Source organism: Actinomadura fibrosa, assembly GCF_900659615.1.
GTDB lineage: Bacteria > Actinomycetota > Actinomycetes > Streptosporangiales > Streptosporangiaceae > Spirillospora > Spirillospora fibrosa.
This window is the reverse complement of sequence record NZ_CAACUY010000054.1, coordinates 1-47,347: the sequence shown is the minus strand read 5'-3', so window position 1 is coordinate 47,347 and position 47,347 is coordinate 1. Positions and strand designations below refer to the sequence as shown.

The window sequence follows — 47,347 nt, the reverse complement described above, 5'->3', positions numbered from 1 at the left end:
AGCCGAGCACCAGGTACCGGTCACTGCCGGTGGCGCCGGCGGCGCGGGTGGCGAGCGCGGTGGCGCCCGCGACGGCGCGCCGAAGCAGCAGCAGAGTTCCGAGCAGCCGGCGCAGACGGCCGAGGCTGCTCCGCAGGGTGAGGGGAGCTGAGTAACCCATGCTGATCCCTCGCAAGGTCAAGCACCGCAAGCAGCACCACCCGAAGCGCCGGGGCATGGCCAAGGGCGGCACCAAGGTGACGTTCGGCGAGTACGGCATCCAGGCGGTCGAGGCCGCGTACGTGACCAACCGGCAGATCGAGGCCGCGCGTATCGCCATGACCCGCCACATCAAGCGTGGCGGCAAGGTCTGGATCAACATCTTCCCGGACCGTCCGCTGACCAAGAAGCCCGCCGAGACCCGCATGGGCTCCGGCAAGGGCTCGGTCGAGTGGTGGGTGGCCAACGTGAAGCCGGGCCGCGTGATGTTCGAGATCTCCTACCCGAACGAGCAGGTGGCTCGGGAGGCCCTCACGCGCGCGATCCACAAGCTCCCGATGAAGTGCAAGATCGTGAAGCGAGAGGTGGGTGAGTCCTGATGGCCAAGGGTCTTACCGCCGACGACCTGCGGACCGAGCCTGAGGACGTCCTGGTCACCAAGCTGAAGGAAGCCAAGGAGGAGCTTTTCAACCTCCGCTTCCAGGCCGCGACCGGCCAGCTGGAGAGCCACGGGCGGCTGCGCACCGTGAAGCGGGAGATCGCCCGCATCTACACCGTGATGCGTGAGCGCGAGCTCGGCATCGTCGCGGTCGCCGAGGACGCCGTGGAGGGCGACGAATGACCGAGCAGCAGACCGAGCAGCGGAACACCCGCAAGATCCTTGAGGGTCTCGTGGTCTCCGACAAGATGGACAAGACCGTGGTCGTGTCCGTCGAGGACCGCGTGAAGCACGCCAAGTACCACAAGGTGATCCGCCGTACGACCAAGTACAAGGCGCACGACGAGGCCAACGAGTGTGGCGTCGGCGACCGCGTCCGTCTCATGGAGACCCGCCCGCTGTCGGCGAGCAAGCGCTGGCGCGTGGTGGAGATCCTCGAGAAGGCCAAGTAATTACTGGTTCCACCAGGCTCCCCGCGGGACGCGGGGAGAACCGGTGTGACGAACAGGAGTTGACGTGATCCAGCAGGAGTCGCGACTCAAGGTCGCCGACAACACGGGTGCGAAGGAGATCCTTTGCATCCGGGTTCTCGGCGGCTCGGGTCGGCGCTACGCGGGAGTCGGCGACATCATCGTCGCGACGGTGAAGGACGCCCTTCCCGGCGCGGGCGTGAAGAAGGGTGACGTCGTCAAGGCGGTCGTCGTGCGCACCCGCAAGGAGCGCCGGCGCCCGGACGGCTCCTACATCCGCTTCGACGAGAACGCGGCCGTCCTGATCAAGGACGGCGGCGACCCCCGCGGCACCCGTATCTTCGGCCCGGTGGGCCGCGAACTGCGCGAGAAGAAGTTCATGCGCATCATCTCGCTCGCGCCGGAGGTGCTGTGATGAAGATCCGTAAGGGCGACGAGGTCATCGTCATCGCCGGCAAGGACAAGGGCGCGACGGGCAAGGTCCTGCGCGTCGACCCGCGCGCGGAGCGCGTCGTCGTCGAGGGCGTCAACCTCATCACCAAGAACATCAAGGCCGACCAGCAGCGCGCCGGCAAGGAGAGCGGGCGCGTGACGGTCGAGGCGCCGCTGCACGTGAGCAACGTCTCCCTCGTCGAGGACGGCAAGCCGGTGCGCGCCGGTTACCGCATCAACGACGACGGCACGAAGGTCCGGATCTCGCGCCGTAGCGGCAAGGAGATCTGAGATGACCGACACCGCCACCGAGACCACCGAGCGCCCCGTCCCGCAGCCGCGGCTCAAGCTCCGCTACCGCGAGGAGATCGCGAAGGCGATGCAGGAGCAGTTCGGCTACGCCAACGTGATGCAGATCCCCGGGCTGACCAAGATCGTGGTCAACATGGGCGTCGGCGACGCGGCCAAGGACGCGAAGCTGATCGAGGGCGCGATCCGCGACCTGTCCGCGATCACCGGCCAGAAGCCGGCCGTGAACCGGGCCCGCAAGTCCATCGCGCAGTTCAAGCTGCGCGAGGGCATGCCGATCGGCGCGCACGCCACGCTGCGCGGCGACCGCATGTGGGAGTTCCTGGACCGGCTGCTGTCGACGGCCCTGCCCCGCATCCGCGACTTCCGCGGCCTGTCGCCGAAGCAGTTCGACGGCAACGGCAACTACACCTTCGGTCTGACCGAGCAGGTCATGTTCCACGAGGTCGACCCGGACAAGGTCGACCGGCAGCGGGGCATGGACATCACGGTCGTGACGACCGCGAAGACCGACGACGAGGGCCGGGCGCTGCTCAAGCTCCTGGGCTTCCCCTTCAAGGAGAACTGAGCAGATGGCGAAGAAGTCGCTGATCGCCAAGGCGGCCCGCAAGCCGAAGTTCGGCGTGCGCGCGTACACTCGTTGCTCGCGCTGCGGGCGTCCGCGCTCCGTCTACCGGAAGTTCGGCCTGTGCCGCGTGTGCTTCCGGGAGATGGCCCACCGCGGCGAGCTGCCCGGCATCACGAAGTCCAGCTGGTGACCGGCCGCCCCCGTGAGGGGGCGGCGGCACGGCATGTAATAACCACCGGGCACCTGACAGAGGTGCCCACGACCGCGCCAAAGGTCCACGGGTTCCATCACCCGAGGAAACCGTGGCGAGGGAGGGCCAGCAGGCCATGACGATGACCGACCCGATCGCAGACATGCTGACGCGTCTGCGCAACGCGAATTCGGCGTACCACGACTCGGTGGCGATGCCGTACTCGAAGATCAAGGCGCACATCGCCGAGATCCTCCAGCAGGAGGGCTACATCTCGGGCTGGAGCGTGGAGGACGCCGAGGTCGGCAAGAAGCTCCTCATCGAGCTCAAGTTCGGACCGACCCGCGAGCGTTCGATCGCCGGCATCAAGCGCGTCTCGAAGCCGGGTCTGCGCGTGTACGCGAAGAAGGACAACCTGCCGAAGGTCCTGGGCGGACTGGGCGTCGCGATCATCTCGACGTCGTCCGGCCTGATGACGGACCGGCAGGCGGGCAAGCGCGGCGTGGGCGGCGAAGTCCTCGCCTACGTCTGGTGAGGGGAGGGCTCTAACCATGTCTCGAATCGGACGTCTCCCCATCGCCGTGCCCGGTGGCGTCGAGATCAAGCTCGACGGCCGGGAGGTCACCGTCAAGGGGCCGAAGGGCACGCTGTCGCACACCGTGGCCGAGCCCATCGAGGTGAAGGTCGAGGACGGCCAGCTCACCGTGAGCCGGCCCAACGACGTGAACACCGTGCGGGCCCTGCACGGCCTGACCCGGTCGCTGATCAACAACATGGTGGTCGGCGTCACGGAGGGGTACAAGAAGACCCTGGTCATCCAGGGCGTCGGCTACCGCGTGGTGGCCAAGGGCAAGAACCTGGAGTTCTCCCTCGGCTACAGCCACCCGATCACCGTCGAGCCCCCGGAGGGCATCAGCTTCACGGTCGAGCGGCCGACGCAGCTGGTCGTCGAGGGCATCGACAAGCAGAAGGTCGGCGAGGTCGCCGCCAACATCCGCAAGCTGCGCAAGCCCGACCCGTACAAGGGCAAGGGCGTGCGGTACGAGGGCGAGCAGATCCGTCGCAAGGTCGGAAAGGCTGGTAAGTAGTCATGGCAGGCACCAAGACCCTGGCCGGCAAGGCCACGTCGGCGCGCGCGCTGTCGCGCAAGCGTCGGCACCTGCGGGTCCGGAAGAAGGTCGTCGGCAGCGCCGCGCGTCCTCGCCTGGTCGTGACCCGCTCCACCAAGCACGTGTTCGTCCAGGTCATCGACGACGCCAAGGGCCACACGCTGGCCTACGCGTCGACGATGGAGGCGGACCTGCGCGCCGAGTCCGGCGACAAGACGGCCAAGTCCCGCAAGGTCGGCGAGCTCGTCGCCCGGCGGGCCAAGGAGGCCGGCGTGTCCGCGGTCGTGTTCGACCGCGGAGGCAACAAGTACCACGGCCGCATCGCCGCCGTCGCGGACGGTGCGCGCGAGGGGGGGCTGGAGCTCTGATGACCGTTCTCCAGACCCCGCCCACCACCTTTACCGGAAGGAACCACTGATGGCAGCGCAGAGGCGCGGTGGCGGTCAGGGTGGCGACCGTCGCGACGGCCGCCGCGACGACCGCCGCGGTGGCGCCGACAAGGGCCAGTCGTACATCGAGAAGGTCGTGGCGATCAACCGTGTCGCCAAGGTCGTCAAGGGCGGACGTCGCTTCAGCTTCACCGCGCTGGTGATCGTCGGTGACGGCAACGGCACCGTCGGCGTCGGCTACGGCAAGGCCAAGGAGGTGCCCGCGGCGATCGCCAAGGGCGTCGAGGAGGCCAAGAAGCACTTCTTCAAGGTCCCGCGGATCCAGGGCACCATCCCGCACCTGGTGCAGGCGCGCGACGCGGCGGGCGAGGTCCTGCTGCGCCCGGCGAGCCCCGGTACCGGCGTCATCGCCGGCGGCCCGGTGCGCGCGGTGCTGGAGTGCGCGGGCATCCACGACGTGCTGAGCAAGTCGCTGGGCAGCGACAACGCGATCAACATCGTGCACGCGACGATCGCGGGGCTGAAGGCGCTGAAGCGTCCGGAGGAGATCGCGGCCAAGCGCGGCCTGCCGATCGAGGACGTCGCTCCGGCCGCCATGCTGCGGGCCCGCGCCGCGGGCAGCGAGCCCCGGGCGGAGGCGACCGCGTCATGAGCAACCTGAGGATCACGCAGACCAAGTCCGTGATCAGCGAAAAGCAGAACCAGCGTGACACGCTGCGCACCCTGGGCCTCAAGAAGATCGGTCAGAGCACCGTTCGCGAGGACACCCCGCAGGTGCTCGGCATGATCCGGACGGTGGCGCACCTCGTCACCGTCGAGGAGGTCGACTGACATGGCGGACGCCAACGAGGGCAGCCCCCTCAAGGTGCACGACCTGCGTCCGGCCCCCGGCGCCAACAAGGCCAAGACCCGCAAGGGCCGCGGCGAGGCGTCCAAGGGCAAGACCGCGGGCCGCGGCACCAAGGGCACCAAGGCCCGCAGCACCGTGCCCGTCGGTTTCGAGGGCGGGCAGATGCCGCTGATCCGCCGGGTGCCGAAGCTCAAGGGCTTCAAGAACCCGAACCGGGTCGAGTTCCAGGTCGTGAACCTGGACAAGCTGGCCGCGCTGTACCCGGAGGGCGGCGAGGTCACCGCGGAGGACCTGGCGGCCAAGGGCGCGGTGCGCCGCGGCCGTCCCGTCAAGGTCCTCGGCACCGGCGAGATCTCCGTCGCGGTCCAGGTGAAGGCGCACGCCTTCTCCGGATCCGCCAAGGAGAAGATCGCCGCCGCCGGCGGGACCGCCGACGAGCTGTAAGAAGGAACACCTTCGATGCCGGGGCCGCGTCCGCCTTGCGCCGAGGGCCGAAAGGCCCGCGCGCACGGTGGGGCGGCCCCGGTCGCATCTGCTGTTAGAGTCACACCGGCGGAGGTGGCCCGCGTGAGATTCCACACGGTCCCTCCCGCCGGACCTCATGGACCTGTAACCGGCCCCTCGGCGGCCATGGATTCGCCAGTCGCGCAGGAGGAATGGTGCTGACCGCGTTCGCTCGGGCTTTCCGTACGCCTGACCTGCGTAAAAAACTGCTGTTCACGTTGATGATGATCGTGGTGTTCCGGATCGGCTCGATCCTGCCCACGCCGAACGTCAACGTGAAGGTGTTGAAGGAGACCGCCGACGCGGCCAAGGAGAGCAACCAGCTCTACGGGCTCGTCGACCTGTTCAGCGGCGGCGCGCTGCTGAAGCTGTCGGTGTTCGCGCTGGGGATCATGCCGTACATCACGGCGAGCATCATCCTGCAGCTGCTGACGGTGGTGATCCCGAGGCTGGAGGCCCTGAAGAAGGAGGGCCAGGCCGGCACCACGAAGATCACGCAGTACACCCGGTACCTGACGGTCGGGCTGGCGATCCTCCAGGCCACCGGCATCGTGGCGATGGCCAGCACCGGGCAGCTGTTCCAGGGCGTGTCCGGCGGTGACGACATCCTGTACGAGACGGGCGTGTTCCCGATCGTCACGATGGTCATCTGCATGGTGGCGGGCACCTCGGTCATCATGTGGCTGGGCGAGCTGGTCACCGACCGCGGCGTCGGCAACGGCATGTCGATCCTGATCTTCACGCAGGTCGTCGCGGTGTTCCCCGCCCAGTTCTGGAGCATCTACAAGTCCAAGAACGGCTTCGTCTTCGCGCTGGTGATCCTCGTCGGGCTCGCCATCATGGCGGGCGTCGTGTTCGTCGAGCAGGCCCAGCGGCGCATCCCCGTCCAGTACGCCAAGCGCATGGTCGGGCGCCGCATGTACGGCGGCACCTCGACCTACATCCCGCTGAAGGTGAACCAGGCCGGCATCATCCCCGTGATCTTCGCCTCATCGCTGCTGTACCTTCCGGTGCTCGCGACGCAGCTCTGGCCGAACACGAAGTGGCTGCAGAAGGCGCAGCCGTACCTCCAGCAGGACAATGCCTGGCACATGGGGGTCTTCTTCGTCTTCATCATCTTCTTCACGTACTTCTATGTGGCCATCACGTTCAACCCCACTGAAGTCGCCGACAACATGAAGAAGTATGGTGGTTTCATCCCAGGTATCCGTCCTGGTCGGCCGACCGCCGAATACCTCGACTACGTGCTGACCCGGATCACCACACCCGGTGCGCTCTACCTGGGGCTCGTGGCCCTGATCCCGATGGTGGCGTTCGCACTCCTGGACGCGACCACCGACTTCCCGTTCGGCGGCACGAGCATCCTCATCGTCGTCGGCGTCGGACTGGATACCGTGAAGCAGATCGAGAGTCAGCTCCAGCAGCGCAACTACGAGGGCTTCCTCCGGTAGTGCGTATCGTCCTGGTGGGCCCCCCGGGAGCGGGCAAGGGGACGCAGGCCCAGTTCATCGCATCTCATCTGTCCATCCCGAAGATCTCGACAGGTGACATCTTCCGCGCCAACGTGAGCGGCGGCACCGAGCTCGGCCGGCAGGCCAAGCAGTACATGGACCGCGGCGACCTCGTCCCCGACGAGGTGACGATCGCGATGGTGCGCGACCGGCTCGGCGAGGACGACGCGCGGGACGGGTTCCTGCTGGACGGCTTCCCGCGCAACGTCCCGCAGGCGGAGACGCTGAAGAAGATCCTCGCCGAGTGGGACACGCGGCTCGACATCGTGCTGGAGCTCGTCGTCGACGAGGACGAGGTCGTCCGGAGGCTGTCGGGCCGGCGCACCTGCGACAAGTGCGGGCGCATCTGGCACGTCGACTTCGACGACAAGCAGGACGACATCTGCGACGACTGCGGCGGGCACCTGTTCCAGCGCGACGACGACAAGGAAGAGGTCGTCATGCACCGGCTGGAGGTGTACCGGCACGACACCGCGCCGCTCGTGCAGTTCTACGCCGACGAGGACATCCTGGTCGGCATCGACGCGACCGGACCGGTCGAAGAGGTCACCAAGCGCGCGCTCACCGCGCTGCGTCCACTGGAGCGATGACCGGCCCGCTGGAGAAGTGACGGTGGGCGCGGCGACACCGCGTCCACCCCGCCGGGGCCGCGCAGGCGGCGGTCCCGGCGAACCGTTTTTCAGGGGGAGAGATGTTCAAGCGGCGCAGGCCGGCGATCCAGATCAAGACCGGCGAGCAGATCGAGCTGATGCGCGCGGCGGGGCTGCTCGTCGGGCGGACGCTGGAGCTGCTGCGGGAGGCGGTCAAGCCCGGGATCAGCACGCTGGACCTGGACGCGCTCGCCGAGCGGCACATCCGCGACAACGGCGGCGTCCCGTCCTTCAAGGGCTACCACGGCTTCACCGGGACGATCTGCGCGTCGGTGAACGAGGAGATCGTGCACGGCATCCCGAACGCGGGCAAGGTCCTGCGCGAGGGCGACGTGATCTCCCTCGACTGCGGCGCGATCGTCGAGGGCTGGCACGGGGACGCGGCGATCACCGTCCCGGTCGGGGAGATCACCCCGGAGCTCCAGAAGCTGCTGGAGGTCACCGAGACGTCCCTGTGGCACGGTCTGGCGGCCGGACGCGCCGGGGCGCACCTGACGGACATGTCGCACGCGATCGAGGCTCACATCCGCTCTCAGGGCCCCTACGGCATCGTCGAGGGCTACGGCGGGCACGGCATCGGCACCGAGATGCACATGGACCCGCTCATCCCGAACCACGGCGCCGCCGGGCACGGCCCCGTGCTGCGGCCCGGCATGTGCTTCGCCGTGGAGCCGATGGTCAACCTCGGCACCAAGGACACCCTGGAACTCGACGACGGCTGGACGGTCGTCACCACCGACGGGCGCTACTCGGCGCACTTCGAGCACACGTTCGCCGTCACCCCGGACGGTCCGCGCGTCCTGACGGCACTTGACGAGGGCCGGGAGTGGTTCGCCAAGCTGGAGGCGGAAGCCTCGTCCTAGGAAGAGCGTTGGGAGCTGGAGATGGCGCCGAACCCTGACATCCGGGCCTCGGACGCCGACCGCGACCGGGTCGCCGCGAGCCTGCGCGAGCACTGCGCCGTCGGCCGGATCACGGTCGACGAGATGCAGGAGCGGCTGGAGGCCGTGTACGAGGCGAAGACCCTCGGCCGGCTCCAGGAGATCACCGCCGACCTGCCCGAGGAGGACCTGCACGAGCTGCCGGTCCCCGCGTCGCAGCACAAGAGCACCTCGCGGCCGCCCGCGCGCCGCTCGTCCGGCGACCTGTTCCACCGCGGGGTCTGGGGCACGTGGGCGCTCGTCAGCGGGATCAACTTCGCGGTCTGGCTGGCCATCCTGCTGACCGGGAACGTCGTCTACCCGTGGTGGGTGTGGGTGGCGGGCCCGTGGGGCGCCGTCCTCCTGATCGGCTCCCTGCTCGGCTCCCGGCGGCACGACTGAGCCCCGCCGCCCGGGCTTACTCCACGTCCATCAGCGGGCGGTAGTTGCCCGTCGGGACGAAGTGCGTCGTCGCCGTCCCGTCGTCGCCGACCAGATGCACGGCGAAGCCCGCGGGCTCGCCGGTCACCGCGGCGCGCCCCGGCCGGGTCAGGTCGAGGAACAGCTGCCGGTAGGTGCTCGGGCACGTCGTGCTCACCGTCCCGGCCAGCGAGCCGACCGCGCCGCGGTGCACATGGCCGCTGATCACCCGCACCACCTGCGGATGCCGGGCGATCACCGCGGCGAACGCGGCCGGGTCGACGAAGCGCATGTCGTCGATGAACCGGATCCCGATCGGGAACGGCGGATGGTGCGTCGCGACGACCGTGGGCACGCCCGGCGCGGCGCCCAGCGTCCCGTCCAGCCACGCGAGCCGGTCCTCGGTCATGTGCCCGTGGGGATGGCCGTCCACGGTCGTGTCGCAGCAGACCAGCCGTATCCCGGCGACGTCGGCGGCGTACTGCACCGGTGCCTGCGGGCCGGTGCCCGTCTCCGCGACCGCCGGATGGTCGCCGAACGCCGCGCGGAGCGCGTCGCGGTCGTCGTGGTTGCCCGGCATCGGGTAGACGGCCATCGGCAGCGGCGACAGCAGCGCGTGGAGCCGGGCGTACTCGGCGGGCAGGCCGCCGTCGGCGAGATCACCGGTGAGGACCACGGCGTCCGGACGCGCCGGCAGCGCCAGCAGGCTCGACACCGCGGCCCGCAGCGCGCGCACCGGCCCGGAAGCGTCATCCACCTCACCGTCCCGCCCGGCCGCGAGGTGTATGTCGCTCAACTGCGCAATGATCGCCATATTTACTGCGTCCCCCTCGGCGTCGGGCCTTGGCGGCCCTCCTTCAACGGGCACCGCGGCGATCGCTGCATCGCTCCGGCTCGCCTGGCGGCTCGCTGCGCGATCAGGTTCTCGCAAGCTCGAACCTGGCTTCGCACGCGATCGCGGCGCCGGTCGGGTGCGGCCGTCGGTGAACCTCGCCTCGACTGCGACCACGTGCGGATCGCCAGGGAGGGTGCGCCCGCCGGCCCCACCACGGTGATCAACTTACGCGACATGGGGGATGACTAGGGACAAAGCCGAGGTCACTTCTTCGGGGGCGGGGGCGATGTCGGGGACGACGTCGCGGAGGGCGAGCCAGCCGTTGATCGCCTGGACGGTGGGCTTCGCCTCGATGAGCTGGGGGTCCTCCAGGCCGTACCAGGCGGCGACCTTGGACCAGCGCCAGAGGCGGTGGCCGGCCGTGGAGATCTCCGAGGCCGGGAACCCGCCGGGGCCGCGGGCACCGGTGATCGCGAGGCGGACGGAGTCGAACGAACGGCCGACGCGCTCGCTGATGTCGCGGATGGTCAGCAGGGGGTCGGCCTCGACCTGGAGGACGTGCAGGCCCGGCGCGCTGGCCTCGACGTGCTCGACGACCGCCATGATCGCCGCGGCGAGGGTGGCGCCCTGCCAGGAGCAGGACGCGTTGCCGGGCCGCTCGGCGTGCTGCGGCTCGCTGATGATCGAGACGGTGACGGCGCCGTGCGTGCGGTCGAACAGCGGGTCCAGTTCGTCCTCGTAGAGGGGACGGCTGAGGATCAGCGCGAAGTCATAGCTCGGCATGCTGATCCTCCTCGGACGTCCTGCCCGTCGCCGCGGGCGACCCGCCACGGTGCCGGGTCCGCTTCGCCTGCCGGTTCATTGTGCGGGGCTCTGCCCCCGCATGTGCCGGGTCCGCTTCGCTTGTCTTACTGGAAAGGTACAACGCGGACGCGCGGTATGCTTGGGTCGGGAGCAGTCTCCGCGGCCGTATCATGCGACAATTTCGCATTCGGCGGCCCGGTGACGTAGACTCCTGTGTCGGTCCGCTGTCGGCCGCCTCATCCCTCGTTCCTGGCGCTCTTGGTGCCGTGGCCTGGGTGCGGCCGTGCATCTCTCTGAGGACGCCCCTCCGGGGGCGCCCCGTCAAGGGACACCGGACCGGGTCCAATGAGCCGATCAGTGAAGCGCGGAGGACATGCCCAAGAAAGAAGGGGCCATCGAGATCGAGGGCACCGTCATCGAGTCCCTCCCGAACGCCATGTTCCGGGTGGAGCTCGACAACGGGCACAAGGTGCTCGCCCACATCAGCGGCAAGATGCGGATGCACTACATCCGGATCCTGCCGGACGACCGCGTCGTTGTGGAGCTGAGTCCCTACGACCTCACGCGCGGTCGGATCGTCTACCGCTACAAGTAAATCCCACTGGGGTTGCCTTCCCCGTGCGTGGCGGCGCGGGGGTGACCCTGAACCTAGGAGACCCAGTGAAGGTCAAGCCGAGCGTCAAGAAGATCTGCAACAAGTGCCGCGTCATCCGCCGGCACGGCCGGGTCATGGTCATCTGCTCCGACCCGCGCCACAAGCAGCGCCAGGGCTGACGGGCCCCGCCCGTCCGCTCCACCAACAGCAAGCGCATCGCAGCCTTCACACGGTCGCCGTACGGCCCCTTGGCGGACGTCCCCGGGAACGGGGACCGGCCAAGATCGGGTCGTGCGGCACGATCGTGTGAAGGGCACCCCCGGACCGACGGAGGCCGGGGCCGCCACCCGGGCAGGGTGTGTGCGGAGGCGACGCGTCCATACCTCCGCGACATGAAGGGAACTGCCCACGATGGCACGCCTCCTCGGCGTCGACCTCCCGCGCGACAAGCGCCTTGAGGTCGCTCTCACCTACATCTTCGGCATCGGCCGGACGCGCGCGCTCGAGACCCTCGCGGGGACCGAGATCAGCGGCGACCTTCGGGTCCACCAGCTCGGCGACGACGAGCTGGTCAGGCTCCGCGACTGGATCGAGGCGAACTACAAGATCGAAGGTGATCTTCGCCGCGAGGTCCAGGCGGACATCCGCCGGAAGATCGAGATCGGGTGCTACCAGGGCATCCGGCACCGCCGCGGACTGCCCGTGCACGGCCAGCGCACGCAGACCAACGCGCGCACCCGCAAGGGCAAGAAGAAGACCGTGGCCGGCAAGAAGAAGGCCGGCAAGAAGTAGTCCGCACGGACCTACCGGTCTGGGGACTCCCCAGACCCCCGGCAACCGCCTACGAGGTCCGTCCGGATCGATGACCTCAAGAGTAGAGAGAGCACATGCCTCCTAAGAGCCGTGTCGGCGCCAAGAAGGTGCGCCGCAAGGAGAAGAAGAACGTCGCTCACGGGCACGCCCACATCAAGAGCACGTTCAACAACACGATCGTCTCGATCACCGACCCCAACGGCAACGTGATCTCCTGGGCCTCCTCGGGCCACGTGGGCTTCAAGGGCTCGCGCAAGTCGACCCCGTTCGCCGCGCAGCAGGCCGCCGAGGCCGCCGCCCGGCGCGCGATGGAGCACGGCATGCGCAAGGTCGACGTCTTCGTGAAGGGCCCGGGCTCGGGCCGCGAGACCGCCATCCGGTCGCTCCAGGCGACCGGCCTGGAGGTCGGCTCCATCCAGGACGTCACGCCCGTTCCGCACAACGGCTGCCGCCCGCCCAAGCGTCGCCGGGTCTGAGGCAGGGGAGATCTAGAACAATGGCTCGTTACACCGGTGCGGACTGCAAGCTCTGCCGCCGCGAGAAGATGAAGCTGTACCTCAAGGGCAGCAAGTGCATGGGTCCGAAGTGCCCGATCGAGATCCGTCCTTACCCGCCGGGTGAGCACGGCCGCGGTCGGCCCAAGGAGACCGAGTACCTGCTCCAGCTTCGCGAGAAGCAGAAGGCCCGCCGTATCTACGGCGTGCTGGAGCGCCAGTTCCACAACTACTACGTCGAGGCCAACCGCCAGGGCGGCAAGACGGGCGAGAACCTGCTCGCCCTGCTGGAGCGCCGCCTCGACAACGTCGTCTACCGCGCGGGCTTCGCCAAGTCGCGCGACATGGCCCGCCAGCTCATCCGCCACGGCCACATCCGGGTCAACGGCAAGAAGGTCGACATCCCGTCCTTCTCGGTGAGCGAGGCCGACATCGTCGACGTCAAGAGCAAGTCGCTCGAAATGACGCCGTTCCAGGTCGCGAGGGCCGAGGCGGCCGACGCCCCCCGGGTCCCGGCGTGGCTCGGGGTCGACACCGACCGGATGCGGATCCTCGTGCACTCGCTGCCCGTCCGGCAGCAGATCGAGGCTCCCGTCCAGGAGCAGCTGATCGTCGAGCTCTACTCCAAGTAGGGGCTCGTCCGTTCCGCCGGGGGGCTCCACGGATTCCCGTGGGATCCCCGGCGGGACGGGGAACACTCCAGAACGCGGTCGTCAAATAGCGGGCACCGCGGGAAGAAGGCACCAACATGCTCATCGCTCAGCGTCCCACTCTCACCGAAGAGCAGGTCGACGAGTACCGGTCGCGGTTCACCATCGAGCCGCTGGAGCCGGGCTTCGGCTACACGATCGGCAACTCGCTGCGTCGTACGCTGCTCTCCTCGATCCCCGGCGCGGCCGTCACCAGCATCCGGATCGAGGGCGTCCTCCACGAGTTCTCCACCGTCCCGGGCGTCAAGGAGGATGTCACCGACATCATCCTGAACCTCAAGGAGCTCGTGGTCTCGTCCGAGCACGACGAGCCCGTGGTCATGTACCTGCGCAAGCAGGGGCCGGGCGAGGTGACCGCGGCCGACATCGCGCCGCCGGCGGGCGTCGAGGTCCACAACCCGGACCTCCACATCGCCACGCTGAACAACAAGGCCAAGCTGGAGATGGAGCTGACGGTCGAGCGCGGCCGCGGCTACGTCTCGGCCGCCCAGAACAAGCAGCCGGGCCAGGAGATCGGCCGGATCCCGATCGACTCCATCTACTCGCCCGTGCTGAAGGTCACCTACAAGGTCGAGGCCACCCGAGTCGAGCAGCGCACCGACTTCGACCGCCTCATCCTGGACGTGGAGACCAAGCAGGCGATGCTGCCGCGCGACGCGGTCGCGTCCGCCGGCAAGACCCTCGTCGAGCTGTTCGGCCTCGCCCGGGAGCTCAACGTCGAGGCCGAGGGCATCGACATGGGCCCGTCCCCGACGGACGCCGCGCTCGCCGCGGACCTGGCCCTGCCGATCGAGGAGCTGAACCTCACGGTCCGCTCCTACAACTGCCTCAAGCGCGAGGGCATCCACTCTGTGGGCGAGCTGGTCGCCCGCAGCGAGCAGGACCTTCTGGATATAAGGAATTTCGGCGCCAAGTCGATCGAAGAGGTCAAGCAGAAGCTCAACGACATGGGCCTCTCGCTGAAGGACTCCCCGCCCGGGTTCGACCCGAGCGCGGCGGCCGACAACTACGGCGACGACGACGCCGGATACGCCGAGACCGAGCAGTACTAGAACCCCGATCCCGGCGGCCGGGGACGCGTTCCCCGGCCGTCCGGGACCAGCTGACGCCGGTACCTGACACGGCCGGCGCAGGAAGGAAGCACCATGCCTCAGCCCACCAAGGGCCCCCGCCTCGGCGGCAGCGCCGCGCACCAGCGCCTGATCCTGGCGAACCTGGCCACGGCGCTGTTCGAGCACGGCCGCATCACCACCACCGAGGCCAAGGCCCGGCGGGTGCGTCCGCTGGCGGAGAAGCTGATCACCAAGGCCAAGCGCGGCGACCTGCACAACCGCCGCCAGGTGGCCAAGGTGATCCGGGACAAGGGCGTCGTGCACGAGCTCTTCACCGAGATCGCGCCGCGTTTCGAGAACCGTCCCGGCGGCTACACCCGCATCACCAAGATCGGGCCGCGCAAGGGCGACAACGCCCCCATGGCCGTGATCGAGCTGGTGCAGGAGCAGCTGTCGGCCGCTCCCGCCACCGCCAAGGCCGCCCCGGCGACCGAGGCGAAGCCCGCCGAGACCGAGGCCCCGGCCGAGGACGAGGTCACGCTCACCAAGGGCGAGGCCGCGGACGAGACCGCCGCGGACGAGACCGCCGCGGACTCCGACGCGACCGGCGAGGCCACCGAGAAGTAGGCCGCGCCATCCGCTTCACGAGCCGATCGGCTCGACTTTCGTGAGGGCCCGCCGTTCCGCTACGGGACGGCGGGCCTGTTCTTTGCCAGACTTGATCCATGGTCACGAGGACGGTCCACCCCATCCCGGCGAGGTCGGTGCAGGGGGGCGCCTCCTTCCGGAGGATGCTGACATGACCGCATTGGTCCGACTTCGGCTCGACATCGGCTACGACGGGACGGACTTCGCCGGCTGGGCCCGGCAGCCGAACCAGCGGACGGTGCAGGGGGTCATCGAGGACGCCCTGGCCCGGATGCTGCGGCTGGATCCGCCGCCCATGCTCACCGTCGCCGGGCGCACCGACGCCGGTGTGCACGCGTCCGGCCAGGTCGCGCATCTCGTCGTCCCGGTCGCGGCGTATTCGGCGATCAACGGCACGATGCCGCGCCGCCTCGCGGGGCTGCTGCCCGCGGACGTGCGGGTGTGGCGGGTGTCCGTCGCGCCCGACGGGTTCGACGCGCGCTTCTCGGCGCTGTCCCGCCGCTACGTCTACCGGGTGTGCGACAACCCCGTGGGCGTGGCGCCGCTGCGCCGCCGCGACGTGCTCTGGCATCCCCGTCCGATCAACCTGGACCGGATGAACGAGGCCGCGCGGCTGCTGGTCGGCGAGAACGACTTCGCCGCGTACTGCCGCAAGCGCGAGGGCGCGACGACGATCCGCGAGCTGCTGCGCTACGAGTGGGTCCGCGACGACCGCGATCCGCACCTCGCGCTCGCCACCGTCGAGGCCGACGCGTTCTGCCACTCGATGGTCCGCGCGCTCGTCGGGGCGCTGCTCATGGTCGGCGACGGGCGGCGCGAGCCCGAGTGGCCCGCGGAGGTGCTGGCGGCCCGCGTCCGCGACTCCGGGGTCAACGTGGCGCCCGCCCACGGCCTGTCGCTGGAGGAGATCCGGTACCCGGACGACGACCGCCTCGCGCGCCGCGCCCAGGAGACCCGCCGCGTCCGGACGCTGAACGCCGCCGCCGCCGCGGCCGCCGCCGAACAGGCCGCCGCCGAGGAGGAGGCGGAGGCCTCGGACGCGGAGACCGAGCAGGCAGGTGCCGAGTACGCCCAGCCGCCCGCGTACCCGGAGGCGGCGCAGGAGGGGTACGAGCGCGAGCCCGCGGCCTGGGAACCGGCCGGACGGATCCGGGCCGACTGGAACGGCGAAGTCTGACCGGGTGATCCGCGAGAGGCGACCGCGCGTCCCGTGGTCGCCTCTCCGGTCAGCGGCGGGCGCGGGCCTCGATCGGCCGGACGTCGTGGTCCAGGAACTGCTGGGCGGCCTGCTTGATCGCGGGATCGCCGGGCTTGACCTGCTTCCCGTCGATCCGCTGGACGTAGGCGTAGACGACGTACCGGCCGCGGACGGTGACCGCCGCGTACCCGCCCGCGCGGTCGATGTCGGGGGCGTGCTTGCCCGCCATCCCGCGGAACCACTCGTACCTCGCCGGGTCGCCGACCCTGCTGACCTTCAGCGCCGCCGCGCTGGTCGGCATGACCGCGATGCCCGAGGTCACGGCGATGCTCCTGCTCCGGTCGAGGTAGGTCGCCCGGACGACCTTGCGGCAGTTCTCCCGCGTGAGGGCCCGCAGCATCGCGCCGTTGGCCGCGTACGCGAGGTCCCGGTTGATCGACCAGCGGTCGCGGGTGAACGTCCGGCCGCCGAGCCGCAGCGTTGCGGTCGGGAAGACGTCCGCGAAGGCGAGGTCGTTCGGATCGGTCTTCTCGTCGTCGATGTTCACCGCCCCGGGCGCCGGGACGGGCGAGGCGGTCCCCGGCGCGGCCGGGGACGCGGCGGGCGACTCGGCGGGCTTGCGAGCGGCGCCGTCGTCCCCTGACCCCGTCCCGCCGATCGCGAAGAGCGCGGCCACGGCGGCGAGCACGGCCGCCGCGCCACCACCGACCAGCAGCAGCCTGCGCTTGCCGGCCCCCTCCTTGCCCGCCGCCTGCGCGGGGGCCGAAGGCTGAGCGGGGCCGGGCGCCGACGGCTCGTCCAGCGGAATCTCGCCCTCGGAGTGGTACACGGGCGTGAGGACCGCCGCCATCGTCGGCGGCCCCACCGCGCCCGCCTCGAGCTCGGGCCCGGCCTCCGGCGTGGTCGTGAACGGACCGCTCCCCGAAGGCGGCGGCCGGACGCCGGGCGGCAGAATCGCGTCCGGCACAAGGACAGGCGAGAGCGCAGCCCCAGCCGCCTTCTCAGCCTCCTTGGCACGCTCGAACGCAGCGATCCTGTCAGCCTCCGCCCGCGCAGAAGCAGCCCCCGGAGCAGACCCGCCACCCTCCACGGACGCACCGTCCCGCGTGGACGCGCCGTCCTGAGCGGATGCGGCACCCGGGTCGGATGCGGCGTCCTGCGTGAACGCGGCGCTCTCGGGGGACGCGGCACCTTGCATGGGCGCGGTGTCACGCGTAGCCGCGGAGTCCTCTGTGGGCTCGTCGTCCTGCGCGGGCGCGTCTCCCTGCGTGGACACAGCCCCCTGAGCGGAGGCGGCCCCCTGCACGGGCGCGGTCTCCCACGGGGCCGCGGCGTCCTGCGTGGAGGCGCTGTCCTGTGCGGACGCGTCGTCCTGCGTAAGCGCGGCATCCTGAACGGATGCGGCGCCCCGCGTGGCCGCACCGGCGTGCGTGAATGCGGCGTCTTGGGCGGACGCGGCGTACTGCGTGGGCCCGTCGTCCTGCGCGGGCGCGTCTCCCTGCGTGGACACAGCCCCCTGAGCGGATGCGGCACCCTGCGCAGGCGCGGTCTCCTGCGTGGATGCGGCACCTTGCCCAGGCGGGGCATCCTGCCTGAACGCGGCATCTTGCGCGGAGGCGGTGGTCTGCGGGGGGACTGTTGGCCGCTGCGGGGCGGTCTTGCCGCCGGACGGAGCGTCGTCGGATTCGGGAGGGACGGGGGGTATGCCGTCGGGGTCGGTGTCCGCGTAGTCGAGGGACGGGCGCCTCAGCAGCGGTTCCGCCGGGACGGCGCCGCGGGAGTCGACGCTGGGGACGCCGAGTCCGGCCACGAGGGTGCCGGGTGGGGCTTCGGCCTCCGGTGGGGCCGTCTCCTCCGGGGCGGGCTCCTGCTCCTGGGGTGCGGGGGCCGGGTCGGCGGCCCACCAGGGCGTCTGGAGGCCGAACGGGGTGAGCTTGAGGGGGGAGGGGGCGACCTCGGGCTCGTCCGCGGCGGGTGGCGCCGCGGCCTGGGAGTCCGCGCCGCCGAAGCTCGGCGGCGCGGGGGACGCGGGGACGGCCTGCGCCCCCGCGTCCGCGGGCTCCCGGGTGTCTTCAGGTCCGGACATAAGCAGACAGCGTATTCAAAGCGGTCACTTCTGGAGGGGCTTGCCTTCGGTTTCCCGGTAGTGGAGGGCCAGCGACAGGCCGCTGTTCTTCACGATCTGGGTGCCGAAGGCGCGGACGGCGCTCTGGTACTTGGCGGCGATCTTCTTGCCGTCGGGGCGCTGCACCCACGTCATGATCACGTAGTGGCCGAACGCCTCGGAGGTGCCGAGGGCCTCGCCCTTGCCGTTGTTCTTCGAGATGCCCTTGCCGGGCAGCGCCTGGAGGAAGGCGTCCTTGCCCGCGGCGGCCTTCACCGCCTGCTTGGCGGCGGCCTCGGTCTTGAGGTTGAGGACGCCGACGGTGCCGATGAGCTGGCCGTTGCTGAGGGCGTAGGTGGCGCGCAGGGCCTGCGCGCAGCCGCCCTTCTTCAGGGCCTTGGCGAGCGCGGCGCCGCCGACGACGCCGGTGCAGCCGCGCTTGGCGCTCGCGGCCGTGCGCGTGTACTTCAGCTTGCCGGACTTGAAGGACGACTTGCCGAACACCTCGCCGAGGGTCAGCGCCGTCGGGTCGGTCGTGCGGCTCTTGAGCTTGACCGGCTCCAGCGGCGGGACGGTCGGGCTGGCCGTGGCCTGCGGCTTCGACGCGCTCGGCGCGGGCTCGGCCGCCTTCTTCGGCTTCGGGTCGTCCTTGAGCATGGACGACAGGCCGACGCCGCCGCCGATGAGGACCAGGCCGGCGACCGCCGCACCGCCGATGATCAGGGGCAGGTTGCGGCGCCGCTCGGGTGGGGCCGGACGGCCGGTGCCGAGCTCGTCGGGGCCGGACGGGCCGGGCGGCGGGGCGTCGAAGCCGCCTCCGGGGCCGCCCATCGGGGGCGCGTAGGGGCTCTCGTCCGGGATGCGGCCGGTGCCGGGCTCGTCGCCCCACGCGGCGGTGGCGCCGGGATCGCCGCTCTCGCCGGGACCGCCCGGCTCGCCTGTCTCGCCCGGGCCCCAGCCGCCGGGTGCCGCGCCGGGGCCACCCGCGCCGCCGAAGCCGCTCGGCACGCCGAAGCCGCCGAACTCGCCGGTGCCCGAGGGGGACGTGCCGCCGGACGGCTGCCGGAGGGGCCAGCCGCCGGGCTTGCCTTGATCGCCCGGATAACCCATGGGTTGGACCTTACCGTTCCTCGTTCAGGGTTCTGGACCTTCGGAACACCCACCATGACATGGGGGCGAACCGGACGCCGGTGGTTTGCCGAAGGTCGGGGGATCGGCCCGGCTCGGGCGCGGCGGGGGGTGCGCGGGTCTCGGCACGGGAGGGCATGGGGCATACTGGAGAGTGGCTGGGAGACTGCCGCAACGATCCGCTTTGACCCGCCGGTGTCCGGCTGGGTATCCTGCGGGTTTGTTGTATGCGTCGACGCCTGCGCGCAACGCGGGGCGCAGACGATCGCAACGACGTGTCGGTGCGCCCCAGGTGCCAGACCCTCCGGGGTCCGCGCATTTCGGGCCCCGGCCTCCCGGAGCGCCAGGTCGGATCGAGATTTCTGATCGGCGCGAGCAGGATATCCGCTGTGAAGTCGACGAGAAACGAAGGCCTACGACCGTGCGCACGTACACCCCTAAGCCCGCTGACGTACAGCGTCAGTGGTACGTCATCGACGCGACCGATGTCGTGCTGGGCCGTCTCGCCAGTCAGGTCGCGCAGCTGCTTCGGGGTAAGCACAAGCCGATCTACGCGCCGCACCTCGACACCGGTGACTTCGTCGTCATCGTGAACGCCGAGAAGGTGGCGCTGTCCGGCTCGAAGCTGGAGCAGAAGAAGGCGTACCGGCACTCCGGCTACCCGGGCGGCCTCCGCTCGATCGCCTACGGCGACCTGCTGGCCAAGCACCCCGAGCGGGCCGTCGAGAAGGCGATCAAGGGCATGCTGCCCAAGAACACCCTCGGGCGGAAGATGTTCGGCAAGGTGAAGGTCTACGCCGGGCCGGACCACCCGCACCAGGCGCAGAAGCCGGTGCCGTTCGAGATCACCCAGATCAGCCAGATCAAGAAGTGACGGTCGCGTGCGTCCGCACGCGAGCGCAGCAGAGGCCGCCGGGGCACCCGTGACCGGGCCAGCCGCCCTGGCTAGAACACCCCAAGGAGAATCGTGACCGAGTCCACCGGCACGGAGGCGCCCGCCGAGGGCGCCGAGTTCGACTCGTACGAGGACGCGCCGTCCGAGTACAGCACCGAGACCCCCGAGACCGCGGGCGAGGGCCTCCTCGGCCAGCCGGTCGCGACCGGCCCCGCGGCCGGCACCGGCCGGCGCAAGCAGGCCATCGCGCGGGTCCGCATCGTCCCCGGCTCCGGCCAGTGGAAGATCAACGGTCGCACCCTGGACCAGTACTTCCCGAACAAGGTCCACCAGCAGATCGTGAACGAGCCGTTCGTGCTGCTGGGCCTGGAGGGGCAGTTCGACGTGCTCGCCCGGGTGAACGGCGGCGGCACCACCGGCCAGGCCGGTGCGCTGCGCCTCGGGATCTCCCGCGCGCTCCAGTTCGCGAACATCGAGCACCGCCCGGCGCTGAAGAAGGCCGGGTTCCTCACCCGCGACGCGCGGGTGCCGGAGCGCAAGAAGGCCGGTCTCAAGAAGGCCCGCAAGGCTCCGCAGTACAGCAAGCGCTGATCCACGGCACGAGCCGCCGCACCCCGCAGCTTCTCCGCGGCCGACCCGCATGGTCGGCGCACCGGGTGCGGCGGCTCGTCCGCTTTTCCGGGGCCGGTGCGGCCCGCCCGTCCCCGCGCGTCCAGCCAGGGCGCATATCGGCCGCCGGTTCACCGAGGTCCGGGGACGCGGCGGGACGGGCCCGTTAGATTTGACCGCACGGAGCGGACGGGGGCGCGCCTCCGGACGCGTCCGCGCGGTCTTTTCCGTCTCTGCGGTCTTTCTGTCTCTCGGGAGTGTTGAACTGTGGGTCGTCTGTTCGGGACCGATGGCGTACGCGGGCTCGCCAACCGCGATCTGAGCGCCCGGCTCGCCATGGAGCTGTCCGTCTCCGCGGCGCGCGTGCTGGGGGAGGAGGGCGCGTTCAAGGGGCACCGGCCGCTGGCGGTGGTCGGGCGCGACCCGCGCGCGTCGGGCGAGTTCCTGGAGGCCGCCGTGGTGGCGGGCCTCGCGAGCGCCGGCGTGGACGTGCTGCGGCTCGGCGTGCTCCCGACGCCGGCGGTGGCGCACCTCGTCCACGCGCTGGAGGCGGACCTCGGCGTGATGCTCTCGGCCTCGCACAACCCCGCCCCCGACAACGGGATCAAGTTCTTCGACCGCAGCGGCTACAAGCTGCCCGACGAGATCGAGGACCGGATCGAGGCGCGGCTCGGCGAGGAGTGGGAGCCGCCGACGGGCGCCGGCGTCGGCCGGGTCCGGGAGGCGCACGGCGCGGTCGAGCAGTACGTGGCGCACCTGCTGACGACGGTCCCGGTGTCGCTGGACGGGCTGCGCGTCGTCGTGGACTGCGCGAACGGCGCGTCGTCCGACGTCGCGCCGGAGGCGCTGCGCCGGGCCGGCGCCGAGGTGATCACGATCGGGGCCGCGCCGGACGGGCTGAACATCAACTCCGGGTGCGGCTCGACGCATCTGGAGGCGCTCCAGAGGGCCGTCCGGGAGCACGGCGCGGACGCGGGCATCGCCAACGACGGCGACGCCGACCGCTGCCTCGCCGTGACGGCGACGGGCGAAATCGTGGACGGCGACCAGATCATGGCGATCCTGGCGCTGGACTTGCGGGAGGCGGGCTCCCTCAAGGCCGACACCGTCGTCGCGACCGTGATGTCGAACCTCGGGTTCAAGCTCGCGATGCGCGAGGCCGGGATCTCGGTGGTGGAGACGGCGGTCGGCGACCGGTACGTGCTGGAGGCGATGAAGGAGGGCGGCTTCGGCTTCGGCGGCGAGCAGTCCGGCCACGTCATCATGCTCGACCACGCGACGACCGGGGACGGCGTGCTGACGGGCCTGCACCTGCTGGCCGCGATGGTCCGCCGGGGCCGTCCGCTGGACGAGCTGGCGAAGGCGATGACGCGGTTGCCGCAGGTGCTCGTCAACGTCAAGGACGTCGACAAGGGGCGCGCGACGACCTCGCCGGAGCTGGCGGAGGCCGTCGCGGCGGCGGAGGGCGAGCTCGGCGACACCGGCCGGGTGCTGATCCGGCCGAGCGGGACCGAGCCGATGGTCCGGGTGATGGTGGAGGCGGCGTCGCAGGAGCACGCGCGGGACGTCGCCGAGCGGCTGGCCGGGGTGGTCCGCACCGCACTCGGCTGAGCGGGCCGCGGTCCGGGGCCGGCGGCCGTCAGGACTCCTCGATCTCCAGGCGGCCGACCTTGAGGTGCCTGATCTCGACCGTGCCGGCCTCCAGCTGGTGGACGACGGCGCGCTTGACGACGAGCTTGCCGATGGCGAGCGCGCCGACGGCGAGGGCGCCCAGCGCCATCGAGCCCATCGCGAGCGCGCCGAAGCCGTTGCCCACCCGCAGCGCGAAGCCGGTGGCGGACGCGCCGGTCACCTCGGCGCCCGTGGCGCGGGCGCCGATGCCGCGCTCGGTGCGGACGCGCGGGTGCCCGGGCCGGGCGCCGGGCGCCTCACCGGCCGCCTCGCCGTTGGGGGACTGCGCGGGCGTGTCGTGGGGTTCGCTGCTCATGGGTCGAGCATAGGTCGCCGCCCGCGCCGCCCAGCGTGCACCCGCAGGCCCGCGCGGGGACGCCGGTGTACGGCGTCGGTGTACGGCGTCCGCGCGGGCCGTCCGGTCAGCAGCGTGCGAGGAAGTCTTGCAGGGCGTCGTGGTCGCCCCGGGTGACGGGCAGCTCGTACTTATCGGCGATCGCGATGTACTTGACGGCGTAGGCGCACTGGAAGCCCTTCTGCGGCTTCCACTCCGCGGGGCCCGAGTCGCTCTTCTGCCGGTTCGGCACGCCCCACACGGCGAGCAGGTTGGCGTGGTCGTTGCCGAACTTCTCGCGCCGGTCCTCGTCCCACTTGGAGGCGCCCATCCGCCAGGCGAGCGCGAGCGGGTAGACGTGGTCGATCTGCACCTCGGCCGCGTCCGACTTGCTGAACGTGATGTTCTTGCCGCTGTAGGGGTCGTGGAGGCGGCCCGAGACGACCACGCACTTGCCCTTCTTCTCGACGTCGGTGAGGTCGCGGGCGAGGACGTCGTTGCGCTGGTCGCAGCCGTTGTGGTCGGTGTCCTTCCAGCGGGTCCCGAACTTGTCGCGCTTGTAGCCGCTCTGGCTGCCCTCCGAGGCGATCCGGAGCTGCGACAGCTCCTTGCGCGCCTTCCCCGTGTCGCCGGAGGCGGGCTTGGAGCCGCCGGGCGCGGCCGACGCGGTGCCGCCGTCCGAGAGGACGGGGTCGTCCTTGCAGCCGCTCAGGACGAGCGGCACGGCGAGCGCGAGCCCCGCCACCGCCGCCGTCCGGCGTTTCATTCCGGATCTCTGCTGTACGCGCCGACCGTCGAGAATACGGGCTGTTGTCATGTAGTCACGCTCCGGGGGGTTTATGGTTAATTTTGCCGGGTCCGCCGGGAAGTAAACGACGTAAAGCCGTGACCTGCGGTTACCGCGCTCTGAGCGGTGTCCTGCGGCACGATGGACCGCGTGCTGCACCTGAGAGCGATCGTCCCCCCGGACCGCACGGACGCGGTCTGTACGGCCCTGGCCGCCTGCGCCGGCGCCACCAACATCGTCGTCTTCCCGGACGCGGCGCGCGTGCCCCGCGGCGACCTCGTCACCGGCGACATCGCGCGCGAGGCCGCCAACGAGGTGCTCGCCGAGCTGCGGCGGCTCGGCATCGAGCGGGACGGGTCCATCGCCGTGGAGAACATCGACCTGTCGCTGTCGGACGCCGCGGAGCTGGCCGAGGAGCGCGCTCCCGGCCACGGCGACGACGCGGTGGTGTGGGCGGAGCTCGACCGGCAGGTCGGCGAGGGGACGGCGCTGACCTGGTCGTTCGTCGCGTTCCTCGCGCTGGCGACGCAGCTCGCCGGAATCGCCGCGCTGATCGACTCGCCCGTCCTGGTGGTCGGCGCGATGGTCCTCGGCCCGGAGTTCGGCGCGGTCGCGGCGATCTGCTACGGGCTGACGCGGTGGCAGCCGCGGCGGATCGCCGCCGCGCTGCGCGCGCTCGCGGTCGGGTTCGCCGTCGCGATCGTGATCACCTACGTGTGCGCTTTGGTCAGCAAGTGGATCGGCGTGATCGAGCTGGACCGGCTGCCGGACGAGCGGCCGCTCACCGCGTTCATCTACAGCCCGGACCGCTGGTCGTTCATCGTGGCGCTGCTGGCCGGCGCGGCCGGGGTGCTGTCGCTCACGGCGGGCAAGTCGTCGGCGCTGGTCGGGGTCTTCATCTCCGTCACGACCGTGCCCGCCGCGGGCAACCTCGCGGTCGCGCTCGCGCTCCGGCACGGCAGCGAGATCAGCGGCTCGCTGCTCCAGCTCGGCGTCAACCTCGCCGGCATGGTCATCGCCGGGACGGCGACGCTGCTCGTCCAGCGCTGGGTGTGGCACGTCGTCCTCCGGAGGAAGGGGACGGCCGTCGGCGGTCAGCCTTAAGGCCGCCTCCGGTCAGACCTGAGAGGGACGCGGGGGCACCGGTCCAGGCACTAGGTTCGGGATATGCCGATCATCGCCACCCAGGGGCTGACGATGAGGTTCCCCCGGGTGACCGCCCTGGACGACCTCTCGGTGGCCGTCGAACCCGGGGTCGTCGGGCTCGTCGGCGCCAACGGCGCCGGCAAGTCGACGCTCATCAAGATCCTGCTCGGGCTGCTGCCGCCGAGCGCCGGGACCGCGACGGTCCTCGGTCTCGACATCGCCCGCGAGGGCGTCCGGATCCGGGAGAGCGTCGGGTTCATGCCCGAGTACGACTGCCTGCCGCCGGACGTCTCGGCGACGGAGTTCGTCGTCCACATGGCCCGCATGTGCGGGCTGCCCCCCACCGCCGCCCGCGAGCGCGCCGCCGACACGCTCCGCCACGTCGGGCTCTACGAGGAGCGCTACCGGCCCATCGGCGGCTACTCCACCGGCATGCGGCAGCGGGTCAAGCTGGCGCAGGCCCTCGTCCACGACCCGAAGCTCGTCTTCCTGGACGAGCCGACCAACGGCCTCGACCCGGCCGGGCGCGACGAGATGCTCGACCTCATCCGCCGCATCGGCGCCGAGTTCGGGATCAGCGTCCTCGTCACCTCGCACCTGCTGGGCGAGCTGGAGCGCGTCTGCGACCACGTCGTCATCATCGACGGCGGGAAGCTGCTGCGCTCGCAGGCCGTCGAGGCCTACACCGCGGCCAGCGGCGTGCTCACCGTCGAGGTGGACGAGGGGCGCGACGACCTCGGGCGGCGGCTCCACGACCAGGGAGTCTCGGTGCGTCCCGAGGGCAGGTTCCTCGTCATCGACATCGCCGGTGAGACGACCTACGACCTCATCCGGGACGGCGTCGCCGACCTCGGGCTGCGGCTGATCCGGATGGAGCAGCGCCGCCACCACATCGAGGAGGTCTTCCAGGCCGAGCCGCCGCAGCCGCAGCCGCCGGCGACCCAGGCGCCGCAGGCCCCGCAGGCGCCGCAGGCCGCGCCCGGACCGCAGCAGGGAGCGCCGCGATGACCACGAGCACGATCCACGACATCGGCTACCGGCACTACGACGGCCGCCGCAACGGCCGCGCCTACGTGCTGCGGTCCCTGTACGTGCACAACGTCCGCGCCGCGTTCGGGCTCGGGCGGCCCGCGCGGGCGAAGGTGATGCCGTTCCTGCTGGCGGCGATCATGCTGCTGCCCGCCGCGGGCTCGGTCGCGGTCGTCGCGGTCACCGACCAGGCGGACGCGCTGATGCGCTACTCGTCCTACGCGACGGTCCTCCAGGTGATCATCGCGATCTTCCTGGCGACGCAGGCGCCCGTGCTCGCCTCCCGCGAGCTGCGCTTCCACGTCGTCCCGCTGTACTTCTCGCGGCCCGTCGGCCACCTCGACTTCGTCCTGGCCAAGGTCGCCGCGATGACGACCGCCCTGTTCGCGCTGATCGCGGTGCCCGTCACCGTGCTGTACGTCGGCGGCCTCGTCACCAAGGTCCCGGACTCCACCGCCCAGCTCGGCCGGTACCTGGCCGCCCTGGTCGGCTGCGCGCTGTTCGCGGTCGTCCTCGCGTCGATCGGGATGGTCGTCGCGGCGTTCACCCCGCGGCGCGGCTTCGGCGTCGCGGCGGTCATCGCCGTCTTCATGCTCTCCAGCACCTTCGTCCTGATCATCCAGGGCATCGCGGAGGCGCGGACGAACTTCACCCTGTCCGGCTGGGTGGGGCTGTTCGCGCCGTTCAACCTGGTGGACATCGTCCAGGTGCGGCTGCTCGGCGCGGAGAAGTCCGCGGTGCAGGTGCCGCCTGGCGTCGGCGGCGGCGTCGTCGCGCTGGCGCTGTGCGCCGCCATCGTCCTCGGCTCGATCGCGGTCCTGTACCGCCGCTTCAGGAAGGCGGGCCTGTCATGACCGAGCTGAGGCTCGAAGGGGTGTCCCGCTGGTACGGCAACGTCGTCGCCGTGAACGGGATCTCCATGACGGTCGGTCCCGGCGTCACCGGGCTGCTCGGCCCGAACGGCGCGGGCAAGTCGACGCTGATCCACATGATGGGCGGCTTCCTCGCGCCCTCGTCCGGCACGATCAGCCTGGACGGCGCGCCCATCTGGCAGAACCCGGACATCTACCGCAGCCTCGGGCTCGTCCCGGAGCGCGAGGCGGCCTACGACTTCCTCACCGGCGAGCAGTTCATCCTCGCGATGGCGAAGCTGCACAAGCTCCCGGACCCGCGCGCCGCCGCCCAGCGCGCGATCGCCCTGGTGGAGATGGGCTACGCGGCCGACCGGCAGATCGGCAACTACTCCAAGGGCATGAAGCAGCGCATCAAGATGGCGTCGGCGCTGGTCCACGACCCGCCCGTGCTGCTGCTGGACGAGCCGTTCAACGGCATGGACCCGCGGCAGCGCCTCCAGCTCATGGACCTGATCCGGCGGATGGCGGACGAGGGCCGCACGATCCTGTTCAGCTCGCACATCCTGGAGGAGGTCGAGCGGCTCGCCAGCCACATCGAGGTGATCGTGGCGGGGCGGCACGCGGCGTCCGGCGACTTCCGCAAGATCCGGCGGCTGATGACCGACCGGCCGCACATCTTCCTCGTCCGCTCGTCCGACGACCGGCGCCTCGCCGCCGCCGTCATCGCCGACGGGTCGGCCCGCAGCGTCCAGCTCACCGACAAGGGCCTCACGGTCGAGGCGGTCGACTTCCAGCGCTTCACCTGGCTCCTGCCGCAGGTCTCCCGCGACGCCGACGTGCGGCTGTGGGAGGTCTCGCCGGCGGACGAATCCCTCGAAAGCGTCTTCTCCTACCTGGTGGCCCGATGAAGCAGCCCACGAACCGCGCGCAGGTGACCGCATGAACGCCACGATCGCCGTGATCACGTTCCGGGCGATGCTCGGGCGGCGGCGGGCGCTGCTGCTGCTCGCCCTGCCGCTGGTGCTCCTCGTCCTGTCGGTCGTGCTGCGGGTCACGGACAACAACGACATCGACATCTCGGCGGACGTGCTCCAGCGGTTCGGGCTGGCGACGCTGCTGCCGCTGCTCGCGCTCATCGCCGGGACCGGGGTGATCGGCCCGGAGATCGACGACGGCCAGATCATGTACGTGCTGACCAAGCCGATCCCGCGCCAGGTCATCGTGCTGACCAAGCTCGCGGTGGCGATCGTCCTGGTGGCGGCCTTCGCGGTGGTGCCGGTGCTGATGTCCGGCATCGTCCTCCAGGGGACGACCGCGGGGATGGCGCCCGCCTTCACCGTCGGGGTGCTCGTCGGCGGCGTCGCCTACAGCGCCGTGTTCGTGGCGCTGGCCGTGCTGAGCCGCAACGCCGTCACGATCGGCCTGCTGTACGCGCTGGTCTGGGAGACGCTGCTCGGCAACTTCGCGCCGGGCGCGAAGTCGGCGTCGATCCAGCAGTGGGCGCTGTCCGTCGTGGACGCGCTGACGTCGGCGTCGCCGGTGAAGTCGACCGTGGACCTCCCGGTGGCGATCGCGCTGCTGGTCGCCGTCACGGCGGCCGGCACCCTCCTGGCCGCCTACCGCCTGCGCTCCCTCCCCGTGGCGAGCGCCGAATAGCCTTCCGCCCCCTCAGCCCGCGCGTCTCCACGGGAGACGCGCGGGCTGAGGGCGTGCTGGCGTTCTACTTGGCGGGCGTGTCCGTGAGGCGGGTCAGCTCGGCGAGGAGCTCCGACGCCGCGACCGGGTCCAGGTCGCCGAAGGGGTACTGCTTGCCGTAGGGGCGGTCGAACAGGCGGACGGACGTGAGCTGCTGCTCGGCGTACTCGTCCGGGGCGATGACCCGGACGCCGGGGTCCAGGTCGATGACGACGTGGCGGTCCGCCGCGAGTTCGAGGGAGACGTGCCGCCGGAAGCCGCCCGTCTCCTTCTCGCCGAGCTTCCAGCCCCGGTCGGCGAGGCCGAGGATCTTGCCGAAGTGCACGATGCGGCCCTCGAACCGCGCCAGGCGCCCGGTGCCGCGCTCCTCGTCGGTGAGCGTGTGGACGGCCCGGCCGAGCTGCGGGAACGGCTGGAGGATCTCGTAGTCGGCGAAGACCCTCGCCCAGGCGTCCACGTCCTTCAGGCGCAGCGGGTGCGGCAGCTCGACGTCCGCGCCGGGGACGAGCGCGAAGGCGTCGTCGGCGGCGTCGGCGAGCGAGCGGTCCTCGGCGACGCGGAAGGCGGTGCCGCCGGACGCCCACACGAGCCGCCGGGCGACCTGCCAGAGCAGCGGGTGCCCGAGGAGGACGGTCTCGAACTCCTCGGCCGTCCAGCGGCGGCCCTTCACCATCGCCGCCTCAAGGCGCCGGACCTGGTCGGCGACGACGGTCCTGGCCTCCTTTTTCAGTTCGGCGAAGCGCCGGTGGGCGGCCGGGGCCAGCTCCGGGTCGTCCTTGGCGCCGGGCTTGGGCAGCGACTTGCGGCGCTTGCCGTCCTCGCCGGTCACGACCGGCTTCAGGTGCTCGTCGAACCCGACCCGGAAGCGTCGCGGGCCGTAGTCGAGGGTCATGCCGCCTTCGGCGTCGAGGCCGAGGTCGGGGACGAGCCGGTCGGCGAGCTGCTCGGCGGAGAGGCCCCGCTCCTCGGCGATCCTGGTGAGGATGCTCTGCGCCCAGGGGCGGATCCGCTTCTTGTCCGTCGCCTTCTGGGAGAGCCGGTGCAGATGGCGGAGGGCGGCGTCCGTCCCGATGGAGGTGAACACGTAGAGCGCGGACGTCCCGTTCCAGGAGTAGACCATCGCCTTGTCCCACCGCGCGACCCTCACCGCGAGGCGGGCGGCGGTCCGGTCGTCGCCCAGGCGGCGCAGCGCGTACTGCACCCCGGGCGCCGCCCACGACTTGGGCTCCGGGTGCGCCTCGTACAGCGCCCAGGCGAACTCGGCCAGCGACGCCGGGTCGCACGCCTCGATGACCGGCTCGACCCCGGCGTAGGGCACGTCGGGCGTCGAGATCAGGAGCATGGTGACGAGATGGCGGACGGCGTCCTCGGGCAGCGCCAGGTTCGTCCCGCGCAGCAGCACAGGGGGGAGGTCCGCGGGGTCGAAGCCGGGCTTCGGCAGCGGGTCGGGGAACCGTTCGAGCGGGTCGAGTTGCAGCGTGGCGACCGCCCGGCGCGTCTCCTCGCCGTAGGGGCGGGCGGCGTCGAGCACGGCGTCCACGCCGTGCGCGTCGGCGATGACGCGCAGGAGGCGCTCGGCGCGGGCGCGCCTCGGCCCGGGACGGCGCAGCGCGTCCGGGATGATCAGCGTCGCGGCGGCCGGGCCGTGCTTGGCGAAGTAGGCCGGCGCCGGGTCCTGCCAGGTGTTGTCGCCCAGCTTCAGGAGCCTCTGGGCGACCTCGGCGTTCCGGAACGGGCTCAGCGTCCACTTGTTGTCGGCGTGCAGCAGCAGCGGCAGCGCCGCCAGCTCGAACCGGGCGGCGATGCCCTGGAGCAGGCTCGTGCCGTCGATGGCGCGGTAGTACCGCTCGTCCGCGAGGACGGTGCGGGCCAGGTCCTCGGGCCCGTAGAGGAGGAGGCCGTAGAGCGGGGCCCTCGACGGGCGGCTCTCCTTGTAGGCGGCGGACGGGTCCGGGAACGCCGCGAGGACGCCGTCCCAGTCGGTGCCCTCGGGCGGAGGCGGATAGTTCCTGCGGCCCTCGCCGGCCCATTCCTCGCGCTCGCCCGGACCCCAGAGGACGGCCGTCGGCTCGTCGGGCACCTTCAGGCCCTTGAGGACGACCGGCTCCCGGTCGCGCGGCGCCTTGGTCCACGGCGGTTCGGCCAGCAGTGGCGGCAGTAAGTCGCGGGGGGCTTCGTCGGTGGGGGGTGTGTCCGGCATCGCTCCTGGTTCCCTCTTCGGTCCGTCTCTCAAGATCGGGTGACGGGTTCGACTCGCGGGCGCCCGGCCCGGTTCCGGGACGCGGTCAGATCCTGCGCAGCCGGACCCGCTGGACCTGGTGGTCGCGGTCCTTGTGCAGGACGAGCGTGGCACGGGCGCGGGTCGGAAGGATGTTGGACACCAGATTGATCTCGTTGACGTCCCGCCAGACCCGCTGGGCGAACGCCGCGGTCTCGTCCTCGTCCAGCTCGTGGGCGTACTTGTGGAAGTACGAGCGGGGATCGGTGAACGCGGTGCGGCGCAGCGCGAACAGGCGGTCCACGTACCACTGCCGGATGTCCTCGACGCGGGCGTCCACGTAGATCGAGAAGTCGAAGAAGTCGGCCACGCCGAGCTGGCCCGCGGGCGGCGCCTGGAGCACGTTGAGGCCCTCGACGATGAGGATGTCGGGCCGCCGGACGGTCTGGACCGCGTCCGGGACGATGTCGTACTCCAGGTGCGAGTAGACGGGGATCGCCTGCTCCTCGGCGCCCGCCTTGATCGCGGACACGAAGCGGACCAGGGCGCGCCGGTCGTAGGACTCGGGGAAGCCCTTGCGGTCCATGATCCCGCGCTCGCCCAGCACGGCGTTCGGGTGGAGGAAGCTGTCGGTGGTGACCAGCTCCACGCTCGGGTGCTCCGGCCAGCGCGCGAGCAGCGTCCGCAGCAGCCGGGACGTCGTCGACTTGCCGACCGCCACGCTGCCCGCGACCCCGATGATGAACGGCGTCGGCTTGACCTCGCCGCCGAGGAACCCGCTGACGGTGTCGCGCAGCCGCCCGTCCGACTGGACGAACAGGTTCAGGAGCCGGGACAGCGGCAGGTACACCTCCTCGACCTCGGTGATGTCGATCGGGTCCCGCAGGCCGCGCAGCGCGTCCAGCTCGCCCGGGGTGAGCGGCAGCGGGGTGCTCTCCCGCAGGGCGCGCCAGGCGTCGCGGGAGAGTTCCACGTAAGGGCTCGGCACGCTGTCCCATCCGCTCGTCATGGCTGAACAGTAATGGGAGGCCCGCCGGGGCCTCCGGGATTTCACCGGCCGTCCACGCTAGCGTCACCGTTCCGCGCCGCGTGCGGGTAGGTCCCGGGATCGGCCACCGAATAGGCTGGCCACCATGTGCGGAATCGTGGGATACGTGGGCGGACGGCCGGCGCTGGACATCGTGGTCGAGGGGCTGGCGCGGCTGGAGTACCGCGGCTACGACTCGGCCGGGGTGGCCGTGCTGGCCGACGGTGAGCTGGTGACGGCCAAGCGCGCCGGCAAGCTCGTGAACCTCCGGAACGCGCTGGCGGAGCAGCCGCCGCCGCCCGGGACGCTGGGCATGGGCCACACCCGCTGGGCGACCCACGGCGTCCCGAACGACCGCAACGCCCACCCGCACACCGACTGCACCGGCTCCGTCGCGGTGATCCACAACGGGATCATCGAGAACTTCGCCGCGCTGCGCGGGGAGCTGGAGGAGGCCGGCCACAAGCTCGGCTCCGACACCGACACCGAGGCCGTCGCGCACCTGCTGGAGGACGAGCTGAAGGCGGGCGGCGACCTCGCCGCCGCGATGCGCCGCGTCTGCGGCCGGCTGGAGGGCGCGTTCACGCTGGTCGCGATGTACACCGGCGACCCGGACCTCGTCGTCGGCGCGCGCCGCAACTCGCCGCTGGTGGTGGGGGTCGGCGACGGCGAGAACTTCCTCGCCAGCGACGTCGCGGCGTTCATCGCCCACACCCGCGACGCGATCGAGCTCGGCCAGGACCAGGTCGTCGAGCTGCGCGCCTCCGGGGTGCGGGTGACCGACTTCGAGGGCCGTCCCGCCGAGGTGAAGGAGTACCACGTCGACTGGGACGTGTCGGCCGCGGAGAAGGGCGGCTACGACTACTTCATGCTCAAGGAGATCGCCGAGCAGCCGCGGGCGGTCGCCGACACGCTGCTCGGCCGGATCGGCACCGACGGCCGGCTGACCCTGGACGAGATGCGGCTGTCCGACCGGGCGCTCCGCGAGGTCGACAAGATCATCGTGGTGGCGTGCGGGACGTCCTACCACGCCGGGCTGATCGCCAAGTACGCGATCGAGCACTGGGCCGGGCTGCCCTGCGAGGTCGAGCTGGCCAGCGAGTTCCGCTACCGGGACGCGATCCTGTCGCCGACGACGCTGGTCATCGCGATCTCCCAGTCCGGCGAGACGATGGACGCGCTGATGGCCGTCCGGCACGCCCGGGAGCAGCGCGCCAAGATCCTCGGCATCTGCAACGTCAACGGCTCCACGCTGCCGCGCGAGTGCGACGGCGTGCTGTACACGCACGCGGGGCCCGAGATCGCGGTCGCGTCGACCAAGGCGTTCCTGACCCAGCTCGTCGCCGTCTACCTGATCGCGCTCTACATCGCGCAGGTGCGCGGGACGAAGTGGGGCGACGAGGTGTTCGCGATGGTCCAGCTCCTGGAGCGGATGCCGGAGAAGGTCGACAAGGTCCTGGAGACGATGGAGCCGGTCCGCGAGCTGGCCCGGTCGCTGTCGGGCGAGCACTGCGTCCTGTTCCTCGGCCGCCACGTCGGCTTCCCGGTGGCGCTGGAGGGCGCGCTGAAGCTGAAGGAGCTGGCGTACATGCACGCCGAGGGCTTCGCGGCCGGCGAGCTGAAGCACGGCCCCATCGCGCTGATCGAGGACGGGCTGCCGGTCGTCGTGGTCGTCCCGCCGCGCGCCCGCGACGTGCTGCACGACAAGATCGTCTCCAACATCCAGGAGATCCGCGCCCGCGGCGCCCGCACCATCGTGATCGCCGAGGAGGGCGACGCGTCGGTCGAGCCGTACGCCGACACGCTGATCCGCGTCCCGGCCGTCCCGACGCTGCTCCAGCCGCTGGTGACGACCGTCCCGCTCCAGGTGTTCGCGTGCGAGCTGGCGACGGCGAAGGGGCACGACGTCGACCAGCCGCGCAACCTCGCCAAGTCCGTCACCGTCGAGTGACCGCCGGAGCGTATTGGTGTGGCATGGATCTCATTTCCCGACGGAAATGAGAATCTCCATCACGTGTGAAATTCTCAGGCCCGGTCGAATCGGCCGCTCCTCGCCTCCTCGGTGAAGCGGCGCCATTCCTCGGGGCCGAACACCAGTCGGTCTCCGGCTCCCTCGTCCACGCCGTCTCCGTCGCGTACGCAGACCATCCCGCCGCCGGTCCGTGCGATCTCGACACAGCCGTTGCTCGCGCCGCATCGTCTGCTCCTCCGCCAGGGGGAGGACGGTGTCGCATCGAAACTCATTCCGGCTCCTGCCATGAAAGTTGCATCCGCCCGCGGCCGCGCTGCCCGTGCTCAAGCACACGGTAACAAGATCGCCAAAAACGGCTGATCATGGACGGCCCGGTGGTGCGGATGGGGCAGGAGCGCCCAGGTAGCACCAGGGTTCCTGGTGGGAGGGCGATGGACCGGGCCACGGCGCCCGTCGTGCCGCCGCGGCGCGGGCGGGCCCGTCCGGCGGGGCCCCGTCCCGCTCCCTCGCGGGACGTGGGACGGGGCGCCGCCGAGCCCGTTCAGCCCAGGTCGAACTCGCCCTTCTTGGCTCGCTCGACGAAGTCGCGCCATTCTCCCTGGGAGAAGGACAGGACCGGGCTCTGCGTTCCGTGCTTCGCGTCACGTGCCCCTACCGAAAGGGACGGATCGGCCATTGCGGCCACTTCGACGCAGGTGTTACTCGCCCCGCAGTGGGCGCTTCTCCGCCAGTGCGGAGCAGGAGTGGCGAAAGGGGACACCGAGTGCCTTTCACATGGTTAAGCCACTCCGCGGGCCCTTACCAGGCGTCTCTGGCCTCGATGATGCGCCGCCGGGATTCGGCGGCGGTCAAAGCCTGGCCTGCGAGGTTCTTATAGGCGAGCCTGTACATATACGTAACAGTCTCATCCGCAAAGTGGCTGATTGTCAGCGATTCGGTGTGCACGATATCAGGAAAGATGATGTCATGCACCGGCGAGAATTCCAGCAAAATGAATGTTTCCGCCAAAACCGAGTGCGTTGCGTCCAGCGGGAGTATCTGTACGGACACGCCGGGATGCTCGGTCATCCGGCACAGATGTTCGAGTTGCTCGCGCATGACCTTCCGGTCGCCGATCCGGCGTTGCAGAACGGCTTCGTCCAGGACCACGGAGAGTTCCAGCGGCTTCGGCCGGCGCAGCAGTTCCTGGCGGCGCAGCCGCACCTCGACCCTGCGCTCCAGTTCCTGCGGAGGCAGCGTGGCGAGGGCGCTCCAGCCACCGATCACATGCCGTGCGTAGCTCTCGGTCTGCAGCAGGCCCGGGAAGACGGTGCTGCCCCATTCCCGGACCGCCGTGGCCTCCGACTCCAGGGCGATGAAGTCCGCGAGGGGGCTCGGCAGGTCGCGGTAGTCCTCCCACCAGCCCCGTTCGGCGGCGTCGTGCGCCAGGGCGATGAGGTCCCCGTGCCGGGCACCGTCGATCTCGTAGAGGTCGAGGAGACGCCGCACGTCACTGATCTTCGCGCCGGTCCGCGCGTTCTCGATCCGGCTGACCTTGGCGGTGGACCAGGCCAGTCGCTCGGCGACCTCGTCTCCGGTGAGACCCTTCCGCTCGCGCAGTCTCCGGAGTTCGGCGGCCAGCCGTCGTTGCCGAACTGAGGGACCTCGGGAAGTGCTCATCACCGGAGCCTCTCCAGTCCTGGACGGACTGTTCAGGGCGCATTCTGCCGTACGGGGACGCGGCAGTGCGAACACATCGGACCGATGAACGAGATTCTACGGCGGGAGATTATTTTGCGCACATGGCAATGCAACTTTCATCGGAACTTGCTCAGCATTGTCACCGCGGCGCCACCCGTCCGGTCGCGGAGCGCCCCCGCCGTGACACCCTGGGGAGGTGATCGGCGGGACGGCGCGGGTGGGGAGCTGCTGATGAGGTACGCGCACGAGGTCGGCAACGTGCGGAAGGCGGAGCGGGCGCTGATGGCCCGGCTGCCGGACGGCGCGCTGATGCAGCGGGCGGCCGCCGGGCTGGCGTCGATCTGCGCCGGCCTGCTCCCCGCCGTCTACGGGTCGCGGGTCGTCCTCCTCGTCGGCGGCGGCGACAACGGCGGCGACGCCCTGTACGCCGGCGCGCGGCTGGCCCGCAGGGGCGCCCGGGTCCGGGCCGTCCGGGCCGGTTCCAAGATTCACGAGGCGGGGCTGGCGGCGCTGCGGTCCGCCGGCGGGCGGCTGCTGGACGGCGAGGCCGAGGCGGCCATCGCGGACGCCGACCTGATCATCGACGGGCTCACCGGGATCGGCGGCTCCGGCGGGCTGCGCGAACCGCACGCCTCGCTCGCCGCGCACGCGTCCACGGCCGCCGGCACGGTCGTGGCCTGCGACGTGCCGAGCGGCGTCGACGCGGGCACCGGGCGGGTCGAGGGCGCCGCCGTCCACGCCGACGTCACCGTCACCTTCGGCACCTACAAGCCCGGCCTCCTGATCGACCCCGGCGCGTCGCACTGCGGCGTCGTCGAGCTCGTCGACATCGGCCTCGGCGACGACCTGCCCGACCCCGACGTGGTCGCCCCCTGGCCCGAGGACGTCCGGCCCCCCGAGCCCGGCTCCGAGTCCGACAAGTACCGGCGCGGCGTGGTCGGCATCCTCGCGGGCGGCGACGCGTTCACCGGCGCGGCCGTCCTCAGCACCGGCGGCGCCGTGCACGGCGGCGCGGGCATGGTGCGGTTCGCGTCCGTGGCGCACCCCGTGGAGCTCGTCCGGCACCGGTGGCCCGAAGCGGTCACGACCGTGATCGACCCGGGCGGGTCCCCGGGACGCGACGTCCTGGACGCCGTCGGCCGCGTCCAGGCATGGGTCGTCGGGCCCGGCCTCGGCACCGGCGACGCGGCCGAGTCGCTGCTCACCGCCGCCCTCGCCACCGACCTGCCGGTCCTCGTGGACGCCGACGGGCTCACCGTCCTCGCCCGCCGCCGCGACCTGCTGCTCCGCTCCGCCCCGACCGTCCTCACCCCGCACGCGGGCGAGCTGTCCCGGCTCATCGGCGCCGGCCGGGAGGCCATCGAGGCGGCGCGGCTGGAACATGTCCGGCGCGCCGCAGCCGAACTCGACGCGACCGTCCTGCTCAAGGGCTCGACGACACTCGTCGCCGAGCCGGACCGCCCCGTCCGGGTCAACCCGACCGGGACGCCGCGCCTCGCCACCGCCGGCACCGGCGACGTCCTCTCCGGCCTGATCGGCGCGCTGCTGGCCGGCGGCATGCCCGCGCTCGACGCCGCCGCCGCGGGCGCCTACCTGCACGGCCTCGCCGCCCGCCTCGCCGCCGCCCCCGACCCGGCGCGCCGCGGCGAGTCGCCGATCAGCGCCCACGACGTGATCCGGGCGCTCCCGGAGGCCTTCCGCACGGTCGCGAGATCGAGTTGACCGCATGAACCCGGTAGGAGACCCTCGCGTCTAAGGGGATACGGAGCACCGCGAGTGCTCAAGGGGCAGACCGGGGGGAATGCCGTATCGGCCCTGCACAGGCCGAGGATGCGCCGGGCACCGGCCCGGGGCGGGCACACTGGGTGACCATGAGGGTTCCAGCGGAGGCGCGCGTCGATCTCGACGCCATCGGCGGCAACATCGCCCTGCTGCGCGAGCGCGCGGGCGGTGCCGAGGTCATGGCCATGGTCAAGGCCGAGGCGTACGGGCACGGGCTCGTCGAGGCCGCCCGCGCCGCGCTCGCCGGCGGCGCGTCCTGGCTCGGCGTGGCCAAGCTCGCCGAGGCGCTGCGGCTGCGCGACGCCGGCGTCACCGCCCGCACGCTGGTGTGCCTCGGCGTCCCCGGCGAACCGTACGAGGAGGCCGTCGCGCGGGACGTCGACCTCACCGCCGGCGCCGGCTGGCTGATCGAGGAGATCGTCGCGGCGGCGGAGCGCGCCGGGCGCCCGGCCCGCGTGCACCTCAAGGCCGACACCGGCATGAGCCGCGGCGGCGCCGCCGGCGACGACTGGCCCGCGCTCGTCGACGCCGCGCTGAAGGCCGAGGCCGGCGGGCACCTGCGGGTCGCCGGCGTCTACTCGCACCTCGCCTGCGCCGACGAGCCCGGCCACCCGTCCAACGCGGCGCAGCTCGACGCGTTCACCGCGATGGTCGGGCACGCCGAGCGGGCGGGCGCGCGGTTCGAGGTCCGGCACCTCGCGAACTCCGCCGCGGCGCTGACGCTGCCGGAGGCGCGGTTCGACCTCGTCCGGCCGGGGATCGCGACGTACGGGCTGACGCCCGTGCCCGCGCTCGGCACGTTCGGGCTGCGGCCCGCGATGACGCTCGTCGCGGACGCCGCGCTGGTCAAGCGGGTCCCGGCGGGCAGCGGCGTGTCGTACGGGCACACCTACCGCACCGAGCGGGAGACGACCCTCGCCGTCGTCCCGGCCGGGTACGGGGACGGCGTCCCGCGGCACGGCTCGAACCTGCTGGAGGTCCTCGCGGGCGGGCGCCGCAGGCGGATCGCCGGGCGGGTCTGCATGGACCAGTTCGTCATCGACCTCGGCGACGACGAGCTCGCCGCGGGCGACGAGGTCGTGCTGTTCGGGCCGGGCGACCGCGGCGAGCCGACCGCCCAGGAGTGGGCGGACGCACTGGGCACGATCTCGTATGAGATCGTCACCCGCATCGGGTCCCGGGTGCCGAGGGCGTATCCGGGACGGGCGCTGTAGGGGGCGCGCACATGGGAAGCAGGAGCAAGCGCAGGATCGGCATCGCCGGCGCCGTCGCGGGCGTCGGCGCGGCGGGCATAGGCGCGGCCGTGGGCCTGCGGCACCTCGCCGTCGGGCGGGTGCGGCTGCGGCCCGACCCGGACGCGGCCGAGCCCTTCGGCGAGCTGCGTGGCCGCGAGCTAGAGGTCACCGCCGACGACGGCCTCCGGCTGCACACCGAGGTGGACGGCCCCGACGACGCCGACCTGACCCTCGTCTTCTGCCACGGCTACACGCTCACGCAGGACTCCTGGCACTACCAGCGGCGCGACCTCGCCGGACGGTTCCGCATGGTGTTCTGGGACCAGCGCAGCCACGGCCGCTCCGGGCGCAGCGACCCCACGCGCGCGACGATCGACCAGACCGGCGAGGACCTGCACGCCGTCCTGCGGGCCGCCGTCCGCCCCGGCGGACGGGTGATCCTGATCGGGCACTCCATGGGCGGCATGTCGATCATGGCGCTGGCGGACCGGCATCCCGACCTGTTCGACGAGCGGGTCGCGGGCGTCGCGCTCGTCAACACGTCCTGCGGCGACCTCGCGGAGATGACGCTCGGGCTGCCTCTGGTGCTGGCCAAGCTCGTCCGGCCGCTGGCGCCGAGCGCGCTCCGCGGCCTCGGCCGCCGCGCCGACCTGGTGGACCGGGCCCGCGGGCTCGGCGCCGACCTGGCGTTCGTCGTCACCCGCAAGATGGCGTTCGCCGACAAGTACGTGAGCCCGACCGTGGTCGACTTCCTGGAGCAGATGATCCGGGCGACCCCCATCGACGTGATCGCGGAGTTCTACCCCGCGCTCGTCGCGCACGACAAGGCGGCGTCGCTCGACGTGATCGGCAAGGTCCCCGTCCTGGTGCTGACGGGCGGCCGGGACCGGCTGACCCCCGCCGCGCACGGCCGCCGCATCGCCGAGGCCCTCCCGGACGCCGAGCTCGTCGAGGTGGGCGACGCCGGGCACGTGCTGCCGCTGGAGTATCCGGGCGTGGTCACCGGCGGGCTGCGCCGGCTGATCGACCGCGTCCGGCCGGAGTACGAGGAGGAGCGAACGGCGTGAACGCCATCACCCTGACCGTGCCCACCGCCGCGGACATGCGGGAGCTCGGGCTGCGGCTGGCCGCCCGGCTCCGGGCCGGCGACCTGGTCGTCCTGACCGGCGAGCTGGGCGCGGGCAAGACGACGCTCACGCAGGGGATCGGGGAGGGCCTCAAGATCCGGGGACCCGTCACCTCGCCCACCTTCGTCATCGCGCGGGTCCACCCGTCGCTGGCCGGCGGCCCCCCGCTGGTGCACGTGGACGCCTACCGGCTGGGCGGTTTCGCGGAGCTGGACGACCTCGATCTCGACGCGTCCGTCGCCGAATCGGTCACGATCGTGGAATGGGGAGAAGGGCTCGCGGAGGGCCTCGCCGAGGACCGGCTGGAAGTGATCATTTCGCGCGGGAACGGTCCCGGCGAGGAGCGCGCGGTAAGGATCGAACCGGTCGGTGATCGCTGGGCCGACCTGCGGCTCGATCTCGGCTGAGCCCATCGGGCGCCCGCCGCGGACGCCCCGATTCGACCGCTCCTGAGAAACGAGCGGGTTCTTCTGAGTTTTTTGCAACTCCAGGGGAGGTCAGTTCGTACTGACATGTCGTACTCTTTGCCGGAACGAACCTCACCTTCGTGACATATCAGATTTGCTCGCAGCGGGAGTGGGATCCGGTGAGTGGTAGCCATCGCAGCGGTGATCGCCGCACGGACGACTACCGCGGTTCGGGCGGTGGCCAGGGAGCGGCAGGCGGCGGCTACCGCGCGGGCGGCGGCGAATACGGCACGGCCGGCGGGCCGTACGGCACGAGCGACCCGTACGCCGCCGAGAGCGGCGCGTATGGCGCGGAGACCGGCCCGTACGGCACGCAGGGCGGCCCGGCCACCACCGGAGGCAGCGCGTACAGCGCGGGGAGCGGCCCGTACGGCGCGGAGACCGGCGGCTACAGCACAGGAAGCGGCGGCCCCGGAGCTGAAGGCGGCGCGTACACCGGGGAGAGCGGCGGGTACAGCGCGCAGGGCGGTGGCTCTAGCGCCGGGGGCAGCGCGTACGGCGCGGGGAGCGGCCCGTACGGCGCGGGGAGCGGCGGCTCCGGCGGTGCTGGAGGCAGTGCGTACGGCGCCGGTAGTGGGGGCTATGGCGCGGGTAGCGGGGGTTATGGGGCGGGGAGTGGGCGGTACGGCGGGCAGGGTGGCGGCTCGGGTGCCGGGGGCGGCGGGTACGGCGCGTCCAGCGGCGGGTTCGGGATGAGCGATCGCGAGTACGGGCCGCATCCGACGCAGCCGGGACGTCCCGCGAGCAGAGGCGCCCCGCAGAGCGACACGGGCGGGTACGCGACGCCCAGCGGCGGGTACCGGACGAGCAGCGGCGGCTACCGGTCGTCCAGCGGCAACTACCGGGCCGGTACCGGCAGCCATCGCGTGGTCCGCGAGCGGCGCGCCGGCCGCAAGGTGGCGATCACGCTCGCCGGGGTGGCCGCGGGCGTCGCCGCCTGCGTGCTGGCCGCGGTCGCGATCATGAGCGGGGTCGGCGCGAGCGGCAGGCGGGACGCCGGGCAGGCGGTCGGCAGCGGCGCCGCCGAGAGCTCGCCGATGTCGAAGGGCGAGCGGTCCCTCGTCCCGGACGCCTGCACGCTGGTCCCCGACGACCTCGCCGGGCGGCTCGCGCCCGACGCCGAGCGCAACCAGGCCGACAACTACCAGAGCAGCGACCGGCAGAACCAGTGCGTCTGGGGCGCCTACGCGGGCGACCGCAAGCGCCAGCTCACGGTGGAGCTCCGCGCGATCGCGGGGACGGGCGCGCAGTCGCCGACCGATGCCGCGCGCGGCGCGTTCGGCGCCGAGCGCAAGGACGACGAGTCCGGGAAGGCGCTGCTGGCGGGCCAGGAGCTGACGGAGAAGAAGCAGATCGACGGCATCGGCGACGAGGGCTACGCCGTCTACAGCGTCGACAAGGGGCAGGGGTCGGGCGAGGCGATCGCGAACATCCGGTCCGTCAACGTGCTGGTGACGATCCACTACTCGGGCTCCAACAAGGGCGACCCGCTCGCCTCGGGGGACGCGGTGGACGGTGCCATCGAGGTGGGCAAGACCGTCCTGCAGCGCCTGGCCGAGTCCTGAGGGGAGTCCGGGCGCCGCGCGACGGGTCGGGCGGGGCCGGGACACGCCCTGCTTCCTGAAGCAGCCCCGCGCCTGCACTAGGCTTTCAGCCCGTGCTGGTCTTGGCTTTCGACACCGCGACCGCCGCGATCACCGTGGCGCTGTACGAGTGGGTCCCCGGTGAGGGCGCGCTGCGCCGCGGCGCGGCCGAGGCCGTGGACCGGCGCCGCCACACGGAGCTGCTCACGCCGTCCATCGCGCGGGTGCTGGCGGACGCGGGCGCGGCGCCGGCCGACCTCAGCACCATCGTCGTGGGGGTGGGGCCCGGCCCGTACACCGGCCTGCGGGTGGGCCTGGTCACCGCCCGCGCCATGGGGGAGGCGCTCAGCGTCCCGGTGCACGGCGTCTGCACGCTGGACGCCATCGCGTGGGCGTCCGGCAGGGACGAGCCGTTCGCCGTGGCCACCGACGCCCGCCGCAAAGAGGTCTACTGGGCGCGGTACGACTCGTACGGCGTGCGCGCCACCGAGCCCGCCGTCGGCCCGGCGTCCGACGTCCTGGAGGGGGCGCCCGACGGCCTGCCGGTCGTGGGCGAGGGCGCGGCCCTGTACGCGAGCGTCCTCGGCGGGACGGACCACGAGCCGCTGCTGCCCACGGCCACCGCCCTCGCCGAGCTGGCCGTGACGCGCCTGTCGGGCGAGCGGGGCCCTGAGCTGCTGCCGCCGGAACCGCTGTACCTGCGCAGGCCCGACGCCAAGGAGCCCGGTCCCCGCAAGAAGGTGACCCCGGCGTGAGCGACGTCGTCCTGCGGGCCATGACGGGCGACGACCTGCCCGCCGTCCACCGGCTGGAGCGGCTGCTGTTCCCCGAGGACGCCTGGAGCGAGGAGATGCTCCGCGAGGAGCTCGCCGACCAGCCCCGCACCCGGCACTACGTCGTCGCCGAGGCGCCGCCCGGCGAGATCGTCGGCTACGCGGGCCTCGCGGCGGCGGGCGACCAGGCCGACGTGCAGACCATCGGGGTCCGCGCGGACATGCGCGGCGCGGGCATCGGCACCGCGCTGCTGACCGAGCTGATGGACGAGGCGGCGCGGCGCGGCAGCGAGGCCGTGTTCCTGGAGGTCCGCGCCGACAACGATCCCGCCCGGCGGCTCTACGAGCGGTTCGGGTTCGGGCGCGTCGGCGTCCGCAAGCGCTACTACCAGCCCTCGAACGTGGACGCGGTCGTGATGCGCCGCGTGCTGCGCCGCCGCCCCGTGGGCTTCAGCAGGGAGGAACCGTGATCCGCGACTCCGAGCCGCTGGTGCTCGGCATCGAGACCTCGTGCGACGAGACGGGCGTCGGCATCGTCCGGGGGCACACGCTGCTGGCCGACACGATCGCGTCCAGCGTCGAGCAGCACGCCCGGTTCGGCGGCGTCGTGCCCGAGGTGGCGTCGCGCGCCCACCTGGAGGCGATGACGCCGACCGTGGAGCGCGCCCTCGCCGACGCGGGCGTGTCGCTCACCGACGTGGACGCGTTCGCGGTCACCGCGGGGCCGGGGCTGCCGGGCGCGCTGATGGTCGGCGTGGCGGCCGCGAAGGCGTACGCGCTGTCGCTCGGCAAGCCGCTGTACGGCGTCAACCACCTCGCCGCGCACGTCTGCGTCGACCAGCTGGAGCACGGGCCGCTGCCGAAGCCGTGCGTGGCGCTGCTCGTGTCGGGCGGCCACTCGTCGCTGCTGCTGGTTCCGGACGTGGCGGGCGACGTCCGGCCGCTCGGCAGCACCGTGGACGACGCGGCGGGCGAGGCGTTCGACAAGGTCGCGCGGGTCCTGGACCTCGGCTTCCCCGGCGGGCCGGTGATCGACCGGATGGCGCGCGAGGGCGATCCCGCCGCGATCGCGTTCCCGCGCGGCAAGTACAGCGACGGCACCTACGACTTCTCGTTCTCCGGCCTGAAGACGGCCGTGGCGCGCTGGGTGGAGGCCAGGGAGCGGGCCGGGGAGCCCGTCCCGGTCGCGGACGTCGCGGCGTCCTTCCAGGAGGCCGTCGTGGACGTCCTCACCCAGAAGGCGCTCGCGGTGTGCAAGGACAACGGCGTCCGGGACCTGCTGATCGGCGGCGGCGTCGCGGCGAACTCGCGGCTGCGGGCGCTCGCGGCGGAGCGCTGCGAGCGGGCCGGGGTGCGGCTGCGGGTGCCGCGCCCGAAGCTGTGCACCGACAACGGCGCGATGGTCGCCGCGCTCGGTGCGGAGCTGGTCGCGTCGGGGCTCGCGCCGTCCGACCTGGAGGTGCCGGCCGACTCCAGCCTGCCGGTCGAGGCCGTCACGCTCTGAGCCGCCGCGCCGCGCCGGACTGTCAGTTGATCTCGGCGAGCAGCGCGGCGAGGTAGTCCTCCAGGAGCGGGACCTCCGCCTCGTCGAGGAGGCGGCCGTCGTCCTCGGGCAGCAGGTCGAGCAGGCAGCGGACGTCCCAGTAGGGGTCGTGCGGGTAGCCGCCCGACACCTGGTCGAAGGCCGCGAGGAACCGGTCGGCGACGGACCGCCCGTACCGGACGGCGAGGCCGCGCCGCATCGACGCGATGTCGATCGCGACGGGGCCGGACGAGGCGTCCGACCAGTCGACGATGCCCGTGAGCTTCCCGTACGACCAGAGCGTGTTGTCGGGGTGGTAGTCGCGGTGGATGAACCGGGCGGGCGCCGCCGGCGGCGGGCCCGCGGCGACCTCGAACGCGCGCTCCCACAGCTCGGGGCGCAGCGCGTGCTTGGGCGGGAGCCGCAGGTCGAGCCGGTTGCCGGGGACGTACGGCGGCATCGTGGCCGCGCCGTTCAGCGCGTGCACCGACAGCAGCGCCGCGGCGAGCTGGATGAGGTACTCGGGCAGGTCGTCGGGGGCGGGCCGGGGCGGATGGCCGACCAGCCGGGTGATCAGCAGCGCGGGGACGTCGCAGTAGGCGCCGGCCGGGTCGGCGGCGACGAGCGACGGGGTCGGGATCTCGCATCCGGCGAGCAGGGCCAGCGCGGCGATCTCGCGCTCGGGCGAGAACTCGCCGTCCACGAACGAGCGGCGGGCGGCCGCGCCGGCGCCCAGGCCAGAGCCGGTGCCCAGGCCCGCGCCGAGCCCGGAACCGGAGTTCGGGCCGGAGCCCGGGCCCAGGCCGGACAGCGGGCCGGAGAGCGGGCCGGGGCCGGTGTCGCGGACCGTCCAGCGGCGCAGGACGAGCCGGTGGGCGCTGCCCGAGCGGCTCTCGACCAGGAGCGCGTGGTTGCTGTGCGCGGAGCCGCCCGCCAGCGGCCGCACCATGCGCACCTCCGAGCCCTCGCCCAGGCATGCCTCGACCCACCGCAGGGTGGCGTGGCTGGGCGGGGCGCCGGTCGGCAGGCCGGGAGCCGTTGTGTGCGTCACGAGATCCATGAAAACGGATTCCGATGGGTATTGGGAGTGATTTTGCGAAGACGGAACGTAACAAAGTGCACGTCATCGCCGTGTCTTGGGGAAGGCTCTCTGGTCGTCACGGTCTATTGCCGGACAAACTTCGCGGATTCCGTGCGGTATCGGGACGCCGCCGGACGGGCCCCGGAACGCGAAGGGTGGGGCCCGCGTGGGCCCCACCCGGCGTTCCCGGTCCGTCAGTCCTTGCCGTCCCGGCGGGGGCGCAGCAGCGCCTCGGCCAGGGCGAGCATCGTCTCCTCCAGCGTGGACAGCCGCTTGAGCACGTCCTCGTGCACCGCGTTGACCTGCTTGGAGACGTCGTCGTGGACCCCGTCGACGCGCCGGCCGATGCCGTCCTGCACGTCGGCGAAACGCTTGCCGAACTCCGCCTGCGCCGCCTCGGCGCGGCGGCCCACCTCGTCCTGCACGCTCTCCACGCGGCGCGCGAACTCCTCCTGGACGCCGCCGACCTGCCGGGCGACGTCCTCCGACATGTTGCCGACCTGCTTCGCCACGGTCTCCTGGATGCTGCCGACCTGGCGGGTGACGTCCTCGTGGATGTCGCCGATGCGCTTGCCGAAGTCGTCGTGCACCCCGCTGACCTGCCGGGCCACCTCGTTGTGCACCGACTCGACCTGCTTGGTCACGTCGGAGTGCACCGACTCCACGCGCCGCGACACGATGTCGACCTGGGTGGTGAACTCCTCCAGGGCGCCGTCGACCTTCTTCGCGACCTCCTCGTGGATCCCCTCGATCCGCTTGCGGACGTCCTCGTGGACGTCCTCGAACCGGCGGGAGAACTCGTCCATCCGCTTGGCGACGTCGCTGTAGGCCGTCTCCGCGATCTGGGACATGGTCGCCCTGACCTCGTCCCGGTCGGGCCGGGCGCGCAGCTCCTCGATCAGCGGGTCGACCGCGTCGGCGAGGTGCTTCTCCAGCGCGTCGAACCGGTCGCTGTGGTCCAGCGTCGGGCGCTGCGCGAGGTCCGCCAGCAGGCGGTGCAGCTCGCCGATCTCCAGCGTGGCCGGGAGCCGCCCGATGCGCTCGCCCACGCCGTCGAGGCGCCCGTCGATGCTCTCGAAGCGGCCGTCGAGCCCCTCCATCTTGCCCGACAGGCCCTCCAGCCTGCCGTCGACGCCGTCGAGCCGCCCGTCCAGGCCGTCCAGCCGCCCGCCGACGCCCTCGACGCGGCCGGTGACCGCCTCCAGGCCCTGCTCCATCCGCTCGGCCATCTCGCCGAGCGCCTGGTCGACCCGCGCGGTCACGCCGTTGATCGAGTGCTCCAGCCGCTCGGACCGGTGGCCGAGCTCCGCCAGCGACTTGTCGAGGCGGTTGAAGCGGACGGACGCGGCCTCCATGCTGCCCTGGAGCTTGTCCAGCCGCTTGGTCATCTCCTCCATGCGCTGCGAGGCCTGCTGGGTGGCCTCGGTAATCTGCTGCGCGGAGTCGAGGACCGACTGGATGCGGTTCAGGCCCTCGTCGACGTTCTCCGCGACGACGCCGACGTCGGCCCACAGCGCCGGCAGCTCGGCGACGGGCTTGACCCGCTCGCCGACCGCCTCGATGTGGTCCACCAGCCCCTCGGCCCACTCCGGGGGCTTGCTGGACAGGTCGTCGACCTGCCCGCGGACGCTGTCGAGCTGCCCGGTCAGCCCGCTGAGCTCCCGCTCCCGGACCTCGCGGAGCAGCCACTCCATCCCTTCCAGCCGCTGGCGGATCTCGTCCAGGACCTGACCCTGTGAGCGCTGTTCATAGACGTGGTCCTGCGCCGCACGGGCGAGCAACTCCCGCATCCGATCCGAGACCGGTTGACCCCCCGTCTGCAGGAAGTTGTGATTCGTTTCCACCGATGCTCCTTCGTGTGCCGACGCGACGAAATGGCGCACGGCAATGAACTGAAGACGCCACTGTAGTGCGTGTAGACCGCCGCTATAACGGGTAGCAGGGAACATTGCGAGTTCTGTGTATTGCGCCTGTTATCCCTCTGGCGTGGATCGCGGTAGAACGCCGACCCTGAGGACGAATTCCCGATTTCGGGGTGATCGAGGTCGTTGCGGGGCGGAGTCCGGTCTCGGATCGCGGGTAGAGGGTGGTTCGGTGGCTCGCGCAGCGGGTGGTTCGTCCGTACATCTCCTCCAACATCGGCAGTTCGCGTCGCGTTCGGCGGCTATTCGGCGCAGGGGGCGCGGGACGGGGGCGGCGACCGCCCGGTGTGCGCTCGGGCAATTACAACCCGCATTCGGGCAAGAGCGCGACCCGGTTGGTGAACTCGCCTTGATGTTTCTCCCTCCGGCGACCTCGACGCGACGATATCCATGCCGCGTCGAGGTCTTGCCGGTCGTCCCGAATCCCTGGCCAAGGCAATGCCGGAATGGGCCGATGATTTGCGCTGCCATGGGGCGTCGCCCGACCGGGCTTGGCGATGCCCCGGTGTGCGGAGATCTTTGGCGTGGTTAGCGGCGCGGCCCCGCCGTCCGGCGCGGCGCGGCTCCGGGCGGCCCGGGACGGCGCCCGGCGGCGCCG

General features: G+C 71.8%; 54 protein-coding genes and 1 pseudogene. 42 read left to right on the top strand and 13 right to left on the bottom strand.

Annotated features, from left to right (window positions below):
• The first annotated feature begins 158 nt into the window (after positions 1–158).
• The 17 genes from rplP (at position 159) to E1300_RS20155 (ending at position 8,941) form a co-directional block, all read left to right on the top strand.
• Entirely contained in the window at positions 159–578 is a 420-nt protein-coding gene (rplP, locus tag E1300_RS20235; RefSeq protein WP_131758589.1) for a 50S ribosomal protein L16, read from the top strand.
• Complete coding sequence (rpmC, locus tag E1300_RS20230; protein ID WP_131758588.1) at positions 578–820, top strand: 50S ribosomal protein L29; 243 nt, start codon at positions 578–580, stop codon at positions 818–820. The genes rplP and rpmC overlap by 1 nt, the downstream gene beginning before the upstream one ends.
• The gene (gene rpsQ / locus E1300_RS20225) at positions 817–1,089 is read left to right on the top strand and encodes a 30S ribosomal protein S17 (RefSeq protein ID WP_131758587.1); all 273 of its coding nucleotides are present in this window, start codon (positions 817–819) and stop codon (positions 1,087–1,089) included. Before rpmC ends, rpsQ begins: the two co-directional genes overlap by 4 nt.
• Positions 1,090–1,153: 64 nt before the next feature.
• Complete coding sequence (gene rplN / locus E1300_RS20220) at positions 1,154–1,522, top strand: 50S ribosomal protein L14 (protein WP_021596728.1); 369 nt, start codon at positions 1,154–1,156, stop codon at positions 1,520–1,522.
• Positions 1,522–1,830, top strand: a complete 309-nt coding sequence (gene rplX / locus E1300_RS20215; RefSeq protein WP_131758586.1) for a 50S ribosomal protein L24 — start codon at positions 1,522–1,524, stop codon at positions 1,828–1,830. Before rplN ends, rplX begins: the two co-directional genes overlap by 1 nt.
• Before the next feature lies 1 nt (position 1,831).
• Positions 1,832–2,416 carry a 50S ribosomal protein L5 gene (gene rplE, locus E1300_RS20210; RefSeq protein ID WP_131758585.1) on the top strand — a complete coding sequence of 195 codons (585 nt, stop codon included), beginning with the start codon at positions 1,832–1,834 and terminating at the stop codon, positions 2,414–2,416.
• A 4-nt stretch (positions 2,417–2,420) separates the two neighbouring features.
• Positions 2,421–2,606: a type Z 30S ribosomal protein S14 gene (locus tag E1300_RS20205; protein ID WP_018657585.1), complete on the top strand. Its 186-nt coding sequence runs from the start codon at positions 2,421–2,423 to the stop codon at positions 2,604–2,606.
• A gap of 136 nt (positions 2,607–2,742) precedes the next feature.
• Complete coding sequence (gene rpsH, locus E1300_RS20200) at positions 2,743–3,141, top strand: 30S ribosomal protein S8 (protein WP_030176115.1); 399 nt, start codon at positions 2,743–2,745, stop codon at positions 3,139–3,141.
• Positions 3,142–3,157: 16 nt separating this feature from the next.
• Positions 3,158–3,694, top strand: a complete 537-nt coding sequence (gene rplF / locus E1300_RS20195; protein ID WP_131758584.1) for a 50S ribosomal protein L6 — start codon at positions 3,158–3,160, stop codon at positions 3,692–3,694.
• Positions 3,695–3,696: 2 nt separating this feature from the next.
• A complete protein-coding gene (rplR, locus tag E1300_RS20190; protein ID WP_131758583.1) occupies positions 3,697–4,083 on the top strand; it encodes a 50S ribosomal protein L18 in 387 nt (128 codons plus the stop codon).
• 49 nt (positions 4,084–4,132) lie between these two features.
• On the top strand, positions 4,133–4,756 hold the full coding sequence (gene rpsE / locus E1300_RS20185; RefSeq protein ID WP_442316423.1) for a 30S ribosomal protein S5: 624 nt from the start codon (positions 4,133–4,135) through the stop codon (positions 4,754–4,756).
• Positions 4,753–4,935 (top strand): 50S ribosomal protein L30, encoded by a 183-nt coding sequence (gene rpmD / locus E1300_RS20180; RefSeq protein WP_131758582.1) that lies wholly within the window; start codon positions 4,753–4,755, stop codon positions 4,933–4,935. The genes rpsE and rpmD overlap by 4 nt, the downstream gene beginning before the upstream one ends.
• 1 nt (position 4,936) lies before the next feature.
• Positions 4,937–5,398: a 50S ribosomal protein L15 gene (gene rplO / locus E1300_RS20175; protein WP_131758581.1), complete on the top strand. Its 462-nt coding sequence runs from the start codon at positions 4,937–4,939 to the stop codon at positions 5,396–5,398.
• A 212-nt stretch (positions 5,399–5,610) separates the two neighbouring features.
• Positions 5,611–6,909: a preprotein translocase subunit SecY gene (secY, locus tag E1300_RS20170; RefSeq protein WP_370785048.1), complete on the top strand. Its 1,299-nt coding sequence runs from the start codon at positions 5,611–5,613 to the stop codon at positions 6,907–6,909.
• Entirely contained in the window at positions 6,909–7,559 is a 651-nt protein-coding gene (locus E1300_RS20165; protein WP_131758580.1) for an adenylate kinase, read from the top strand. Before secY ends, E1300_RS20165 begins: the two co-directional genes overlap by 1 nt.
• Before the next feature lie 101 nt (positions 7,560–7,660).
• Complete coding sequence (map, locus tag E1300_RS20160) at positions 7,661–8,482, top strand: type I methionyl aminopeptidase (protein WP_131758579.1); 822 nt, start codon at positions 7,661–7,663, stop codon at positions 8,480–8,482.
• Between the two features lie 21 nt (positions 8,483–8,503).
• On the top strand, positions 8,504–8,941 hold the full coding sequence (locus tag E1300_RS20155; protein WP_131758578.1) for a DUF1707 SHOCT-like domain-containing protein: 438 nt from the start codon (positions 8,504–8,506) through the stop codon (positions 8,939–8,941).
• 16 nt (positions 8,942–8,957) lie between these two features.
• On the opposite strand, the gene E1300_RS20150 is transcribed toward E1300_RS20155, so the two are convergent.
• Together E1300_RS20150 and E1300_RS20145 are read right to left on the bottom strand one after the other, a co-directional pair.
• On the bottom strand, positions 8,958–9,755 hold the full coding sequence (locus E1300_RS20150; protein WP_242619265.1) for a phosphodiesterase: 798 nt from the start codon (positions 9,753–9,755) through the stop codon (positions 8,958–8,960).
• 264 nt (positions 9,756–10,019) lie between these two features.
• Positions 10,020–10,577, bottom strand: a complete 558-nt coding sequence (locus E1300_RS20145; protein WP_131758576.1) for a hypothetical protein — start codon at positions 10,575–10,577, stop codon at positions 10,020–10,022.
• A 394-nt stretch (positions 10,578–10,971) separates the two neighbouring features.
• Here E1300_RS20145 and infA point away from each other — a divergent pair, with 394 nt between their 5' ends.
• The 8 genes and pseudogenes from infA to truA form a co-directional block, all read left to right on the top strand.
• Positions 10,972–11,193, top strand: coding sequence for a translation initiation factor IF-1 (infA, locus tag E1300_RS20140; protein ID WP_018657567.1), 222 nt, complete (start codon positions 10,972–10,974; stop codon positions 11,191–11,193).
• Positions 11,194–11,258: 65 nt separating this feature from the next.
• Positions 11,259–11,372, top strand: coding sequence for a 50S ribosomal protein L36 (gene rpmJ / locus E1300_RS20135; RefSeq protein WP_021596712.1), 114 nt, complete (start codon positions 11,259–11,261; stop codon positions 11,370–11,372).
• Between the two features lie 232 nt (positions 11,373–11,604).
• Positions 11,605–11,985 (top strand): 30S ribosomal protein S13, encoded by a 381-nt coding sequence (gene rpsM / locus E1300_RS20130; RefSeq protein WP_131758575.1) that lies wholly within the window; start codon positions 11,605–11,607, stop codon positions 11,983–11,985.
• 95 nt (positions 11,986–12,080) lie between these two features.
• Positions 12,081–12,482, top strand: a complete 402-nt coding sequence (gene rpsK / locus E1300_RS20125; protein ID WP_021596710.1) for a 30S ribosomal protein S11 — start codon at positions 12,081–12,083, stop codon at positions 12,480–12,482.
• Positions 12,483–12,502: 20 nt separating this feature from the next.
• A complete protein-coding gene (rpsD, locus tag E1300_RS20120; RefSeq protein WP_131758574.1) occupies positions 12,503–13,132 on the top strand; it encodes a 30S ribosomal protein S4 in 630 nt (209 codons plus the stop codon).
• 116 nt (positions 13,133–13,248) lie between these two features.
• Positions 13,249–14,262, top strand: coding sequence for a DNA-directed RNA polymerase subunit alpha (locus E1300_RS20115; protein ID WP_131758573.1), 1,014 nt, complete (start codon positions 13,249–13,251; stop codon positions 14,260–14,262).
• 93 nt (positions 14,263–14,355) lie between these two features.
• Positions 14,356–14,889: a 50S ribosomal protein L17 gene (gene rplQ, locus E1300_RS20110; protein ID WP_131758572.1), complete on the top strand. Its 534-nt coding sequence runs from the start codon at positions 14,356–14,358 to the stop codon at positions 14,887–14,889.
• Positions 14,890–15,061: 172 nt separating this feature from the next.
• Positions 15,062–15,898: pseudogene (gene truA, locus E1300_RS20105) on the top strand (tRNA pseudouridine(38-40) synthase TruA); the annotation flags it as partial.
• 238 nt (positions 15,899–16,136) lie between these two features.
• Here truA and E1300_RS20100 read toward each other — a convergent pair.
• Together E1300_RS20100 and E1300_RS20095 are read right to left on the bottom strand one after the other, a co-directional pair.
• Positions 16,137–17,075, bottom strand: a complete 939-nt coding sequence (locus E1300_RS20100; RefSeq protein WP_131758570.1) for a hypothetical protein — start codon at positions 17,073–17,075, stop codon at positions 16,137–16,139.
• Between the two features lie 1,143 nt (positions 17,076–18,218).
• Positions 18,219–19,322 carry a hypothetical protein gene (locus tag E1300_RS20095; protein ID WP_131758569.1) on the bottom strand — a complete coding sequence of 368 codons (1,104 nt, stop codon included), beginning with the start codon at positions 19,320–19,322 and terminating at the stop codon, positions 18,219–18,221.
• A 439-nt stretch (positions 19,323–19,761) separates the two neighbouring features.
• On the opposite strand from E1300_RS20095, the gene rplM reads away from it, so the two are divergent.
• The 3 genes from rplM (at position 19,762) to glmM (ending at position 22,455) form a co-directional block, all read left to right on the top strand.
• The gene (gene rplM, locus E1300_RS20090; RefSeq protein ID WP_131758568.1) at positions 19,762–20,214 is read left to right on the top strand and encodes a 50S ribosomal protein L13; all 453 of its coding nucleotides are present in this window, start codon (positions 19,762–19,764) and stop codon (positions 20,212–20,214) included.
• 93 nt (positions 20,215–20,307) lie between these two features.
• Positions 20,308–20,826, top strand: coding sequence for a 30S ribosomal protein S9 (gene rpsI, locus E1300_RS20085; RefSeq protein ID WP_131758567.1), 519 nt, complete (start codon positions 20,308–20,310; stop codon positions 20,824–20,826).
• Between the two features lie 285 nt (positions 20,827–21,111).
• Entirely contained in the window at positions 21,112–22,455 is a 1,344-nt protein-coding gene (gene glmM, locus E1300_RS20080) for a phosphoglucosamine mutase (protein WP_131758566.1), read from the top strand.
• Positions 22,456–22,483: 28 nt separating this feature from the next.
• Here glmM and E1300_RS20075 read toward each other — a convergent pair whose 3' ends face one another.
• Together E1300_RS20075 and E1300_RS20070 are read right to left on the bottom strand one after the other, a co-directional pair.
• Positions 22,484–22,831, bottom strand: a complete 348-nt coding sequence (locus E1300_RS20075) for a hypothetical protein (RefSeq protein WP_207399857.1) — start codon at positions 22,829–22,831, stop codon at positions 22,484–22,486.
• A 106-nt stretch (positions 22,832–22,937) separates the two neighbouring features.
• Complete coding sequence (locus E1300_RS20070; protein ID WP_131758565.1) at positions 22,938–23,615, bottom strand: HNH endonuclease family protein; 678 nt, start codon at positions 23,613–23,615, stop codon at positions 22,938–22,940.
• A 162-nt stretch (positions 23,616–23,777) separates the two neighbouring features.
• Between E1300_RS20070 and E1300_RS20065 the strand changes: the two genes are divergently transcribed.
• The 5 genes from E1300_RS20065 to E1300_RS20045 all read left to right on the top strand — a co-directional run bounded on the left by E1300_RS20065 (position 23,778) and on the right by E1300_RS20045 (position 28,321).
• The gene (locus tag E1300_RS20065; protein WP_370785045.1) at positions 23,778–24,740 is read left to right on the top strand and encodes a DUF389 domain-containing protein; all 963 of its coding nucleotides are present in this window, start codon (positions 23,778–23,780) and stop codon (positions 24,738–24,740) included.
• A 63-nt stretch (positions 24,741–24,803) separates the two neighbouring features.
• Positions 24,804–25,790 (top strand): ABC transporter ATP-binding protein, encoded by a 987-nt coding sequence (locus E1300_RS20060; protein ID WP_131758563.1) that lies wholly within the window; start codon positions 24,804–24,806, stop codon positions 25,788–25,790.
• A complete protein-coding gene (locus E1300_RS20055) occupies positions 25,787–26,665 on the top strand; it encodes an ABC transporter permease (protein WP_131758562.1) in 879 nt (292 codons plus the stop codon). The genes E1300_RS20060 and E1300_RS20055 overlap by 4 nt, the downstream gene beginning before the upstream one ends.
• On the top strand, positions 26,662–27,573 hold the full coding sequence (locus E1300_RS20050; protein ID WP_131758561.1) for an ABC transporter ATP-binding protein: 912 nt from the start codon (positions 26,662–26,664) through the stop codon (positions 27,571–27,573). Before E1300_RS20055 ends, E1300_RS20050 begins: the two co-directional genes overlap by 4 nt.
• Positions 27,574–27,604: 31 nt before the next feature.
• Positions 27,605–28,321: an ABC transporter permease gene (locus E1300_RS20045; RefSeq protein WP_131758560.1), complete on the top strand. Its 717-nt coding sequence runs from the start codon at positions 27,605–27,607 to the stop codon at positions 28,319–28,321.
• A 64-nt stretch (positions 28,322–28,385) separates the two neighbouring features.
• Here the strand turns inward: E1300_RS20045 and E1300_RS20040 are convergent, their stop codons facing one another.
• Positions 28,386–30,560, bottom strand: a complete 2,175-nt coding sequence (locus tag E1300_RS20040) for a DUF4132 domain-containing protein (RefSeq protein WP_131758559.1) — start codon at positions 30,558–30,560, stop codon at positions 28,386–28,388.
• A gap of 85 nt (positions 30,561–30,645) precedes the next feature.
• Positions 30,646–31,587, bottom strand: coding sequence for a type I pantothenate kinase (gene coaA, locus E1300_RS20035; RefSeq protein WP_131758558.1), 942 nt, complete (start codon positions 31,585–31,587; stop codon positions 30,646–30,648).
• 124 nt (positions 31,588–31,711) lie between these two features.
• Here coaA and glmS point away from each other — a divergent pair, with 124 nt between their 5' ends.
• Positions 31,712–33,556, top strand: a complete 1,845-nt coding sequence (glmS, locus tag E1300_RS20030; protein WP_131758557.1) for a glutamine--fructose-6-phosphate transaminase (isomerizing) — start codon at positions 31,712–31,714, stop codon at positions 33,554–33,556.
• A 74-nt stretch (positions 33,557–33,630) separates the two neighbouring features.
• Here glmS and E1300_RS20025 read toward each other — a convergent pair whose 3' ends face one another.
• The 3 genes from E1300_RS20025 to E1300_RS20015 form a co-directional block, all read right to left on the bottom strand.
• On the bottom strand, positions 33,631–33,849 hold the full coding sequence (locus tag E1300_RS20025) for a DUF397 domain-containing protein (protein ID WP_131758556.1): 219 nt from the start codon (positions 33,847–33,849) through the stop codon (positions 33,631–33,633).
• A gap of 269 nt (positions 33,850–34,118) precedes the next feature.
• Complete coding sequence (locus tag E1300_RS53470; protein WP_131758555.1) at positions 34,119–34,337, bottom strand: DUF397 domain-containing protein; 219 nt, start codon at positions 34,335–34,337, stop codon at positions 34,119–34,121.
• A gap of 38 nt (positions 34,338–34,375) precedes the next feature.
• Positions 34,376–35,236 (bottom strand): helix-turn-helix domain-containing protein, encoded by an 861-nt coding sequence (locus tag E1300_RS20015; RefSeq protein WP_131758554.1) that lies wholly within the window; start codon positions 35,234–35,236, stop codon positions 34,376–34,378.
• Between the two features lie 252 nt (positions 35,237–35,488).
• Here E1300_RS20015 and E1300_RS20010 point away from each other — a divergent pair, with 252 nt between their 5' ends.
• The 8 genes from E1300_RS20010 to tsaD all read left to right on the top strand — a co-directional run bounded on the left by E1300_RS20010 (position 35,489) and on the right by tsaD (position 43,728).
• Complete coding sequence (locus E1300_RS20010) at positions 35,489–36,979, top strand: NAD(P)H-hydrate dehydratase (RefSeq protein ID WP_131758553.1); 1,491 nt, start codon at positions 35,489–35,491, stop codon at positions 36,977–36,979.
• 149 nt (positions 36,980–37,128) lie between these two features.
• Positions 37,129–38,253 (top strand): alanine racemase, encoded by a 1,125-nt coding sequence (gene alr, locus E1300_RS20005; protein ID WP_131758552.1) that lies wholly within the window; start codon positions 37,129–37,131, stop codon positions 38,251–38,253.
• A gap of 11 nt (positions 38,254–38,264) precedes the next feature.
• Positions 38,265–39,341 carry an alpha/beta fold hydrolase gene (locus E1300_RS20000; RefSeq protein WP_131758551.1) on the top strand — a complete coding sequence of 359 codons (1,077 nt, stop codon included), beginning with the start codon at positions 38,265–38,267 and terminating at the stop codon, positions 39,339–39,341.
• Between the two features lie 35 nt (positions 39,342–39,376).
• On the top strand, positions 39,377–39,808 hold the full coding sequence (tsaE, locus tag E1300_RS19995; protein ID WP_131758592.1) for a tRNA (adenosine(37)-N6)-threonylcarbamoyltransferase complex ATPase subunit type 1 TsaE: 432 nt from the start codon (positions 39,377–39,379) through the stop codon (positions 39,806–39,808).
• A gap of 179 nt (positions 39,809–39,987) precedes the next feature.
• Positions 39,988–41,433 (top strand): hypothetical protein, encoded by a 1,446-nt coding sequence (locus tag E1300_RS19990; RefSeq protein WP_131758550.1) that lies wholly within the window; start codon positions 39,988–39,990, stop codon positions 41,431–41,433.
• 92 nt (positions 41,434–41,525) lie between these two features.
• Positions 41,526–42,206 (top strand): tRNA (adenosine(37)-N6)-threonylcarbamoyltransferase complex dimerization subunit type 1 TsaB, encoded by a 681-nt coding sequence (tsaB, locus tag E1300_RS19985; RefSeq protein WP_131758549.1) that lies wholly within the window; start codon positions 41,526–41,528, stop codon positions 42,204–42,206.
• A complete protein-coding gene (gene rimI, locus E1300_RS19980) occupies positions 42,203–42,694 on the top strand; it encodes a ribosomal protein S18-alanine N-acetyltransferase (protein ID WP_278045369.1) in 492 nt (163 codons plus the stop codon). Before tsaB ends, rimI begins: the two co-directional genes overlap by 4 nt.
• Positions 42,691–43,728 (top strand): tRNA (adenosine(37)-N6)-threonylcarbamoyltransferase complex transferase subunit TsaD, encoded by a 1,038-nt coding sequence (tsaD, locus tag E1300_RS19975; protein WP_207399856.1) that lies wholly within the window; start codon positions 42,691–42,693, stop codon positions 43,726–43,728. The genes rimI and tsaD overlap by 4 nt, the downstream gene beginning before the upstream one ends.
• Before the next feature lie 22 nt (positions 43,729–43,750).
• On the opposite strand, the gene E1300_RS19970 is transcribed toward tsaD, so the two are convergent.
• Both E1300_RS19970 and E1300_RS19965 read right to left on the bottom strand, forming a co-directional pair.
• Positions 43,751–44,806 (bottom strand): aminoglycoside phosphotransferase family protein, encoded by a 1,056-nt coding sequence (locus E1300_RS19970; RefSeq protein WP_131758548.1) that lies wholly within the window; start codon positions 44,804–44,806, stop codon positions 43,751–43,753.
• Between the two features lie 215 nt (positions 44,807–45,021).
• On the bottom strand, positions 45,022–46,617 hold the full coding sequence (locus E1300_RS19965) for a hypothetical protein (protein WP_165502916.1): 1,596 nt from the start codon (positions 46,615–46,617) through the stop codon (positions 45,022–45,024).
• Positions 46,618–47,347 lie beyond the last annotated feature (730 nt).

What these genes read in the sequence shown, in the direction of transcription:
- rplP (WP_131758589.1), top strand. Translation starts at nt 159, where the DNA reads ATGCTGATCCCTCGCAAGGTCAAGCACCGCAAGCAGCACCACCCGAAG.
- rpmC (WP_131758588.1), top strand. Translation starts at nt 578, where the DNA reads ATGGCCAAGGGTCTTACCGCCGACGACCTGCGGACCGAGCCTGAGGAC.
- rpsQ (WP_131758587.1), top strand. Translation starts at nt 817, where the DNA reads ATGACCGAGCAGCAGACCGAGCAGCGGAACACCCGCAAGATCCTTGAG.
- rplX (WP_131758586.1), top strand. Translation starts at nt 1,522, where the DNA reads ATGAAGATCCGTAAGGGCGACGAGGTCATCGTCATCGCCGGCAAGGAC.
- rplE (WP_131758585.1), top strand. Translation starts at nt 1,832, where the DNA reads ATGACCGACACCGCCACCGAGACCACCGAGCGCCCCGTCCCGCAGCCG.
- E1300_RS20205 (WP_018657585.1), top strand. Translation starts at nt 2,421, where the DNA reads ATGGCGAAGAAGTCGCTGATCGCCAAGGCGGCCCGCAAGCCGAAGTTC.
- rpsH (WP_030176115.1), top strand. Translation starts at nt 2,743, where the DNA reads ATGACGATGACCGACCCGATCGCAGACATGCTGACGCGTCTGCGCAAC.
- rplF (WP_131758584.1), top strand. Translation starts at nt 3,158, where the DNA reads ATGTCTCGAATCGGACGTCTCCCCATCGCCGTGCCCGGTGGCGTCGAG.
- rplR (WP_131758583.1), top strand. Translation starts at nt 3,697, where the DNA reads ATGGCAGGCACCAAGACCCTGGCCGGCAAGGCCACGTCGGCGCGCGCG.
- rpsE (WP_442316423.1), top strand. Translation starts at nt 4,133, where the DNA reads ATGGCAGCGCAGAGGCGCGGTGGCGGTCAGGGTGGCGACCGTCGCGAC.
- rpmD (WP_131758582.1), top strand. Translation starts at nt 4,753, where the DNA reads ATGAGCAACCTGAGGATCACGCAGACCAAGTCCGTGATCAGCGAAAAG.
- rplO (WP_131758581.1), top strand. Translation starts at nt 4,937, where the DNA reads ATGGCGGACGCCAACGAGGGCAGCCCCCTCAAGGTGCACGACCTGCGT.
- secY (WP_370785048.1), top strand. Translation starts at nt 5,611, where the DNA reads ATGGTGCTGACCGCGTTCGCTCGGGCTTTCCGTACGCCTGACCTGCGT.
- map (WP_131758579.1), top strand. Translation starts at nt 7,661, where the DNA reads ATGTTCAAGCGGCGCAGGCCGGCGATCCAGATCAAGACCGGCGAGCAG.
- E1300_RS20155 (WP_131758578.1), top strand. Translation starts at nt 8,504, where the DNA reads ATGGCGCCGAACCCTGACATCCGGGCCTCGGACGCCGACCGCGACCGG.
- E1300_RS20145 (WP_131758576.1), bottom strand. Translation starts at nt 10,577, where the DNA reads ATGCCGAGCTATGACTTCGCGCTGATCCTCAGCCGTCCCCTCTACGAG.
- infA (WP_018657567.1), top strand. Translation starts at nt 10,972, where the DNA reads ATGCCCAAGAAAGAAGGGGCCATCGAGATCGAGGGCACCGTCATCGAG.
- rpsM (WP_131758575.1), top strand. Translation starts at nt 11,605, where the DNA reads ATGGCACGCCTCCTCGGCGTCGACCTCCCGCGCGACAAGCGCCTTGAG.
- rpsK (WP_021596710.1), top strand. Translation starts at nt 12,081, where the DNA reads ATGCCTCCTAAGAGCCGTGTCGGCGCCAAGAAGGTGCGCCGCAAGGAG.
- rpsD (WP_131758574.1), top strand. Translation starts at nt 12,503, where the DNA reads ATGGCTCGTTACACCGGTGCGGACTGCAAGCTCTGCCGCCGCGAGAAG.
- E1300_RS20115 (WP_131758573.1), top strand. Translation starts at nt 13,249, where the DNA reads ATGCTCATCGCTCAGCGTCCCACTCTCACCGAAGAGCAGGTCGACGAG.
- rplQ (WP_131758572.1), top strand. Translation starts at nt 14,356, where the DNA reads ATGCCTCAGCCCACCAAGGGCCCCCGCCTCGGCGGCAGCGCCGCGCAC.
- E1300_RS20095 (WP_131758569.1), bottom strand. Translation starts at nt 19,322, where the DNA reads ATGGGTTATCCGGGCGATCAAGGCAAGCCCGGCGGCTGGCCCCTCCGG.
- E1300_RS20075 (WP_207399857.1), bottom strand. Translation starts at nt 22,831, where the DNA reads ATGAGCAGCGAACCCCACGACACGCCCGCGCAGTCCCCCAACGGCGAG.
- E1300_RS20070 (WP_131758565.1), bottom strand. Translation starts at nt 23,615, where the DNA reads ATGAAACGCCGGACGGCGGCGGTGGCGGGGCTCGCGCTCGCCGTGCCG.
- E1300_RS20065 (WP_370785045.1), top strand. Translation starts at nt 23,778, where the DNA reads ATGGACCGCGTGCTGCACCTGAGAGCGATCGTCCCCCCGGACCGCACG.
- E1300_RS20060 (WP_131758563.1), top strand. Translation starts at nt 24,804, where the DNA reads ATGCCGATCATCGCCACCCAGGGGCTGACGATGAGGTTCCCCCGGGTG.
- E1300_RS20055 (WP_131758562.1), top strand. Translation starts at nt 25,787, where the DNA reads ATGACCACGAGCACGATCCACGACATCGGCTACCGGCACTACGACGGC.
- E1300_RS20050 (WP_131758561.1), top strand. Translation starts at nt 26,662, where the DNA reads ATGACCGAGCTGAGGCTCGAAGGGGTGTCCCGCTGGTACGGCAACGTC.
- E1300_RS20045 (WP_131758560.1), top strand. Translation starts at nt 27,605, where the DNA reads ATGAACGCCACGATCGCCGTGATCACGTTCCGGGCGATGCTCGGGCGG.
- E1300_RS20040 (WP_131758559.1), bottom strand. Translation starts at nt 30,560, where the DNA reads ATGCCGGACACACCCCCCACCGACGAAGCCCCCCGCGACTTACTGCCG.
- coaA (WP_131758558.1), bottom strand. Translation starts at nt 31,587, where the DNA reads ATGACGAGCGGATGGGACAGCGTGCCGAGCCCTTACGTGGAACTCTCC.
- glmS (WP_131758557.1), top strand. Translation starts at nt 31,712, where the DNA reads ATGTGCGGAATCGTGGGATACGTGGGCGGACGGCCGGCGCTGGACATC.
- E1300_RS20025 (WP_131758556.1), bottom strand. Translation starts at nt 33,849, where the DNA reads ATGAGTTTCGATGCGACACCGTCCTCCCCCTGGCGGAGGAGCAGACGA.
- E1300_RS20015 (WP_131758554.1), bottom strand. Translation starts at nt 35,236, where the DNA reads ATGAGCACTTCCCGAGGTCCCTCAGTTCGGCAACGACGGCTGGCCGCC.
- E1300_RS20010 (WP_131758553.1), top strand. Translation starts at nt 35,489, where the DNA reads ATGAGGTACGCGCACGAGGTCGGCAACGTGCGGAAGGCGGAGCGGGCG.
- alr (WP_131758552.1), top strand. Translation starts at nt 37,129, where the DNA reads ATGAGGGTTCCAGCGGAGGCGCGCGTCGATCTCGACGCCATCGGCGGC.
- E1300_RS20000 (WP_131758551.1), top strand. Translation starts at nt 38,265, where the DNA reads ATGGGAAGCAGGAGCAAGCGCAGGATCGGCATCGCCGGCGCCGTCGCG.
- tsaE (WP_131758592.1), top strand. Translation starts at nt 39,377, where the DNA reads ATGCGGGAGCTCGGGCTGCGGCTGGCCGCCCGGCTCCGGGCCGGCGAC.
- E1300_RS19970 (WP_131758548.1), bottom strand. Translation starts at nt 44,806, where the DNA reads ATGGATCTCGTGACGCACACAACGGCTCCCGGCCTGCCGACCGGCGCC.
- E1300_RS19965 (WP_165502916.1), bottom strand. Translation starts at nt 46,617, where the DNA reads ATGCGGGAGTTGCTCGCCCGTGCGGCGCAGGACCACGTCTATGAACAG.